The organism is Mesorhizobium metallidurans STM 2683, from assembly GCF_000350085.1.
Lineage (GTDB): Bacteria > Pseudomonadota > Alphaproteobacteria > Rhizobiales > Rhizobiaceae > Mesorhizobium > Mesorhizobium metallidurans.
In genome coordinates this window covers 1-55,636 of record NZ_CAUM01000101.1, presented here as the reverse complement: position 1 = coordinate 55,636, position 55,636 = coordinate 1, and the positions used below count along the sequence as shown (strand labels likewise).

Here is a 55,636-nt window from a genome sequence, read left to right as displayed (position 1 = left end):
ACCTTCCTGCATGTCGTGCTGCCGCTGACACTGCCGGGGATCATGGTCGGCGCCTTCCTCACCTTCGTGCTCTGCATCGGCGACTACATCACGCCGCAGATCCTGGGCGGTAACAATGAGCTTTTGATGCCGCAGCTGGTGATGATGCAGATCGGCCGGCGCGGCGACTTTCCTCTCGCCTCGGCGCTGTCGATCATCCTGATGGCGGTTGTCACCGTCGCCTATCTCGCCTGCGCCCGCTGGCTGAAGATCGAGCGGGCCTGAGATGCGCGTTCTTGTCCGTATCGCTTCCTGGCTCTACGCGCTTGCCGTCTACGGCTTCATCTTCCTGCCGGTGGTCGTGCTGGTGTTGTTTTCGCTGCAGGCGACATCGTTTCCGATCCCGCCCTTCACCGGCCCCTCGCTGCGCTGGTACGACGCGGTGCTTTCCGACACGCGGCTGACCTCGGCGTTGGTCAACTCGCTTCTCGTCGCCGTGCTCTCCTCGCTCGCCGCCGTCACGCTCGGCTTCCTCTCCGCCTGGGGGTTTGCCCGCTTTACGTTGCCTGGCTCGGCCCTGCTGCGCGGGTTGATCACGCTGCCACTGACCGTCAGCTACCTCATCATCGGCATGGGGCTGCTGGTGCTGTTCAACTGGGCCGGCGTGCCGAAATCGCTGCTGGCGGCCGGCATCGGCCACGTCGTGATCAACCTGCCGCTCTGCTTTGCCATCATCTACAGCCAGATGGGCGACCACCAGATCAATATCGAGCGCGCCGCGCGCGACCTCGGCGCGCCCGAATGGAAGGTGCTGCTCTTGATCACCGTGCCTGTCATGGCGCCTGCGATCTTCGCCGGTTTCTTCCTGTCGATGACCTTCTCCTGGGACGAGTTCGTGATCTCCTTCCTGTTGACCCGCTTCGATACGACGCTGCCTGTCGAGATCTGGAACCTGCTGCGCTCCGGTCTCAATCCCAAGACCAACGCCATCGGCTCGCTGGTCTTTGCCGTCTCCATCGTGCTGGTGGTGCTGTTCGAACTGACGCTGTTGCGGAGGAAGCCGGCATGAACGCGCCCCTGGTCGATATAAGCTCTGTCTCGCACCGCTTCGGCCAGCAGACGGTGCTGAAGAACGTCTCGCTGCAGATCGAACCGGGCAGCTACACCATCCTGCTCGGCCCCTCGGGTTCCGGCAAGACGACGCTGCTTTCCATTCTCGGCGGCTTTGTCAGCCCAAGCGAAGGCAAGGTGTTCATACGCGGCGAGGACTGCACGTCCGTGCCGCCGGCGAAGCGCCCGACGACCACGGTGTTTCAGGACTATGCGCTGTTCCCGCATATGAGCGTCGGCGCCAATGTCGGCTTCGGCCTGCGCATGCAAGGCGTCGATGGCGCGACGCGCGCCGCCAAGGCGCGCGAGGCGCTGGCGCTGGTCGGCCTGGCGTCCGCCTTCGACAAGAAGCCGCACCAGCTCTCCGGCGGCCAGCGGCAGCGCGTGGCGCTGGCCCGCGCGCTGGTCGTCGAACCGGCGGTGCTCTTGCTCGACGAGCCGCTCGGCGCGCTCGACCTTAAGCTGCGCCGGCAGATGCAGGACGAGCTGAAGGCGATCCAGAAGCGGGTCGGCACCGCCTTCATCCATGTCACCCACGACCAGGAAGAAGCGATGGCGCTGGCCGACCATTGCGTGGTGATGAATGACGGACGCATCGAAGACGAAGGCCCGCCGGAGCGCGTCTATGCGCGGCCGTCGACGCGCTTTTCCGCCACCTTCATGGGTGAAAGCACGATCCTGTCGGGAACCGTGACGGAGGCGAAGAACGGGACGATCTCGGTCGCGACGCCAGCCGGCGCGATCATGTTGCCCGGCACCTTGCAGCCCGGCGCGAAAGTCGCGCTCGCCGTCCGGCCTGAGCATCTCGTCCTTGTCGCGGCTGGAGGCGCGGTTGCGCTCGGTACTGCCGAGGTAAGCGACGTCGTCTTCCAGGGCAGCTTCAAGCGCGTGCTGGCCACTTCCACCGTAGATCCGGCGCTTCAGTTCATTGCCAAGGCCCCGGCTTCGGCCTCCGTCCAGACCGGCGACAACGTTGCGGTTTCGTGCGACGCTGGCGATTTCATCCTGCTGACGCACTGATATGGACACGCTTCCGGTCATCGATGCTCCCAACTGGTACGAGACCATCCACATGAGTGACGGCGTGACGCTGATCCATGAGCCATGGATCAAGCCGTTCTTCCGTTGCAACATCTGGCATGTGCGCGGGCGCGATCGCGATCTTCTGTTCGATACTGGTCTCGGCCATTTCAGCCTCAGGCGCCATGTGCCGTTGGTGAGCGAGCGAAAGCTCGTGTGCGTGGCCAGCCACACCCATTTCGACCATATCGGCTGCCACCATGAATTCCCCGACCGCTGCGTGCATCCGGCCGAAGCGGAAATCCTCGCCGATCCGCGCAACGAATGGACGGTCGCCGACCGCTATGCGACCGACGAGATGTTCGATGGCATGCCGGAGGGTTGGGACACGGCGCGCTACCATATCCTGCCGGCGCCTGCCGGCCGTCTGCTCGAACAGGGCGACGTCGTCGATCTCGGCGACCGTGCCTTCGAGGTCATCCATACGCCAGGCCACTCGCCGGGCGGGATCGCGCTTTACGAGAGGAAGACCGGCGTCCTGCTCTCCGGCGACATCATCTATGATGGCCCGCTGATCGATGACGTCTATCATTCGGATATCGACGACTATCTCGCGACGCTGCTGCGCATGCGCGATCTCGATGTCTCTGTGGTGCATGGCGGCCATTTCCCAAGCTTCGGCAAGGTGCGCTACCGCCAGCTTGTCGACGAGTATCTCAGTCAAAAACGGCTGGCCGGCTGCCATCTGCCGCGGAACCAATAGGCAGCAGCCCGCAGACCTCCTGTCGCCGTATCAGGCGTCATTGAGCGCCCGGGGCAGCTTCGACAGCCGCAATCTCTTTCCGAACCCATTCCAGCGTGCGCTCGATGCCGTCCTGGTAGCCGGTCTTCGCCTCCCAGCCGGGCAGAACCCGCCTGGCCAGGGTTAGGTCCGGACAACGATTCGTCGGATCCTGAGGCAGTGGCGCATGGTGCTCGATGGAACTGCCCGGAACCAGCGAGCAGACGAATCTTGCGATCTGCAGCACGGACACCTCGTTGTCGTTGCCGATGTTCAGCGGGCCTCGGTATGAGAGATCGTCGCGCCAGAAAAGCCGCTCCAGCCCGTCCACAATATCGTCGACATAGCCCCAGCTTCGCGATTGCGAACCGTCGCCGTAGACGGTCAGGATACCGGTTGTCACTGCTTGGTTTATGAAGTTCGAAATCGCGCGGCCGTCGTCAGTGCGGGTTCGCGGTCCATAGGTGTTGAAGAGCCTGGCCACGCGAATGTCGAGACCCTCGACACGTTGCGCCTCGAACAGCAGTGCCTCCGTGCAGCGCTTGCTCTCGTCGTATGACGATCTGGGTCCGGTGCAATCCACGGAGCCTCTGTAGCTCTCGGGCTGCGGCGAGATCAGCGGATCGCCGTAGACTTCAGAGGTCGAGGTGAAACAGAAGCGGCCGCCCGGCTTGAGCAGCGGCAGAAGATTGAGGGCGCCGCCGACATTGGCCTTGATGGTGCGGGCCGGCTCGCGCATGAACCAGGCTGGCGACGCAGGCGAGGCAAGGTGAATGATCTCGTCGAAGCGTCGATCGGAGCGGAAGCTCTCGACGTCCTGGATTTCCAGGCTCAGGCGCGGGTCGGCGATATGCGCGATGTTTTGCCGCGAGCCGGTCCACAGATTGTCGACGACAACCAAGGCCTCCAAATCGGCGCGCAGCAACAGGCGATCGATCAAGTGCGAGCCTATGAAGCCGCAGCCTCCTGAAACCAACACGCTGCCCGCCATGGAAACTTCAAGCCTCGACGTCAGGCCATCCAAGGCCATGTGTCTTTTTCCGCCACAGCGTTCATCTAGATCGCGACGGGCCGCAATTGCAATGAGCGACCTTGGCGCCTGAAGGAATTCATGCGGCGCGTTCAGGAGCCTGGCGAATTCACAGCGCCCTTTGCGGGCACGGTGTGCCGGCGGTGTCGCCGCAGCGTGAAGCCGTGGGCTGAGGCCTGAAACTCATTTCTTCGGACTGGCGCACTAGTTGAGCAAAAGCCAGGGCGAAACCTCCCAGCATCAGGAAGACGATAATCAGGCGTGCCAGTGGCAATAGATCGGCCTCGACTGGTTAGCCCCCACGCCGCCCGTCCAGTGCCGGCTAACATGACCGATCCGACTTTACGAGAGTTTAAGCCTGGCCTTAACCATCACATTCGCTTGTCCCGCGACACGATGCGCGAGCAATCGCCTAAAGCGTGTCGCGTTTGATCGGATCGATGCGACGCACTTTCGCTTTTGCGCGACATGCATTGGCGCCGCACTGGACGGGCAGCGCCTCCCTTTGCAGAAATGCCTGCCCATGCTACCCCGGCGCTGGCGCAGCCCCAGCAACCGGCCGCCATTCGGGAGCCATGAGCAAAGCCGCCAGTCCTTTCGCCTTCGTCTCATCCGGCACCGCCGACGCCAATGCGGCGCTGGAGAGCCTTTCGGCGCGCTATGGCCAGGCATCGGTCGAGAAGGCAGAGGTCATCGTTGCGCTGGGTGGCGACGGCTTTCTGCTGCAGACCTTGCGCGACACGATGAGCACGGGAAAGAAGGTCTACGGCATGAACCGTGGCACCATCGGCTTCCTGATGAACGAATACCGCGTCGGCGGCCTGGCGGAGCGCATCGCCGCGACTGTGGCCGAAACCATCCGTCCGCTGGAGATGCAAGCGGTGACGCATCAAGGCGAAACCGTCTCGGCACTGGCGATCAACGAGGTCGCGCTGTGGCGCCAGTCCTACCAGACGGCCAAGATCCGCATTACCGTGGACGGGCAGGAGCGGCTGGAGGAGTTGAACTGCGACGGCGTGATGATCGCGACGCCGGCCGGCTCGACCGCCTACAATCTGTCCGCGCACGGGCCGATCCTGCCGCTCGACGCGCCGCTGCTGGCACTGACCCCGGTCAGCCCGTTTCGTCCGCGCCGCTGGCGCGGCGCGCTGCTCTCCAACAAGGCGACCATACGCTTCGACATTCTGGAGCCGGAAAAGCGGCCGGTGAACGCCGCCGCCGACCACACCGAAGTCAAGGCGGTGACCTCGGTCACGGTCAGGGAATCACCGAACGCGACGGCGACGCTGCTGTTCGATCCCAACCATTCGTGGAACGAACGCATCCTTGCCGAGCAATTCCGCTATTGAGCCGGCGCATGCCCGCCATCATGATTAAGCCTTAGGATTAAGGTTACGACTTCACAATCGTGCTGCTCCCGCCTGTTTCTGTTGACAAATCGCGGGCTTCCGCCTATCGCAATGCACAATAACGCAGGCGCGTGGCGCTTGCCGCGACGGCTACCGTTGCGCCCCCGAACCAGCCAAAGACAGCCAACACTTGTCCTCAGACACTCAGATCGCTCATGAAGCGTTGACTTTCGCAGACCTTGGCCTGTCGCCAAAGGTTCTTTCCGCAGTCACCGATGCCGGATACACCCAGCCGACGCCAATCCAGGCTGGCGCCATCCCGCACGCCTTGCTTGGCAAGGACGTGCTGGGCATAGCCCAGACCGGCACCGGCAAAACGGCTTCCTTCGTGCTGCCGATGCTCACCCGGCTGGAAAAAGGCCGCGCCCGCGCCCGCATGCCACGCACGCTGATTTTGGAGCCGACGCGCGAGCTTGCCGCACAGGTCGAGGAAAACTTCGTCAAATACGGCAAGAACCACAAGCTCAACATCGCGCTTTTGATCGGCGGCGTGTCCTTCGACGAGCAGGACAAGAAGCTGGAACGCGGCGCCGACGTGCTGATCGCTACTCCCGGCCGCCTGCTCGACCATCGCGAGCGCGGAAAACTGCTGCTCAACGGCGTAGAGATTCTCGTTATCGACGAGGCCGACCGCATGCTCGACATGGGCTTCATCCCCGACATCGAGCGTATCTGCGAGATGATCCCGTTCACGCGCCAGACTTTGTTCTTCTCGGCGACGATGCCGCCGGAGATCACCAAGCTCACCGAAAAATTCCTGCATGCGCCGGTGCGCGTCGAGGTCTCGAAGGCCGCGTCCGCTGCCACCAATATCGTTCAGCGGCTAGTCAAGTCCGGCTCGAAGCCGTGGGACAAGCGCGAGACGCTGCGCAACCTGATCAAGGCCGAAGACGCCGAACTCAAGAACGCCATCATCTTCTGCAATCGCAAGGTCGAGGTCTCGGAACTTTTCCGCTCGTTGCTTAAGTATGATTTCGACGCCGGCGCGCTGCATGGCGACATGGACCAGCGCGCGCGCATGCAGATGCTGGCCAATTTCCGCGACGGCAAGTTGCGGTATCTCGTCGCCTCGGACGTCGCGGCGCGCGGCCTCGACATTCCCGATGTCAGCCATGTCTTCAACTATGACGTACCGATCCACGCCGAAGACTATGTCCATCGCATCGGCCGTACCGGCCGCGCCGGACGCTCGGGAAAATCCTTCACCATCGCCACCAAGTCGGACACCAAATACATCGACGCCATCGAGCGACTGATCGGCACCAAGATCGAGTGGCATGACGGCGATTTGTCGACGGTGGTCGCCAGCGAAGGCGAGGACGAAGCGCCGCGTCGTGGCCGTGGCGCGCCGCGCCGCGCCGGCCGCAAGGACGACGACCGCAAGGATAGGGGCGAGCGCAAGCCACGCGAGCGCCGTGCCGGGCACAGCGAAGAAGCGGCACAGGAAGCCACGCGCGAGGAACAGCCTGATGTGGCCGAGGCGGCGGTCGCCGATATCGGCGAGCGGCGCGCGCGCAAGGAAGCGATCCGTTCGGAAAACAACGAACGCCAAGCTTCACCTGAACGGAAGGCTCCGTCCGACCGCAGTGCGCAGCGGACGCCGGAACGTGGCGACACCAAGCCGCAGCGCGACCGCCCTGCCCGCCACCGTCAGGAAGACAATGACGCGACCGTCGGCTTCGGTGACGACATGCCAGCCTTCATGCGGATCGTCGCCAAGGTCTGACACCAGCACCGCGCGTCCTTTGGACGCCCAACAAAACGGCCCCTTCCGGGGCCGTTTTCGTTCTGTCGGCTTTGCTCAGGTGAGCGGCGAAAGCTGGATCTCGACGCGGCGGTTCTGCGCCCGGCCCTCGGTGGTGGCATTTGAGGCGATCGGGCGCGTCTTGCCGAAGCCGGTGACAGCGAAGCGGCGGGAATCGACGCCCTGCCCTGACAGATAGTTGGCCACCGCCAAAGCGCGGCGCTGCGACAGGTCGAAATTGTACTCGGCGCTGCCGGTAGAATCAGTGTGGCCGAATACGTCGACCGTGGTCTGCTTGAACTTCTTCAGCACAAGCGCCACCGAATTCAGGACGGGATAGAAGCCAGGCTTCACCGCATCCTGGTCGACGTTGAAGGTGATGTCGGACGGCATGTTGAGGATGATCTGGTCGCCGGTGCGGGTGACGCTGACGCCGGTTCCCTCAAGTTGCCGGCGCAGTTCCGCCTCGTTCTGGTCCATGGTGGCGCCGATGGCGCCGCCGGCAAGCGCACCGATACCGGCACCGATCAGTGCATTGCGGCGATCATTGCCGCCGGCGAGCAGGCCGACGCCCGCGCCGGCCAGCGCGCCGAGACCGACGCCGGCCGCGGTGTTGGAGATCTTCTGATCACCAGTATAGGGATCGGTGGTGGTGCAGGCGCTCACGAGTACAGCCGTCGCCACAACGACGAGCACAGTCTTTTTCATTGGGGTCGTCCCTCTCCAAACCGCGGTCACGCCGAAGGCGCGCCAAATCAGCCCTTCCTGCCTCGTTGTAGCATGAAATGCGGCGAAAAGCGGAACGGGAAAAGCGGCTGGCCATGGCTTTTCCCGCTCAATCCACGGCCGCTGCGTCAGGCGATCGGCTACCAGAGATTCTTACCGTCGATGATGACGACTTCGACCTTGTCGAGGTCGAAGTCGTCGAACAGGCGCGAGTTCACACTGACCTTGGGATTGTCGAAATCCGGCTTGCCGGTTGACCAGTCCGGCGTTTCGGTGAAAGTGCCGCAGCCGCAGGTGGCGCAGAATCCATGCTTTACGGTCTTCGATCCCCACCGATAGAAGGAAACATTCTCGATCGGGCTGGTGAGCTTGAACTGCGATGGGGTGTAGTAGGCCCACAACGAACCGCGCTTCGAGCAGAAGGAACAGGTGCATTGCGTTACGGTTTGCGGTGCTTGCGAAACCTCGAATGTCGTCGCTCCGCAGTGGCAGCTTGCCTTGATGACCATGAAAAAGTCCCTCGTGCTTGTCCGCCGCACCCGAGGCGACAAGGCACCATAGACGAGCCTTGCTGACAACCCTCCGTCAACAGCCCGTCACCGACGAAATCCGCCTGATGTGTTCAGTAGGAGCGCGGCGGCACGAACAGGCAGATGGTCTTGCCGGCGTCGAGACCGGCCTGACGAGCGCACCAGTGGAACTCGCCATCCGGGCTGTCCTTGACGCGCTTGTCGGTCATGGGAACAACCTCACCCGTGCCGGCAATCACGTAGCCCTCAGGTTTTTCCAAGACTTCGCCTGTATTGGCCGTGCGGCAATCATAGCTCGCACAGCAGGCGAGTGGATAACTCCAGCCTTGCGGCATCGCAGCGGTCGGCTCGGCATCGTGTGCAAACGCAGGCGCCGTCAGCACCACGATCGCTCCGGTCGTGAACAAGTAGAACAGGAATCGGGAAAACAGCAGCCGGCCCGCCGTTTGTACGGTTGAAGCCGATCGGGTCATTGAAGCAGGCATGGGCGCAGTCCTATCAAACGAGTTATCAAGCGTTTCGCTTGCCCGCCCGGAACGTGTCTTCCCAGTGGCCGGATCGTCAGGTCGCAGATACGCCGCGTCCGGCCATAAATGCTTTTTCTCCCAAGCCTTGATGCTGGGCTGATTCCTTGGCCGGCGCAAGAAATTGCTGATACTCAGCCAAATAACCGACTGCGCATCAATTCCGCAAACCGCAAACGGTTCCAGGAGGGATCGCGCACGAATGATAAAATATTAGAACACCCTGTTATAAGTCGTTTTTCGACATTCGGCTCCAAATCTGGAACCGAGTCGGCCTGCTCAACGACATGGCGGCGCACCAGCCGTCAATCGATGTCAGCCACCACTTCGCCGGCGCCGCCCTCGATGCGCTGCGACAGCGAGGCTTCCATGAAATCGTCGAGGTCGCCATCCAGCACGCTCGACGGGCTTGTGCTCTCGACGCCGGTGCGCAGATCCTTCACCAACTGATAGGGCTGCAGCACGTAGGAGCGGATCTGGTGGCCCCAGCCGATGTCGCTCTTCGACGCTTCGGTGGCATTGGCCACCGCCTCGCGCTTCTTCAGCTCTTCCTCGTAGAGCCGCGAGCGCAGCATCTCCCATGCCTTCGCCTTGTTCTTGTGCTGGGAGCGTTCGGCCTGGCAGGCGACCGCAATGCCGGTGGCGAGATGTGTGATGCGGACCGCCGAATCGGTGGTATTGACGTGCTGGCCGCCCGATCCGGATGAGCGGTAGGTGTCGATGCGGACATCGGATTCGGAAACGTCGATCTCGATCGTGTCGTCGATGACCGGATAGACCCAGACGCTGGCGAAAGACGTATGACGGCGCGCATTGCTGTCATAGGGCGAAATGCGCACGAGACGGTGGACGCCGGATTCCGTCTTCAGCCAGCCATAGGCGTTATGGCCCTTGATCAGCAGCGTGGCGGACTTGATGCCGGCCTCTTCGCCGTCATGCACTTCCAGCACCTCCACCTTGAAGCGGCGCCGCTCTGCCCAGCGCGTGTACATGCGCAGAAGCATCGAGGCCCAGTCCTGGCTCTCGGTGCCGCCCGCGCCGGCATGGATTTCGAGATAGGTGTCGTTGGCGTCCGCCTCGCCCGAAAGCAGCGTTTCGATCTGGCGGGCCTTTGCTTCGCCGCGCATCGAACGGATCGAAGCTTCAGCCTCGGCGACGACGCTCTCATCGCCCTCTTCCTCGCCAAGCTCGATCAGGCCTACATTGTCGTCCAGCGCTTGAGTGAGACCTTTGACCGCTGCGATGCCTTCCTCGAGGCCCTGGCGCTCGCGCATCATCTTCTGCGCTTCCAGAGGTTCGTTCCAGAGGCTTGAATCCTCGGCGCGCACATTCAGGTATTCAAGCCGCTTTATGGCCTGATCCCAGTCAAAGATGCCTCCTCAGCAGGGTTATCGCCTGCCTGATTTCGTCGACGATGTTTTGCGTTTCCGCGCGCATGGCTGCTCGTTCTGTCCTGTGCTTGAAATGGTGCCCTGTTGCTTAGAGACCGTTTGGAAATTCTACTCTGGCGGCCATCTGATGGCGTTTTCTGCGCTTCCGGTGCTCACGGACCCAAATGTCCGCTGCGCTCCGGTTCTCGAAACCACCACCATATGACTCGCCCGAGCGAATTTCGAAACAGTCTCTAAGATAGAGCTTGGGTCGGCGCGATACATAGGGGCGGCACCGCTGCCTGTAAAGCAGAATGGGCCGGCTCGAAGGCCGGCCCAGCGCCATTAGTAGAGGCCGCCGCCGCCTGACTGGATGGCCTGGTTGGCCTGTGGCGACAGCGACCCGCCAGAAGCGTTGGATCCGTCCGCACCCATGCCGATCACCCAATAGCTGTCGGCGGGACCGGTGCCCGGCTTGAAGGCTTCGATAATGGTGCCCGCGGCGTCCTCGCCGGCACGCATGCCGGTCTTGCGATTGATGGCGATCAGCTTCATGCCTTCGGGAACCTGGAAATCGACATTGGGCGTGCCGTCCAGCGCCACGCGCATGAAGTCCTTGAAGATCGGCGCGGCGAGGCCGCCACCGGTCGCGCCTTTGCCGAGACCTTTCGGCTGATCGTAACCCATATAAAGGCCGACGACGAGATTAGGCGTGTAGCCGATGAACCAGGCATCCTTCTCGTCGTTTGTCGTTCCGGTCTTGCCGGCGATGTGACGGCCGAGCTCGGCGATGGTGGCGCCGGTACCGCGCTCGACGACGCCCTCCATCATCGAAGTGATCTGATAGGCGGTCATCGGATCGAGCACCTGCTCGGAATTGTCGACCAGTTCCGGCTCTGGCTGGTTTTGCCATTCGGCAGCGTTGCAATTTTCGCAGCCGCGCTCGTCCTGCTTGAACACCGTCTTGCCGTAGCGGTCCTGGATGCGGTCGATCAGCGACGGTTTGATCGACTTGCCGCCATTGGCCATGATCGAATAGGCCGACACCATGCGCATCACGGTCGTCTCGCCCGAACCCAGCGCCATCGGCAGATACGGCGCCAGATTGTCATAGACGCCGAAGCGCTCGGCATATTCCACGACCAGCTTCATGCCCATATCGTTGGCAAGGCGCACCGTCATCAGATTGCGCGACTTCTCGATGCCGGACCGCAAGGTCGCCGGCCCCGCCACCGTTCCGTCGTAATTCTTCGGCGTCCAGGTCGTGTTGCCGCTCTGGATGGTGATCGGCCCGTCCATGATCACCGAGGCCGGCGTATAGCCGTTGTCGAGGGCGGCCGAATAGACTATCGGCTTGAACGATGAACCCGGCTGCCGCATGGCCTGCGTCGCACGGTTGAATTCGGACTGCGCGTAGGAGAAGCCGCCGACCATGGCCAGAACGCGGCCGGTGTGCGGATCCATGGCGATCATGCCGCCTTCCACTTCGGGAACCTGGCGCAGGCTGTAGGCGCTGTCCGAACCGTCGTTCTTCTGGACGAAGATGACGTCGCCCGGCTTCAGCACGTCCGCCGGCGATCTCGCCCTGACGGTCTTGCCATCGACCACATGACGCATGGCGAAGCTCATGTCCTCGCGGCTGACGGTGCCTTCGATGCGATCCTTCACCAGGTCGCCCGAGATCTGCCGCGTTGGCTGGAGGCCAATGGACAGGCCGCTTGCCGAACTGTCGAGAACGACCGCGAGCGACCATTCGGGCACGTCCTCCAGCCCCTTGACGTCGCCCAGCGCCACCCCCCAGTCGCCGGATACGTCAATAGTCGTCACCGGTCCGCGATAGCCGCGCAGCGTGTCGAACTTCATCAGGCCGTTCTGCATGGCCTTGCGGGCGATGAGTTGCATCTTCGGATCGAGGGTCGTGCGGACCGACAGGCCGCCCTCGTAGAGCGCGTTCTCGCCATAGCGCGCGATGATCTGGCGGCGCACTTCCTCGGTGAAATATTCGCCGGCGAACAGATAGGTGCCGGTGCGGCGCGGCGTGACGCCGAGCGGCTCGGCCTTGGCCTTCTCGCCCTCTTCTCGCGTGACGTAGCCATTGTCGACCATCTGGTCGATGACCCAGTTGCGGCGCTCGATGGCGCGGGCGGTATACTTGAAGGGATGGTAGTTGTTAGGCCCTTTCGGCAAGGACGCCAGATAGGCCGCTTCCGCCACGGTGAGCTCGTTCACCGACTTGTCGTAATAGGTAAGCGCGGCGCCGGCGACGCCATAGGCTCCGAAGCCGAAGAAGATCTCGTTGAGATAGAGTTCGAGAATCCGGTCCTTCGAATAGGCCTGCTCGATGCGGAAGGCGAGGATCATCTCCTTGATCTTGCGCTCGTATGTCTGATCCGAGGTCAACAGGAAATTCTTCGCCACCTGCTGGGTGATGGTCGAGGCGCCGACCTGGCGTTTGCCCGATCCGAAATTCTGCAGATTGACCAGGACCGCGCGGCCAAGGCCGGTCATGTCGATGCCGGGGTGGTTGTAGAAATTCTTGTCTTCGGCCGACAGGAAGGCCGCCTTGACGCGATCCGGAACCGCCTGGATCGGCAGATACAGGCGCCGCTCGCGCGCATATTCGGCCATCAGCGCGCCGTCCGACGCATGGATGCGGGTCGTCACCGGCGGCTCATACTTGGCCAGGACCTCGTAGTCGGGCAGACCCTTCGACAAATGGCTGATATAGATCGCCACGCCCGCCGCGACCAAAAGGGCCAGCGCGGTGCCGATGCCGAAGAAATAGCCAATGAGACGAATCATGCCCGCTCCAGTCCTTGGTTCGGGAATTTCCTAAACGAAGCCGCCTTTCGCGCAAGCTTTCGAGACGATCCCGATCCGCATTCGAAAACCCATGTCGCCACCATGTGGGTAAAATACGGCAGGCCAGGATTTCGGTTTCGAATACCTGATATAAAAGCACAGGGTGTTGTCACCGTGCAACGCTGCCCCTGGTTGTGGGCGACGGCCGGCATATCAGCCTCCGGTTCCTGTTCCGGTCTTGGCCGAGGCAAACAGCGCGACGGCGTTGGCTATGCTCTGGGCCGCCTTGCCGCGCCAGTCGGCGCTGAGCAGTTGCGCCTCGTCCTTGGCATTGGAGAGATAGCCGAGTTCGACCAGCACGGAAGGCACATCCGGCGCCTTCAGCACCTTGAAGCCGGCCGAACGCTGCGGATTGTTGATGAGGCCGACGCTGCTGGAAAGCTGACCGACCAGAGTATGGGCGAAACTCATCGAGAAACTGTGCGTCTCGCGGCGGATCAGGTCGATCAGGATGTCGGTCACTTCCTTGTTGTCGTTCTTGATCTCCATGCCGGCGAACTGGTCGGAGAGGTTTTCACGGTCGGCAAGCGCCTGGGCTTCGGGGTCGGAAGCCTTGTCGGAGACGGTGTAAACGGTCGCGCCGCGGATGCCCTTGAGGCTGATCGTGTCGGCGTGGATCGAGATGAGCAGGTCGGCCTCGTGCTGGCGGGCAATGCGCACCCGGTCGTCCAGCCGCAGGAACTGGTCGCTCTCGCGCGTCATGAACACGTCGTATTTGCCGACCGCGGCAAGTTTGTCGCGCAATTCATTGGCGAAGGCGAGCGTGACGTTCTTTTCGATCGTGCCGTTCAGGCCCTCGGCGCCGCCGTCGATGCCGCCATGGCCGGGATCGATGACGACGGTGAAGCGATGGCCCGGATTGGAGATCGGCCCGGTGCCGACCCGGCCGCCCTTGTCGGCGGAGACCGTCGAACCGGTGGTCAGTGCCTGATTGGCAAGTGCTACATCGAATTCCCGCGCCGACGCAGCCGACATGTCGATGGCGATCCGGTAGCCGTTGCCGTCCTCGTTCTTGAGCACATCGAGCCTGTCTATGGCGAATGGGCCTTTGCCGGTGAGGATCAGCCGCGAGACCCCCTCGCCGAGATCGCCGTAACGCACGTTCCTGACCAGGCCACGCGCCTTCACATCCTTGGCATTGACGGCGAATCGCGTGCTTGGCAGGTCGATGACCAGGCGGTTGGGACCGCGCAGGAGGAACCATTTGATGTCGGGTTCGCGATCGAAACTGACGACGATGCGCATCTTGGTGGCATCGCCGGCCATCTTGTAGCTCGTCGCGCGGAGCGGCGTCTCGACGGCAAAGGAAACCGGCGGGAAAGCCAGACAAGCGGCAAACAACAACAGCAGGCAGGCGGCTCGGAAGAAAATGCCTCCGACACGCCTGCCCTTGTCTGTGAGGCCTGTCAGTCCCATTTCTTTCCGGTCGCTCCGTTTGGCGCCAGACGCCCAATCTCTTCATTACTTAAGAGTCGGCGTCTGTCGAAATGCCGGTTAAGCCGCGAACTCGATTAACGATTGGTATCCAGAGAAGGTTAACCAAGCCTTTTCATGCAAGGCCGAAAACCCTGTACCTGCCGTAACGGAACTGCTTTTTGCCGGCATCGGAAATCGGGGTTGCCTTCCAACCCGCCAAATCATAAAAGCGATGGTGGATCACTGCAATCCTGGAACCGTCCTCTTCCGCAGCTTCCTGCTATCAGGTCAGACGAAAGGCGGCTCCTTCGCTTCAGGCGAAAAGGCATCAGGTGATCGCGACGAATTTCGCAGGTGTAGGCCCGTGGCGGGGGAAGCGCCTGCGTGAGGAAAACGGCCGGGATTGTTCCGCGCCGGCTCTGTACGAGCAAACAAGCTGGTCCGGATTTTCCGGGCTTTGGTTCAAAAAGGATCCGCTGGTTACGATGGCTTCAAGCGCAATCATGGAAAGGTCCGCAGCAAACCGCGCCATTGTGGCAGCGGGCGGCACCGTCATGGCGCTCAAGCGGCGGCCGGCGGACGTTCAAATGTCCGGCACCCATGTTCACCCGCAGCGAAGGGCTTTTCCCCGCAAGCTGCAAGCGATGACGGCTGCCGGCGGGAAACGAAATAATGCCCAACAAAATGCTGATAGACGCCTCCCACCCGGAGGAAACACGTGTTGTCGTCGTTCGCGGTAACCGTATCGAAGAATTCGACTTTGAATCCCAGGACAAGAAGCAGCTCAAAGGAAACATCTACCTCGCCCGCGTAACTCGCGTCGAACCCTCCCTTCAGGCAGCCTTTGTCGAATATGGCGGCAACCGTCACGGTTTTCTCGCCTTCAGTGAAATTCACCCCGACTACTACCAGATCCCGGTCGCCGACCGTCAGGCGCTGCTGCGCGCGGAAGCGCAGGAGGCCGAGGACGAGGACGAAGAGGACGGCGAAGGCGAAGACCGCCAGAGCCGCGAGCGCGGCCGGCGCGGCCGCCGGCGTGGCGGCAAGAGCCGTGACCGCGGCGAGCACAAGCGCGACGCAAGCACGGCCGATTCTGCCGATTCCAATGAAAGCGGCGATCATAATGAGAGCCACGAGGATGTAGTCGCGGAAAACGTCGACGCCGCCCCCGAACATGGTACCACCGCGCCTGATAGCGCGGATCATGGCGAGGACGTTGCCGACCGTGGCGAGGATGTAGTGGCTCACGGCGAGGACGTCGCCGACGATGAGACCTCTACCGAAGGCGGACCCAATTCCATCGCCGCCAGCATCGAAGCGGATGTGATCTCCGAAGCCGTGCCGCAGGCGGAGCCCGCCGGCGAAGCCACCTCGACCGACAATGATCGCGGCATGCTGGAAGAGGTGCAGTCCTCGCATCCGGATGACCATGAGGTCGAGTCGGTCGGCGCCGAGGATGCGCTGGAGGAAGTGCGCAACCGCCGCAAGCCGGTGCGCCGCCAATATAAGATCCAGGAAGTGATCAAGCGCCGGCAGATACTGCTGGTGCAGGTCGTCAAGGAAGAGCGCGGCAACAAGGGCGCCGCACTTACCACATATCTGTCGCTTGCCGGCCGCTATTCCGTGCTGATGCCGAACACGGCGCGCGGCGGCGGCATTTCGCGCAAGATCACCAGCGCGGTGGACCGCAAGCGGCTGAAGGAAGTCGTCGCCGATCTCGAAGTGCCGCAAGGCATGGGCGTCATCCTGCGCACCGCCGGCGAAAGCCGCACCAAGGCCGAGATCAAGCGCGACTACGAATATCTGATGCGGCTTTGGGAAAACGTCCGCAATCTGACGCTGCAGTCCACGGCCCCTGCCCTGGTCTATGAGGAAGGCAGCCTGATCAAGCGCTCGGTGCGCGACCTCTACAACAAGGACATCGACGAGATCCTGGTTTCCGGCGACGAAGGCTACCGCGAGGCCAAGGACTTCATGCGCATGCTGATGCCGAGCCACGCCAAGGTCGTGCAGCCGTTCCGCGACACGACGCCGATCTTCGTGCGCAATGGCATCGAGGCACAGCTCGACCGCATGCTGCAGCCGCAGGTGACGCTGAAGAGCGGCGGCTACATCATCATCAACCAGACCGAAGCGCTGGTCGCCATCGACGTCAATTCGGGCCGCTCGACCAAGGAGCACTCGATCGAGGATACCGCGCTTCACACCAATCTGGAAGCGGCCGAGGAAGTCGCCCGCCAGCTTCGGCTGCGCGACCTTGCCGGCCTGATCGTCATCGACTTCATCGACATGGAGGAGAACCGCAACAACCGCTCCGTCGAGAAGCGGCTGAAGGATCACCTCAAGAACGATCGCGCCCGCATCCAGGTCGGCCGCATCTCGCATTTCGGCCTGATGGAGATGTCGCGTCAGCGCATCCGCGCCAGCGTGCTGGAATCGACGATGAAGCCCTGTCCGCATTGCGGCGGCACCGGTCATGTGCGCTCCGATTCATCCGTGGCGCTGATGGTGGTGCGGGCGATCGAGGAATTCCTGCTCAAGGATTCACGCAGCCACATCACGGTGCGGACGCCGGCGGCGACCGCGCTCTACGTGCTCAACCACAAGCGCGGCACACTGGTCGAACTCGAAAGCCGCTTCGGCCTGACCATCACCATGGAGGCCGACGACACGGTCGGCGCCCAGCATTACGCGATCTTCCGCGGCGCGCTGGCCGAAAAGCCGGAGGGCTTCGTCGAGACGCGCAGCCTGCCCACCTATGTCGAGCCGGAAGAGCCCGAGGACGAAATCGTCATCGAGGAGGAGGACGAGGCTCCCGTACAAGCGGAGCAGCCGCGTCACGGCCAGCAGTCGCAGCAGCCAAGGCCCAGTGAGGATGGCGAAGGCCGCGATCGCAAGCGCCGCAAGCGGCGCAGACGGCGTGGCGGCAAGGACCGCGACCGCGAGCATGGCGCGCCGGTGGAAGGTGCTTCCATCTCGACGCCGGCGGCTGGCGCCGCCGAAGCGGCAAGTGATGAACATGCTGGCGACGAACGCGATGAAAGTGCCGAAGCGGACCGGGAAGCACCGGTCGGCGTCATCGATGCGGCGGAAGCTTCGGATGACGGCCAAGGCAAGAAGCGCCGGCGTGGCAAGCGCGGTGGCAAGCGCAATCGCCGCGAAGACGGCGAAGACGCGACCGAGGCGAGCGCCGGCGAAGCAGCGGTCGCTTCCGAGGCCGACGCCCCGGAAAGCGAGCCTGCGGCAATCGAACCGGTCGCTGCAACACCGGTCGAAGAGCTTGCGATCCTTGCTCCGGCCAATGACGACGCGCCGAGCGCGGAGAAGCCGAAGAAGCCGCGTCGCGCCGCCAAGCCGAAGAAGGCGGCCGCGGAAATCGTCGCCGAGACGGTAGCCGATGCCGCGCCGGCCGCTCCGGCCGAGCCCCCCGCGCCCGTTTCGGAAGAAATGGCCGTGGTGGCTGCCGACGAAACACCGAAGGCCCGTCCGTCGCGGCGCAAGCCCGCGCCGGTGGATGCTCCGGTTGTGCCGGTCGTCTCCTCGACCGTCGCCGACGAAGCCAAGACCGAGGACAAGCCGAAGCGTGCCGGCTGGTGGCAACGGAAGGGCTTTTTCTAAGCTTTTCAGTTGTTTGGAATGATTTTCTGACCAAAGAATCCCGCGTCTTCTCGAAAAAAGGCGCGGGATTTTTCTGTCTTACGGCGCGAAGATCGACCAGTTCATCATTCTGGCCAGCCTTTCCAGCGCGATCGAGCCCAGCTTGGAATTGCCATTGGCGTTGAGGCCGGGCGACCACACGGCAAGCGAGGCGACGCCCGGCACTATCCCCAATATGCCGCCGCCTACACCGCTCTTGCCGGGATGCCGACGCGGAAGGCAAAGTCGCCCGAGCCGTCATAGTGGCCGCAGGTCAGCATCATCGCGCCAATGCGGCGGGCGCGCTCGGCCGACACGACGGAATGCCCGGTCGCCGGGTTCTTGCCGCCATTGGCGAGGAAACGGCCGGCCAGCGCCAGCTGCCGGCAGCTCATGGCGATGGCGCAGTGATGGAAATAGACGCCCAGCGCCAGCTCGGGCGCATGATGGAGATTGCCGAAGGATCTCATGTAGTTGGCAAGCGCGAAATTACGGTAGCCGGTGGCGCGTTCGGAGGCAGCGACCTCGCGGTCGATGACAACAGTGTCGTCATCGGCCAGGAACTGGATGAAGCGCAGGATCTCGCCGATCGCCTCGCGCGGCTGATGGCCGGCGAGCAGAATGTCGGAAATGACGATGGCGCAGGCATTGATGAACGGATTGCGCGGAATGCCGTTCTCATGCTCGAGCTGGACGATCGAGTTGAACGGATTGCCCGAAGGCTCGCGCCCGACACGCCGCCACAGCGCATCGCCGACATTGCCCAGCGCCAGCGTCAGCGTGAACACCTTGGAGATGCTCTGGATGGAAAAAGGCTCATCGGCATCGCCTGCCATCAGCACGCGACCATCATTCGTCACGGCGGCGATGCCGAATTTTTTCGGATCGACCTTGCCGAGTTGCGGGATGTAAGTCGCGACCTCGCCACGATCCGTCCGTGCCGCCATTTCGACGGCGACTTCGGCCAAGGCCTGCTCGAGTTCCGGCATTGGCGTCCTCGCTACTTCAGCCAGCACTCGATGCGCGCCAGCGCCTCGATCATGTCGTCGTGGCTGCCGGCATAGGAAAAGCGCATGGTTCGATGGCCCTGGAGCGGATCGAAATCACGGCCTGGCGTCGCCGCCACATGCGCCTCGGCCAGCATCCTGCGCGCGAAAACCATGCTGTCGTTGGTATGCCTGGTGACATCGCAAAACGCATAGAAGGCGCCGTCCATCGGCGCCGCCAGCGCAAAGCCGAGTTCGGGCAGACGCTTCATCAGAAGCTCGCGATTGCCTGCATAGCGCGCCTTCACCACCTCCAATTCCCCGGTCGCCTTGAACGCCTCGATCGCAGCGATCTGCGAAAGCTCCGGCGGCGAGATGTAAAGGCTCTGGGCGATGCGCTCGACCGGCCGCACCAATTCTTCCGGCAGCACCATCCAGCCGATGCGCCAACCGGTCATGCAATAGTATTTCGAAAAGGAATTGATCACCGTCACATCCGGGCCATGGGCGAGCGCCGTCGTGTCTGGCGCGGTATAGGCCAACCGGTGATAGATCTCGTCGGAGATCACGGCGATGCCCAGCTCTTGCGCTGTCTTGACCAGTGCCGACAGCTCATTGGCAGGGATAACCGCACCGGTCGGATTGGCCGGGCTGGCGAACAGAACGCCCTTCAGCGGCTTCTCACGGTGCGCGGCCTTCAAGCGCCCGGCATGAAGATAGGCGGCGCCGTCAAGCTCGATCTCGACGATCTCGATGCCGAGCGCCGCCATGATGTTGCGATAGGCCGGATAGCCAGGTGCGGCGATGGCGACGCGGTCGCCCGGATCGAACATTGCCAGGAAGGCGAGGTTGAAGGCTGCCGACGATCCGGTGGTGACGGCGATCCGGCTAGCGGGAACATCAAGGCCGTAGTGATCCGCATAGTGCTCGGCGATTGCCTTGCGCAGGCTGGGCAGACCCAGTGCATCGGTATAGCCGATGAGCCCCATCTTCAAGGCGTGAGCTGCTGCTTGCCTCACTCCGGCCGGCGCCGGGTCGGACGGCTGGCCAACGGCCATGGAAACGACGGGAATGCCGGAGGCCTTCAGCCGATTCGCCTCCGCCAGAATGTCCATGGCGTGGAACGGCTCGACCTCGCCGCGGCGTGAAAGCGAAACAACCATTTGACCTCACATCATGCCGCCCGAAGCCGCCGGCCCTGGCGGCCGCGCCGCACAAATGCCCGATTGATGTGAGGATCACAAGTTCAGTAAGTTTTCGGTGCCGACTTTTCATCCTTCGCCCGCTCGTCTACCAGTGGACCTGTCATGTTGAGCCGACCCAGATTGACGATTGCCAGGGCAGCGCGCGTCTTCGCGACGCTTTGGCTTGCCGCGATGGTCGCCGTTGCCGGCTCGGTCAATGCCTTCGCGCAAAACGTGCCGGTCGTGCGCGATGCCGAGATCGAGGCCCTGGTGCGCGACTATGCGCGGCCGATCTTCAAGGCGGCGGGCCTGTCAAACGATGCCATCGACATTGTCCTGGTCAACGATCAGAGTTTCAACGCTTTCGTCGCCGGGCGTCGTCTGTTCATCAACACCGGCGCCTTGATGGAAGCCGAAACGCCCAACGAGATCATTGGCGTCATTGCGCATGAAGCCGGCCACATCGCCGGCGGTCACCAGCAGAAATTGCGCGAGCAACTCGAACGCGCCAAGACGATGGCCATCATCGCGACGCTGCTTGGCGCCGGTGCCATCGTCGCCGGCGCCACGACCAACAGCCGCGGCCTCGCCGGCGCTGGCATGGGCGTCGCGGCGGGCGGTGGCGAGATGGCGCAACGCAGCATCCTTGCCTATCAGCGTACCGAAGAGATGACCGCCGACCGCTCGGCAATCACCTATCTCAACGCTACCGGCCAGTCCGGCATGGGCATGCTGAAGACGTTCGGCCGCTTCCAGAGCGCGCTCTCGCTGTCCGGCGCGCAGGTCGATCCCTACCGGATCAGCCATCCGATGCCGCGGGAGCGTATCGCCAATCTCGAAGTCCTGGTGAAGCAGAGCCCCTATGTCGACAAGGTCGACCCTCCGGCGCTGCAGCAGCGGCACGACATGATGCGCATCAAGATCGCCGCCTATATGGGGGGCCAGGCCGCCGCGGTGCGGCTGATGCGCAAGAACCCCGGCAGCCTTGCCTCGCAATATGGCCTTGCGCAGACGACCTATCTCTATGGCAATCTGGCTGCCGCGCTCGGCAAGACCAATGCACTGATCAAGGCGCAGCCGAAGAACCCCTATTTCCAGGAGTTACGCGGCGACATCCTGATGAAGGCGAACAAGCCGAAGGATGCTTCGGAAGCCTATGCCAAGGCAGTCAGCCTCGATCCGGCGCGATCCGGATTGCTGCCGGTCTCCTACGGGCAGGCGCTGATGGCCATCGGCACGCCGGATTCGCTGGAGAAGGCGGTGGTGCAAATCAACAAGGGGCTCGGGCGCGATCGTGAAAACGTCGCGGGCTACCGCTATCTGGCACAGGCCAATGGCGAGCTCGGCAAAATCCCGGCCGCCGATCTTGCCACCGCGGAAGGCCATTTCTACTCCGGCGACTACAGGAATGCGAAGATCTTCGCCATGCGCGCGCAACAAAAGTTGAAGCGCGGCGAGCCGGGCTGGCTTCGCGCGCAGGACATCATAAACTACGCGCCGCCAGGCAAGAAAAAGTGAACCTTCCGGCAATGTGTGGCGACATATAGTCAGGCCAGCCGGTAGTCAGACCAATCGAGTTGAACCAATCCGACCGGAAAACCAGGCAAGAGGATTACGGATGATGAAAAAGGCAATTCTGCTCGGCACCACAGGAGTGGCGGTTGCTCTCGCCATGCTGGCTTTCGGATTCGTGGCCGGAAATCCGCAGACGGCAAAGGCCGATACGGCTCTACTGGCCCAAGCGGTGTCCGGCGATACCAAGATCGACCGTGCCGAAGTCGAGGGCATCATCCGCGACTATCTCCTGAAGAACCCGGAAGTGCTGCTTGAGGTCCAGGACGCGCTTGAGGCCAAGCAGAAGGAAGAGCAGCGCATCGCCAGTCTCGGCGTCATCGAGAATGCCAAGGACCAGATCTTCAACTCGGCCTTCGACGGCGTCGTCGGCAACCCGAACGGCAAGGTCACCATCGTCGAGTTCTACGACTACAATTGCGGCTTCTGCAAACGCGCCATCGAGGACATGCGGGCGCTGACGAAAGCCGATCCGGACCTGCGCTTCGTGCTCAAGGAATTCCCGATCCTCGGCCCGGATTCACAAAAGGCAAGCGTCGTCTCGATGGCCTTCCATCTGATGTATCCGGAGAAATATGGCGAGTTCCACAACGCACTTCTCGGCGGCCAGGGGCGCGCCACCGAGGCCACGGCCATCAAGGTGGCGCTTTCGCTCGGCGCCGACGAAGCGAAATTGCGCGAGAAGATGAAGGACCCGTCGATCGCTGAAGCCATCTCCAAGACCCTTGACCTTGCCAACAAGCTGGCCATCACCGGAACGCCGTCCTATGTGGTCGGCAACGAGGTGGTGTTCGGAGCGCTCGGCAAGGAAGTCTTGGCGAAGAAGATCGAAGCTGCCAAGGCCGCACTCTGATCGACACCGGTTTTCGCCGCAGGCCATTTCCCGCCTGTTGTGGACAGCGAAAGAACGCACTTGCGCTCTTTTCGCAGGCGTCTAAGCCCATTATAGAGGCCCAGTGCGCTGGCTTGAGGCCGGTGCCGGGAAAGGTCGGCATTCTTGAAAACTGTTTTCGTCCTGAACGGTCCCAACCTCAACGCGCTCGGCAAGCGCGAGCCGGGCATCTATGGCGGCAAGACGCTTGCCGCGATCGCTGAAGATTGCAAGCAGGCGGGCGCGGCGTTGGGATTTGACATCGATTTCCGCCAGTCGAACCATGAGGGCGATCTCGTCGACTGGATTCAGGAAGCCGGCGACAAGGCCGCCGGCATCGTCATCAATCCGGGCGCCTACAGCCACACTTCGATCGCCATTCACGACGCCATCCGCGCCGTAGCACCATTGCCCGTCGCCGAAGTTCATCTTTCCAACATCCATGCGCGGGAACCATTCCGCCACGTCTCCATGGTCTCGCCGGTCGCCGTCGGCATGATCTGCGGGTTCGGGCCGCTCGGCTACACGCTGGCGCTGCAGGCGCTGGCCGCACGCCTATGACCGGCCAACAAACAGAAGGCTCGAAAATGTCGATAAAGAAGACCGGTGTTGACCAGCAGCTGATCCGCGATCTGGCGGGCATACTGAACGACACCAACCTCACCGAGATCGAGGTCGAGCTGGGCGACTTGAAGGTGCGCGTGTCGCGACAGGCGCCGGCCGTGCACGCGATTGCCGCGCCGCAGCCCGCTTATGCGCCGGCGGCGGCGCAGCCCGCGGCCGGACCGGCGGCAGCCGAAATATCCAAGAACGCGGTGGCCTCGCCCATGGTCGGCACCGCCTATCTGGCGCCGTCGCCCGACGCCAAGCCGTTCATCGAGGTCGGCCAGACGGTCAAGGAAGGCCAGACGCTGCTGATCATCGAGGCGATGAAGACGATGAACCAGATCCCCTCGCCTCGCGGCGGCACGGTGACGGCGATCCTGTTCGAGGATGCGCAGCCGGTCGAATATGGCATGCCGCTCGTCGTGATCGAGTAGAGCCGGGAACAGGCGAGACATGTTCCAGAAAATCCTCATCGCCAATCGCGGCGAAATTGCCCTGAGGGTGCTGCGCGCCTGCAAGGAGCTCGGCATCCAGACGGTGGTGGTGCATTCGACCGCCGACGCCGACGCCATGCATGTCAGGCTCGCCGACGAGAGCGTTTGCATCGGCCCGCCGCCGTCGCGCGACAGCTATCTCAACATCCACCAGATCGTCGCGGCCTGCGAGATCACCGGCGCCGATGCCGTGCATCCGGGCTATGGCTTCCTGTCGGAAAATGCCAAGTTTGCCGACATCCTCGCGGCGCACAACATCACCTTCATCGGCCCGACCGGCGACCATATCCGCATCATGGGCGACAAGATCGAGGCCAAGCGCACGGCAAAACGCCTTGGCATTCCGGTTGTGCCCGGCTCCGACGGCGCGGTCACCGAGGAAAAGGAAGCGAGGCGCATCGCCGCCGAGATCGGCTATCCCGTAATCATCAAGGCTTCGGCCGGCGGCGGTGGACGCGGCATGAAGGTGGCGCGCAGCGAGGCCGAGCTTGAAATCGCGTTGCAGACGGCCCGCTCGGAAGCGGGTGCTGCCTTCGGCGACGACGCCGTCTATATCGAGAAATACCTGGAAAAGCCGCGCCACATCGAGGTGCAGGTGTTCGGCGACGGCGCCGGCCGCGGCGTGCATTTCGGCGAGCGCGACTGCTCGCTGCAACGCCGCCACCAGAAGGTTTGGGAAGAGGCGCCCTCGCCGGCGCTCAATGCCGAGGAGCGCGCGCATATTGGCGGCGTCTGCGCCAAGGCCATCGCCGATCTCGGTTATTCCGGCGCCGGCACCATCGAATTCCTCTACGAAAACGGCGAGTTCTATTTCATCGAGATGAATACCCGCCTGCAGGTCGAGCATCCGGTGACGGAAGCGATCACCGGCATCGACCTGGTGCACGAGCAGATCCGCGTCGCCTCGGGCGGCGGGCTTTCGGTGAGGCAGGAGGACATCAAGTTCAACGGCCACGCCATCGAATGCCGCATCAATGCCGAGGATCCGCGCACCTTCACCCCCTCGCCCGGCACGATCACGCATTTCCACACGCCGGGCGGTCTCGGCATTCGCGTCGATTCCGGCGTCTATTCCGGCTACAAGATCCCGCCTTACTATGACAGCCTGATCGGCAAGCTGATCGTGCACGGCCGCAACCGCGTCGAATGCATGATGCGGCTGCGCCGCGCGCTCGACGAATTTGTCGTTGATGGCATCAAGACGACGCTGCCGCTGTTTCGTGACCTGGTCGGCAACGCCGACATCGCCAATGGCGACTACGACATCCACTGGCTGGAAAAATACCTGGCCAAAGAGGAATAGCCATCAACTTCTAGTATGATGACGCGATGACCCGTCCCTACGCGCCAGGCTATCGCATCCCGACAGATCTTCTGCTCAAGGCCTACGCCTCGGGCGTCTTCCCGATGGCCGAAAGCGCCAGCGACCCGGAAGTGTTCTGGGTGCGGCCGGAGACGCGCGGCATCATCCCGCTCGACGGTTTCCATACGCCGAAGAGCCTGAGCAAGACGCTGCGGCGAAACTTGTTCGACATCCGTTTCGATTTCGATTTCGAGGCGACGATCGACGGCTGCGCAGAGAGGCGCGAGGAGCGCCGTTCGACCTGGATCAATGCGCCGATCCGCGAAGCCTATGTCGAGCTCCATCGCATGGGTCATTGCCATTCGGTCGAGGCCTGGCGCGAGGACCGGCTGGTCGGCGGCCTCTACGGCGTCTCGCTCGGCCGGGTGTTCTTTGGCGAAAGCATGTTCGCCAGGGAAACGGACGCCTCGAAGGCCTGCCTCGTGCGCCTGGTCGAGCGGTTGAAGGCGCGCGGCTTCGCGCTGCTTGATACGCAGTTCACCACCGAGCACCTCAAGCGCTTCGGCGCGGTGGACGTGCCGCGCGGCAGATATGAGAAGATGCTGGCCGAGGCGCTGAAGGGTGAGGCTGTGTTTTTTCCCTGACGGGAACTACTGTATGTCGAGCGGCTGCAACCGTCGTGCCGATCAGGTCGAGTTCCGGAACGATCAATTCGTCTTGCTGGCGTCCGGTTTGGCACCGTCGGACTTCGGTGTATCGGCCTTGGCCGCGTCGGGCGCCGGCACCTCCGACTTCTGCTTGCAGCCCTTCAGCCAGACGTCGTAGACGGCGTGCTCGACGGCATTGAGGCCGGGGCTTTCGGCAAACATCCAGCCGGTAAAGATGCGGCGGATCTTGCGGTCGAGCGTGATCTCGTCGACCTCGACGAAGGAATCGGTCTTTGGCTGTTCGTCCTGCGGCCGCGAGTAGCAGACGCGCGGCGTTACCTGCAAAGCGCCGAACTGCACCGTCTCATCGATATAGACATCGAAGGTGATGATGCGGCCGGTGATCTTGTCGATGCCGGCGAACTCGGCGACGGGATTGGTGATGCGATCCGATGCCGCGGGCGGTGCCGGTGCCTCCGGCGCCGCGGGAGTCTGCGCGGCGGCCACGCCAAAAGCACCAAAAGCGACAGTTGTCGCCGTCAGTGCACCCATCGGGATTCGGCCAAAAATGCTCATGCGGGGATACCGGTGGTTTGCGCCCGGGTGATTCTGTCGATCGCCAAGGCTAGTTGCTGCGGTGAGATCAGCAAGCAGCTAAACGCCAATTGTGGCGACAAAGGATCGATCCGCGTTGACGAGGGTTATGGCCCCGGCGTCCAGGCGTCGTAGTCGCCCGTCACCTGCGGGCGGTGCTGATTGGTCAGCACCGAACCCTTGGGGCGATAGGCGGCGGGGCTGCCGGTGAGGTTCGGCTGATGCGATTTCTGCCAATCGCGTGGCTTGTAGCTTTCGCTCGGCGGCGCAACGTCGACGCGATGATGGATCCAGCCATGCCAGCCCGGCGGGATCTCCGAGGCTTCCGAATAGTTGCGGTAGATAACCCAGCGGCGCGTGCGGCCTTCCGAATCGACACCGCCCTCGTAGTAGACGTTGCCGGCCTCGTCCTGCCCGACTTCCTTGCCATGCCGCCAGGTGTGGAAGCGTGTCCCCAGCGTCTGGCCGTTCCACCAGGTGAAAAACTGCAGAAGGAAAGTTTTCATCAAATCCTCGCGGCGGGCGCCCGTCGCCTGCTTATGGCGTCAGGTCATCGCGAAGGCAAGACTTTTGCCTGAGGTGCCGTACAAATGGTCGTCAGCAAACGATGCGGACGCATACGGGACAGTCGATGTTTAAGGGCTTGCCTTCAATGCTCGACTGAAGGCGGAAGTGACCATGTCGATCAGTTCCGTATGGATTTCGCGCCGTGTGCGGCCTCCGCCATCCATACAAATTGGATCGCCAATCTTTTCAGCTTCGGCAAGTTCAGGCGCACCAGGTTTGCACTCGGCAAACATGCTGTAATGGCTCGCATCTCCGATTGTGGAATAAGTGGCATTCGGAATGGCTTTGGCAATTTTGGCGGCCTGCGCGGTCAGGGGGATTTTCCCTGGTTGACCTAGATTTACGAGTTCAACAGGAATTGAGATCCGGGAAAAGCTGTTGAATTCGAAGACATCGACGGGTGCAGGATCAATCGCCATGGCAAATCTTATACGCGTATCTTCATTGTCGCGGCCGGCCGATGTCAAATCCATGGCGTGAAGATCAACGCCGCTTTGCCTGACCCATCCACAGAGAGAAGGGTTGAGAGCGTCCGTATCGCAATAGCCCGCCAAGCGTTTTGCATCGATGCGGGCGCCAGCTATCGCCAAGGCTGTGCTTCCGCCCATGGAAAGCCCGAGAGTACCTACCTTGTCATGTTCGAGGTGCTCTTCGAAAAAAGAGTCTTTGTCCATCGCATTCAACGTCTCGGTGATATCCGCAGGTCTCAGCCAAAGCTTCATCGTTTCCGTCGCAGATCGGTTTGCGCCTGTATTTCCGGGATGGGTAGGGGCCGCCACGACGAACCCCTGCTTCGCCAATGGCATCGCAATCCAGCTCAGGGCTTGCGCGTTTCCTGCCAGGCCCGCGCCATGGGACAGCAATATAAGAGGAAATTTTCCATCTGAGATTGGGGCACCGAGCATGGCGGGCGTTCCCACAAAAAACATGCTCTCACCAAGCATAACCGATTTGCCACCCGAAGATGCCGGATACCAAACGGTCACGTCGAGATCGATCCCGCGCTCTCTGGAGAAAGCCGCAATCTGACGCACACCGACATTGTCGCTGGCGACGGCTGGCTGTTGCACCGCCAACGTCGAAGACGCGACGGTCCAAAGCATGGCCAGGACATTCATCAAGAACTTCATTGTTTTCCTCTTGCGCTCGTCATCATCGTCACGCTGTCAATCCTCGTACCGGAGTTCGGATATTTGCCGATAAGAATGAGCTTGAGCGTTCAGGCCCCAAGATTGACCGGAATCCAGGCTGGTTCGCCCTCGAACGCGATCTTGGACGTCCGAGATCGCGATCAAGGTCGTTTCGCGCGATGAATTCAGCCCCTGGGTGCAGGATTACGAGGCGACAGGTGACCCGTCTTGCGCTTCGGGCGCCGCGGACGTTTCGCCGCCAACCCGGCGGTAGGCGCTGGGTGTCATGCCCGTGACGCGCTGGAACTCGCGGTTGAAGTTCGACTTCGTGCCAAAACCCGATTCCAGCATGATGATCGTCACCGGATCGCGTGTCGAGACCAGCCGCCGCCGCGCATCGCCGACCCGGTATTCATTTACAACTTGGGAAACGTTGCGGCCATGAACCCGGTTGATTGCTCCAGAAATCTGTCGCGCATGCATTCCGGCGCGCCGTGCAAGACGGTCCAGCGTCAGGTCCGGATCGCGATAAAGATGCTGCTCGGACATCAGTGCATCAATCCGGCGTATAACGACCTCGTCCGCCTCGGAAAGATCCTCGCTGACCGGCGAGGAGTAAGAGTGTGAAGGCAGTGGCTCGAAGGTGACGAATGCGAGACCCTCCTCCGTAGCTTTGAATTTCGTGTCAGGGCGAGTGTCGTCCGCGACCGTTGCGGCGTAACCGGCGACCGCCAACCACAGAACGCTCGCAGCGGTCAGGAGCATTGGTGCCTGCTGCCCATCACCAAAAGAGAGATCAAGCGATACCGCTACATCGACAAAGGCGGTGATAATGAGAAGAAGCGCGACCGCGACGAGCGCCTTATGCGCGGTCCACTCGTCACTGAGACGCACGGCCGCAAGCGCGCTCGGGCCTTGCCGCGCAACTCGCAAGAGCGCGAGACCGTATCCGAGATCGATCGCGAAAAGAACAATGTCGATTGGCGCACGCCAGAAGGCGACGAGAACCGCGACGAGGCTCGCCGGTATTAAATGCGGCCACAGGTCTGAGGGTTTCGCCAAATTCTTGCGACGAAGCTGATCGAAAGCGGCGAAGGAAAGCGCGGGCAGGACAGCGGCGAGGATCGGCTGGATGAAGCGTGCCGGATGCCAACCGACGTTCCAGTTCAATCCTGACACAGTCGCCTGAACGGCGAAGGCGGTCACGAGCAGCGGAAAGAGCCCGAGCTTTCCCTGTCCCTGCCGGATCATCCGCACGAGAATAAGGAGCAGAACAAGCGAAATGACGAACGGCAGCGGTATCGACGGCATGTATAACCATTATCACGCAAGAGCTTCTTCATCGCGCCGAGGGTGATGGTGGACGCCCCTAAATTTTAGATGAAATTTTGTCGCGTGGATTCGCCGCAGAAGCCGAAGATTCGCGACCAACCAGGCAATTCGCTGCGCATCTCATCGAGAACGCCGCTTACGGCGCTTTCGCGCCGGCCGGACGATGCTTGCCAAGCTTGTTTCGCCTCCCTAAAGCTCTGCGCGCGCCCGTGCGGGCACATGGTTGACTGGTCTTGAGGGAGATGAAGCTTGGCCCCAGACGCATCCGACGCGGATCAGCGGATCAGCGCCGGTTCCATTCGCCAGCGCAAGGGCGGCGTACCGATCGTCTGCCTCACCGCCTACACCTATCCGGTCGCGCGCCTGCTCGACGACCATGTCGACCTGCTTCTGGTCGGCGACAGCGTCGCCATGGTCCTGCATGGCCACAAGACCACGCTCGGCGCCTCGCTGGAGATGATGATCGCCCATGGTCAGGCGGTGATGCGGGGCTCGGCCAAGGCCTGCGTGGTGGTCGACATGCCGGCCGGAAGCTATGAGGCAACGCCGCGTCAAGCCGTTGCCTCGGCGCGGCGGATCGTCAAGGAGACCGGCTGCCAGGCCGTCAAGCTGGAGGGCGGCGTCGCTGTTGCCCGGCAGATCGCAGCGATCGTTGCGGCCGGCATTCCGGTGATGGGTCATATCGGCTTGCTGCCGCAATCGGTGGAAAGCGACGGCGGCTACAAGATCAAGGGCCGCAGCGAGGACAACGTGGCAGCGCTTTTTCGCGATGCGGACGCGGTCGAAAAGGCCGGCGCGTTCTCGGTGGTCATCGAAGGCACTGTCGAGACTGTCGCCGCCGACCTCACCCGGCACATCTCCATCCCTACCATCGGTATCGGCGCCAGCAGCGACTGTGACGGCCAGATCCTGGTCATCGACGACATGGTGGGCTTGACCGTCGACCGCGTGCCGAAATTCGTCAAGCAATATGCCGATCTGCGCAGCGTCATCTCTGGTGCCGCCGCCAGCTATGCGGCGGAGGTGCGAAACCGAACGTTTCCCGGTCCGGGCCATGTCTTTCCCGCCGCTACCGACAAGAACGATACGTTGGACAAAGCATGAGCCGGCCCCTCGTCGTCGACAGCGTGACCACCCTTCGCGCGCAAATCCGCGACTGGCGTCGCGACGGCCTCAGCATTGCGATGGTGCCGACCATGGGGGCGCTGCATGACGGCCACATCTCGCTGGTCGAGATCGCCCTCGAAAAGGCCGATCGCTGCGTGGTTTCGATCTTCATCAATCCGACGCAGTTCGCGCCGAGCGAAGACCTCGACAAATATCCGCGCCAGCTCGCCCGCGATCTCGAGCGGCTACGGCAAGCCGGCGCGCAGCTCGCCTTCACGCCCGATGTGAAGCAGATGTATCCAGCCGGTTTCACCACGAAAATCTCGGTCGGCGGACCTGCCGCCGGGCTGGAGTCGGATTTCCGGCCGACCTTCTTCGACGGCGTCGCGACTGTCGTGGCAAAGCTCTTCCTGCAGGCGTCGCCCGACTGCGCGATCTTCGGCGAAAAGGACTACCAGCAGCTTTGCGTGGTCCGGCAGCTCTGCCGCGACCTCGACCTGCCGGTGGAAATCGTCGGCGCGCCGACGGTGCGCGATGCGCATGGCCTCGCCATGTCGTCGCGCAACGCCTATCTCGGCGACGCCGAGCTCGAAGTGGCGCGCCAGCTCAACGCCATATTGCGTAGGGCGGCGGCGGCGCTTGCGGCCGGCGCGAATGAAGACAGCGCAATTGCCGAGGCCAGCCGCGCGCTGGTCAAGGCCGGGTTCGACAAGGTCGACTATGTCGCGGCGCGTGAGGGCCTGACGCTTGCCCCGTGGCGGCTCGGCCGCGACGGCCGGCTGCTCGCCGCGGCCTGGCTTGGCAAGACCAGGCTGATCGACAATGTGGAAGTTCCCTCCGCCTGATCCGGCGAGCTTCAACCAGCCTTTGTTCCGGCTTGTATCGCGGCAAGGCACGGACTGCCTTGCATAGTGACGCTTTGACCGCGCAGCCCAAGTGATGCAACCAGAGCACAACCGGGAGCTGCTGTGAGACATGTCACAGACAGGACGGAGCCAACGAGGTTGTGTGTGACCTTACGCAAGGTCATCGTGGAAGTTAACTTTGTCTTCGCTGGCGAACAGGACCGATCGCGCGCTGCCGCAGATCGTCGAGGCGATTTACGATTCGATTGCCGATGTCGACCGCTGGCAGTCGACACTCGATGCTGTTTGCCGGCTGGTGGACGGACAGCTTGCCATGCTCGCCGTCCTCGACACGATCAGCAGCTCTGCCCGGTTTTCGGTATCTTGTGGCGACCCCGCCATCCTGGAGCCGTTGAAGCACGATTATGGCTCGGAAGTGCCGTTCTATGCCGCCGTTCCCAGGATGGAGATCGACGTCCCCTTCACTGTCGATTCTATCTATGCGCTGCAAGGTTCGGGGGCGCGAGAGAAGTGGCTGGAAAGCCGCATCGTGCGTGAATGGGTCCAGCCCAACCGGCTCGACGACTTCTTCTGGGTGGCGCTGATGAAGCAGCCGGCCCGCATCGGCACGCTGATGGTGGTCACCGACAAGGACAGGCGCCAGATATCGAGCGAGGATATCGACCTGGTTTGCCTGCTTGCACCGCATGTGCGGCGCGCGGTGACCATAGGTGATCTGTTCGAAGCCGAGCGGCGCAAGGCCGAGATTTTTCGCTCGATCGTCGAAAGCCTCGACCATCCGGTACTGATCGTCGCCGACGACATGAACATCATCTTCGCCAATCCGGCGGCCCAAGCGCTGCTGGCCGAAAACACTTCGGTATGCTGCGTGCGGGGTCAGCTCTCCTTCACCTATGTGCACGCCAATGCCGCGATCAGCCGCGCCGTCCAGATCGGCAGGCGCGACGAATTCGCTCTCGGGCCTGCCGGCATCAGCATCCCCCTGGCCGAGGCGAACGTTCCGGCGGTGGCCCATGTCATGCCGCTGGCACGGCGCGAAATTTCGGCGCGCCTGTCGCGGCGCGCCGCCGCCGCCATCTTCATCGCTGCCGCAGGATCCGCGCCGGTCCCGGCGCTAGAAGCGATTGCGGCGCTGTTCGGACTGACCGCGGCGGAAAAGCGCGTCGCCGGTCATGTCGCCGCCGGGCTGACGCGCAAGGAAATCGCCACAGCCGGCGGCGTCTCGGACGGCACCGTCAAGTCGCAACTGGCGACGATCTTCGACAAGACCGGCACCGGCGATCAGCGCGGGCTCGAACTCCTGATGCGCGAATTGTCGCCGCCGCTGCGCTTGAACTGATTTTGCGCCTGACAGGTCGCAGGTTTTCGAGGCCTCGTGGGCCTCATTTCCAGAATCCGGGCTACCAAGCCGGCTTGGTATCCTGACAGGATTGGAGCGGCCAATCGGCCGAAGGCTCGACGCCGCTCCTGACTTTTGCGCGATTTGTCCCCCGTGCGGGCGATGAAACGCTGTCAGCGAAGTGCTTCTTCTTCAATCGGAAGGTCGGTTCCAACGATTGAGCGAGGATATCATGTTGAAAACCTGCACGACCCTGTTGTTCTGCCTGATCGCGGCCGTTGCGGCCGCCCAGCCGCCGCCTCCGGGGCCACCGGTCCCGAGTCCGACGCTTGTTCGATGCAACGCCGCGCAATCCAATGCGCCTTGCAAAGCCGAGCTCGGCGTCTTCCTGATCACCAACACCGTCCGCAACCTGGCGCAGGCGAAGGTCGACGCCACCAACGCACAGCTCAGTGCTCAGGGACGTTCGTCACGTGCATCGATCGAATCGCTGCAACAATGGCGGCCATCGCGGTTTGCGACGGAGATGCCGAACCAGCCGAACAGCTGGTTTGTCAAAGTTCCGTATATCCTGACCATCAAGGTCTCGATCCCTGTGACGTCCGACCGTCATATTGGCATTCCCATCGACGTCAACGTCTTCTGTAACAACTGGCAGACAGATTCCAGCCAAGTCATTATCCGCTCACAACCAGGCCCGGCGAGCTTCGAAGGCGGAAACATCCTCGAAGACGTGTTCAATGTCGGCAATTACATCGATGCACAGGTGCGCAGCTCGTTTTCAGCGCCCCTGCCTGTAACAACGCCGGTACCGAATTCGAAATGCTCGGCCATCGATGGCTCCGACGCCGGCACGCAAGCCACGGGCGACGATCTCATCTTCTGGACCGTGCCGCGGCGCAACCTGTTGACGGACGCTGTCGCCAGGCCGACAATCGAAGTGACGTTCGACAGCCTCACGCGGCTGACCGCCCGCGGTTCCCACAACAGCATGCTTTACGCGGATTCGGAGAGCATCCATCTCAATGTCTACGCCAACCACGACGGCCGTCAGAAGGCGCTGACGATGCGCGAAGGCGACGTGGCGGCGCTGAACCTTCCTGCAGTCAGGCTCGATGCGCGAAAATACGATCTGCTCGCCGTCATCGGCAATGTCGACCAGCCGCCGAACAATCCCAGGGACAGCGCTTTCGCGGTATCGGCCAGGACGGCCGGCTTTGGCGCCGGTCCGCAAATCATGCGGATTCCGAAGTGGTATTCACGGCCTCCAGACAAGTTCAATCCCAAGCCGACATGGATCAGCGTTCCGGCTTACGAGCTGCGCTACACCGTGCGCTATCTCAACATCGGCGAATTGGCCGTCGATGATGGAACAAGTTCGGTCCAGCCACCAAAAGTAGCCGTTCCGATAAAAAAGCTCGACATCATAAGGCCGAAGAAGCCCTGAAAAACGGCTATATACCCGCGAGCATAGCCGCGGCGGCGGCTATGTCCGCATCAAGAAGGATGCGCCGGCGAGATACCGCGACAATGCCGGCGCCAGGCAAACCGCAGGTGTCGGCCACATCGTCCGGGGCGGCACCTATCCGATCGCCTTCTCGAAAATCAGCGTCCCACCGCCACAGTCGGCGATATTGCCGGCGGGCAGAAACCCTTTCGAGCGATAGAAGGCGATGGCCGGCGCATTTGCCTCTTCCACCTCGACACGCAGCGTTCGCGCCTCCGGGAAACAAGCCTCGACCTCCTCCAGCAGCGCCTGGCCGAACCCTTGCCTCTGGCAGTCCGGATGCACATAGAGCTGGTTCAGCAGGATGATCTTCTGGTCGGTGGTGGCTGCCGCGAAGGCCATGCCGCCGATGCGCTTGCCATCGTCGGCCACCAGGAACTCGGAGTTCGGCCGCGTCAACCGCGCCCTGAGAGAGGCGATCGAATGCCCCGTGATCGCGGTGACCTTGGGGACGCCGTAGATGGCGTCGTAGGTGGCGTGCCATGTCTCGACCAATAGCGCCTTAACCGCAACAAGATCACGCTCGCTGGCGGTGCGGACGAACATGGCCCTAGTCAATGCCGAGCTTGGCCTTGACCAGGTCGTTGACCGCCTGCGGATTGGCCTTGCCGCCCGTCGCCTTCATCACCTGGCCAACGAACCAGCCGGCCATGGTCGGCTTGGCGCGTGCCTGCTCGACCTTGTCCGGGTTGGCGGCGATCACCTCGTCGACCGCCTTCTCGATGGCGCCGGTATCGGTGACCTGCTTCATGCCGCGGCTCTCGACGAGCTGGCGCGGGTCGCCGCCCTCGTTCCAGACGATCTCGAACAGATCCTTGGCGATCTTGCCGGAAATGGTGCCTTCTTTGATCAGGTCGATGACAGCACCGAGCTGGTCGGGCGAAACCGGTGCGTTTTCAATGTCTTTTCCGGCCTTGTTCAGAGCGCCCAGAAAATCGTTGATGACCCAGTTGGCGGCAAGCTTGCCGTCGCGTCCTGTCGCGACCTTCTCGAAATAGTCGGCGATCGCCTTTTCCGACACCAGGATCGAGGCGTCATAGGTCGAAAGCCCCAGCGAGGCGATCAGCCGTGCCTTCTTGTCGTCCGGGAGCTCCGGCAGGTCCTTCGCCAGCGCGTCGACATAGGCCTGGTCGAACTCCAGCGGCAAAAGATCCGGATCGGGGAAATAGCGGTAGTCATGCGCCTCTTCCTTGCTGCGCATGGAGCGCGTCTCGCCCCTGTTGGGGTCGAACAGCCGCGTTTCCTGGTCGATCTTGCCGCCATCCTCGAGAATGGCGATCTGCCGGCGCGCTTCAAAGTCGATGGCCTGGCCGATGAAGCGGATCGAGTTGACGTTCTTGATCTCGCAACGCGTGCCGAATTCGCCGCCGGGCTTGCGCACCGACACGTTGACGTCGGCGCGCAGCGAACCTTCGTCCATGTTGCCATCGCAAGTGCCGAGATAGCGCACGATGGTGCGCAGCTTGGTGACATAGGCCTTGGCCTCGTCGGCGGAGCGCATGTCGGGCTTGGAGACGATCTCCATCAGCGCCACGCCCGAGCGGTTGAGATCGACATAGGACATGGTCGGATGCTGGTCGTGCATCGACTTGCCGGCATCCTGTTCCAGATGCAGCCGCTCAATGCCGACCTCGATGTCCTCGAACTCACCCTGCCTGTCGGGGCCGACCGAAACGGTCACCTTGCCCTCGCCGACGATCGGCTGCTTGAACTGCGATATCTGATAGCCCTGCGGCAGATCGGGATAGAAATAATTCTTCCGGTCGAAGACCGACTTGTGGTTGATCTCGGCCTTGAGCCCCAGCCCGGTGCGGATCGCCTGCTTGACGCATTCCTCGTTGATCACCGGCAGCATGCCCGGCATCGCCGCATCGACCAGGCTGACATTGGCGTTGGGCGCCGCACCGAACGTCGTCGAGGCGCCGGAAAACAGCTTTGCCTCCGAGGTCACCTGCGCGTGCACTTCGAGGCCGATGATGATTTCCCAATCGCCGGTGGCGCCAGAAATCAGGCGCTTGGCGTCGGGCGTGCGGGTGTCGATGAGGGTCATATTGGCCTGCGTTCGTAGCTCGCGAGAATTGCGATTTTCGCAAATTTGAGTGTTGGCCTTCGCTAGTGCAAACCGTTCCGCGAGACAAGCGCAAAGCCACAGGCTGGCGTTTTCCGCCGCTTTCGCCTATATGCGGCTCGTCCCAATGGAGAGTGGATGTCCACTTACGCTCAGTCCCGGTAAGGCCCTGACCTCCTGACGAGGCAGGGCAGAAAACCTGAAACCCCGTGCCGCGAACTCTCGCGGCGGCGGCATTTTCTGTTTTCCCGGGAATTCCATCACATGGACATATCGCGCACTGAACAGCGCATCCTGCACCTGCTTGCGCAGGGCGGGCGCATCGAAATCGAAAAGAACGAGAAGAAACGGATCGCCTCCGTCAAATGCCTGACCCGCGATGGCTGGCGTTATCCGGGCGTCGACCTTGGTCTGTTTCGAAAACTGAAGCGGAAGAGAGCGGTTTCCTCGGCGGGCGGCGGGCCTTACCGCATCACCCGGCGCGGACTCCAACTCGTCCGCGCCGAACTCGACAACAGGTAGAAGGCAAATCCGCCGGCCGGCATCGGTCGGCGGGTTTCTCCCGCCGCTCTATGCCGTGGCGATATAGGCCCGGATCTCCTCGGCCTCGCGCTCGACATCCTCGATGCGCCGTTTCACCACGTCGCCGATGGAGACGATGCCGTCGAGCAGGCCGTCCTTTTCCACCGGCAGATGGCGGAAACGGCCCTTGGTCATGATCTCCATGACCTCGTTGACGGTGTGGTTCTCATTGCAGATCTTCACCTTGGGCGTCATCGCCGAACGCACCGCGATATCGAGTGCGGCGGCACCTTCCTTGGCGAGGACCCGCACGACGTCGCGCTCGGAAAGAATGCCGACGATCTTGTGATCGCCATTGGTGATGACCAGCGCGCCGATCCTGTGTTCGGTCAGGATGCGAATGGCCTCGCTCAGCTTTTCGTTCGGCCCGCACGTCAACACGTTATGGCCTTTTTTCTCGAGAATTGCCTTAACAGTCATGGCGTCCTCCTCAGCTTTACTTGCCGGCTCCTGCCCTGACCGGCTTTCACATAAGAGTGAACATGGTGCGCCGCGATCGGTTGCATTTCAAGTGTGCGCGGTCTCAGACCGTGAATTCCTCCGCCTGCTGACGCCGATCAAAAAACCGCAGGCCGAAGAAGCCGGCGACAAAGCCGCCAATATGCGCTTCCCAGGCGATCTGGCCGTCGACCCCCGGTGCGCCGAGGAGGCCGGTGGCGAGGTTGATCACCATCCACACCGCGAGAAAGGTCACAACGCCGCGCGAGCGCAACACCTCGGCCATCGGCAACGGCGCGCCTGCAAAGGCGGCCTTGCCGGACGAACGGTCGATGCGGAAGCCAAAGCGTGCGGCGGCCCCCATCATGCCCGATATCGCGCCCGACGCGCCGACCAGCGGCGCCTGGCCGAGCGGATACACGGCCCAGAACAGCACCACCGCCGCCAGTCCGGTCGCGGCGAAGAACAGGCTGAAACGAAGCGCGCCGAAGCGGTTCGCCAGTGGCGAGCCGAAAGCCGCCAACCACACCATATTGATGGCGAGATGGGCAAGACCGCCATGCAGGAAGGCATAGGTGAACGGGCTCGAAAATGCATAGAAATCAAGGTCGAAGCGGCCGGAATAGCGGATCGGAATGAAGGCCGCACGGATCAGCAGGGACAGGTCCTGCTGGTCCGTCAGCACATAGACCCGGATCAGGTGAACGGCGACGCAAATACCGATCACCGCCAGCACGACAGGCGGCATATTGAACACCGGCTCACGGCGCTGCTCCTCCGGCTCGCGCGGTTCGCCCTGTTCGATGTCCGACTGCCTTACTGGTTCACTCATTTGCACTTGGTCCCAGGATTCGACTTGGCGAGCATCTAGGCCACGGCCGGCAAAATCACAAATGGCGAATCGTCCCTGCGAATCAAAGCGGGGCGCGAATCAAAAAGAAGCCGTCCAAGGTTTCCCTTGAACGGCTGGTCGAGTCCCCGACCCCCAAACTCTTGACTGAAGTTGCTGCCGATCGTCACGAAACGACCGCTTCTGGAGTGGTTTTGGTGTGTCACGGGCCCCTGTCGGACGCAACGTAAACCACTTGTTAACCTTAACGGCCCCGACCCGTGAACAAGTGTTAACGACGCTGGCACGCATCCTGCTCCGCAACGCATGTAGGTCATCGGAGGGCGCCCTTCTGTTCACCGATGGGACATCAGACGACAGAATGCGCGGAGCAGCATAGCATGAACCAGAACGGATCGATCACGCTGTTCCATTATTGGAACCGGCTGCGTGACGGACGCCCTGCCCCGAAACGCTCGGAAGTCGAACCGGCCGACATCAAGTCACTGCTGGCCGACACGTTCATCCTGGAAAAGGACACGCGCGGCGAAGCGGTGTTCCGGCTCGCCGGCACCAGGCTTTGCGCGGTCTATGGCCGCGAACTGAAAGGGTTCTCCTTTCCCTCGCTATGGCGCGAGAAGGACCAGCGGCTCGTCGCAAGGCTGATCGATGGCGTCTTCGATCAGAAATCCGCGGTGCTCGTCACCTATGAGGGGTTCAGCCGCAACGGCCGCTCCAACAAGTTCGAATTGCTCGCCCTGCCGCTCGATGGCGGCGTCGAAAATCCGCGCTGCCTCGGCGTCATCAGCGCTGCGGAGAAGCCGTTCTGGCTGGGCGCGGACCCGATTGCCGACGCCTTGATCGATTCGATCCGCGTCGTCGATCCGGATAAGGAGCCGGTGTTCCTGAACAACAGGCCGGCTATCGACGTGCCTTCGCTCGCTCCCCTGGAATTCGATCCGCCAGAGACGATTTCGGCGCTCGGTCAGGCGCGCCGCATCCGTCATCTCGTCGTATTCGACGGCGGGCGCGAGGAATAGCGCCAAATCATAAAGTAACGGCGGCAGGCTTTCCCCTTTATTAACTTGCTTTGCTGTAGTTTTCCGTGAAATTCCCGCATCACGCGCGGAATGCCAAACGGGGTGCAGGCAGTCATGAGGTCAGCGGCGGTCGAATCCGCGCCGTCCCAAGCCGAAAGGCGCAACTTTCAGCGCGTCCGCGTGAAAATCTATGGACGCTTCATGCTGGAGGATCGCACCGAATATCCGTGCCAGGTGGTTGACATGTCGCCGGGCAATGTATCGTTGCGCTGCGAGCGCATCGGCTTGCCGGGTGAGAAAGTCATCGCCTATATCGACCATATCGGCCGCATCGAAGGCGTCATCACCCGCACCCTGCAGGATGGTTTCGCGATGACCGTCATCGCGTCGGAGCGCAAGAGGGATAAGCTCGCCGCGCAATTGACCTGGCTTGCCAACAAGCACGAACTTGACCTGCCGGAAGACCGCCGTCATGAACGCGTGGCGCCGCGCAACCCGACAAGCGTGCTTCAGCTTACAGACGGACGCCAGTACCAGTGCCGCATCATCGACCTGTCGCTTTCCGGTGCGGCGATCGAGATCGACGTCAAGCCGGCGATCGGCGTCCAGGTGATGCTGGGCACGATGCGCGGCCAGGTGGTGCGGCATTTCGAGGACGGCGTCGCCATCGAGTTCGCGGTCATCCAGCGGCCGGAAACACTCGATTCCGAATTCAACGCCCCCGGCGTCTGACGGACGGCAACACTTGCACAAACCGAACCGGCCCCATTTCGGCCGGTTTTTTGTTGGCCCACGCCAGCCGACGCGGCCCGCTTGCCCGCGCTTTGTCCTCCAGTTCGCCCTTGGGACTTTCCCAAAGCCGGTCCGATTGGGTCGAGGGGAGCGAGAATACGAGCCAGCCAGAAATGCCTCAATAATCCTATACTCAAATGATTCAAATTTTATGTTTATTATATGGGCGTTTTACTTAATATCTACTTCGCGCTTTTGCGCCGAATAAATCCACCTGTGTCATTGTCTCCTCAAACGGGGAGACTGAACAATGAAAAAGACGAGGGGCAAGCTGTTGCTCTTGGCAATGGCGATGCAGCTTTCCGCATGGGGAACGGCAGCGGCAGCGGAACCTGCCTTCATGCATACCGGCGGCCGCACCACACAGCCGATCGGCCATTACGAATTCTGCCAGAAGCTGCCGCGGGAATGCAGCCAGAGGACGCCGAAGCAGGCGCCGGTCGAATTGACCCGCAAGCTGTGGGCGAGGATCGTGAGCATCAACAATTCGGTCAACACCAGGATCGAGCCGCGCACCGACATGGAACAGTGGGGCAAGGAAGAGGTCTGGTCCTATTCCGACAGCGGGTTCGGCGATTGCGAGGACTATGCGCTGGAGAAGCGCCGCGAGTTGATGGCTATCGGCGTTCCGGCCGGCGACCTGTTGGTGACGGTCGCGCGCCAGCCGAATGGCGACGGCCACGCGGTGCTGACCGTGCGCACCAGCCTCGGCGAATTCATTCTCGACAATCTGAAGTCCGAGGTGTTGCCCTGGACGGCCACCAACTATACCTACCTCAAGCGCCAATCGAGCCAGAATTCGGGCGTTTGGGTAACGATCAACGGCGGCCGCTCCGACGCGGTCGCCAGCGTCCGCTGAAGGACGCCAATGCGTGTCGCCCAAAAGTGCGCAGCGGTTTTGGGACAACGACATGCATAAAACAGAGGTCAAGTGCGTCGCATTCATGCGACGCGCTTAAGGAGAAAACCCGGTCGAGTCCCCACCCTCCCCGTCCCCAACGACCGGGTTTTAGGAGCCGGCCCCGTCCCCGGGCCGGCTCCGCTGATTATGGAACGGCATCGGATCTGGCCTACGCCTTCTTCAACCCCGCCTTGAAGCGCTTGGCGTTGGCGACGTAGTGCGCGGCCGAGCCGCGCAGCCTGGCGACCGCGGCATCGTCCAGTTCCCGCACCACGCGCGCGGGCGAGCCGATGATCAGCGAATTGTCGGGGAATTCCTTGCCTTCGGTGACCAGCGCGCCGGCGCCGACCAGCGAATTCCTGCCGATCTTGGCGCCGTTCAGCACGATGGCGCCCATGCCGATCAGGCTGTTGTCGCCGATCGTGCAGCCATGCAGCAGCGCGCGGTGGCCGATCGTGCAGCCTTGCCCGATGGTCAGGGGGAAGCCGGGATCGGTGTGCATGACCGTGTGTTCCTGGACATTGGTGTTGGCGCCGATGACGACCGGCTCGTTGTCGCCGCGAATGACGACGCCGAACCAGAAACCCGCATTGCGGCCGACCCTGATATCGCCGATCAGCGTGGCGTCGGGCGCGACCCAGTTGCTGTCCGCGTCCTCGAAACCGGGCGCCTTTCCGTCGATCGCATAGAGCGGCATTTCTCGCCTCCGAATCGTCTCACACTAAGCCTTAAACATGTCGTTATCGCAAAACCGCTGCACACACTCGGGTCAAGCCCAAGGGCATGCTTTTGCGCGACATGCACTAAAGGTTCGCAGAGACTAGAAGCGTGCCGGCCCGGGATGCAATGTCGATCAGCGCGATACCCAAAGCCAACGCCCAGATCGTCGCGGTGCAGCCGCAGGAGATAAGCGCCAATGTCGAAATATGGCCTTCCCGCCAGGCGTCCAGGGCGTCGTTGGCAAACATCAGGGGGCCGGCGCATGCCGTCGCGACCAGTGAGCGCAGCATATGCTTCGGCGACACATAGGGTTCGGCAAAGGCAAGCCGGCGGCCCGATATCAGCTCCATTGCCGATCCGACCAGGCCGCACGCCGTCAGCCCAAACATAAAAGCGAAGAGTGTATGTTCGACCGGACCCATCTTTACCATCCATTTACCATGAAATCGCACAGTCGCGTTCGAGAGGTGCGCTGCAAGAGCCATGCCGCGCCTGATGTGCCGCCCTAGGACACCCAAAGGGGGACACCCGAAGGGATACTTTGGGACAGATGGCCGATGTCGGGGATCGCGATGAAGCAAGTAGCCGCCGAGGGACCGCAACTCACTGTTGTCGATTCCACGCTGATGAAGCGGGTGCTCTACGCGTTCGCGACGCTGGCATTGATTTCGGTGGCAATCAGCCTTGGCGGCAAATGGTTTGGCCGCTTGATCGCCATGGCCGGTTATACGGACGACACCACAATCCATGAGGTCGTCATCGGCAACAATGTCATCGCCGTACCCGCCAATTTCATCCGCTTCGACCAGGCCCGGCGCGACGGCATCGCCTCGCGCCTCGACCTCTATCTGCGCTATCCCGAAATGGACGGCTACAGCACGGCCGCGCGCGACGATTTCAATCACACCGGGGCCCGCAGAAAAATCATCTTCCTGTCGTTCGAGCAGCAGATGATGTCGCGCGACATGAGCGGCCGTTTCGCACCGATCTACAGCGGATTGATCGCGCAGCCCGGCACGCCTGGCCCGGGCGGCACCACGCTCTACGGTTTCACCGAGAAATCAGGTTATCTCAACGAGGTGCTGGCGGTCGCCAACCGCCCTGGCAAGGATCCGTTCGTGGCGCGTTGCCTGAGCGGACCGAGTGCGGCGGAATCGCTGGCGCCTTGCCAACGCGACATCCAGGTCGGCGACAGTCTCAGCCTCAGCTACCGCTTTCCCAGGGAATTCCTGGGCGACTGGCAGGCGCTCGATACGGCCATCGCCGCCGAGGCCGCGCGCATCCTGAAGACCGGGCATTAGCGCGTTGTATTTATTACAAATTTCTAGCGTAAAGAACTGGCCGGCCTGCATCGACGCAGGTTCGACCAGCCACAAACTCCTGGCTCAGGCCAGATCGATGTCGAGGATCGCCATCGAGAAATTATAGTCGCCGTCGTCCTCGTCCTTGAAGACGATGCCGAGGAATTCGTCGCCGACATAGACCTCGGCCGAATCGTCCTTGCGCGGCCGCGCCTTCACCTCGATTTTGGGATTCTGGAAGACGCGCTTGAAATAGGCGTCCAGCTTTCTGATTTCGTCCGGCTTCAAAAATCTTCTCCGATCGTCGGGCTTATTCGTTTGAAAGCGCTTCTGGCACGTCGACAATGGCGATGTAAAGGCAAGCCGGCGAGAGAACCAGAGCAATCGCGTCAGGCGGATGAGGGGCGGCGCCGAGATCGATAATTGATCTGAAGCGATTGCCCTGGCGAGAGAACCAGAGCACCCGGCGCGCACGGCCGGAATTCAGCGGTACGCCTCCGAGCGCTTTGACGTCAGATGTCGAAGCTGACGACATGCTCCATCGTCTGCGACGGCAAAAGCTGGTCCATCTGCCGCGAAGGCTGGTCGCAGCCTGTCTCGCCGACGACGCGGGCCGGCACGCCGGCAACCGTCTTGTTGTGCGGCACGGGCGACAGCACCACCGAGCCCGCCGCGACTTTCGAGCAATGGCCGATTTCGATGTTGCCGAGGATCTTGGCGCCGGCGCCGATCAGCACGCCGCGGCGGATCTTGGGATGACGATCGCCGCCGGCCTTGCCGGTGCCGCCCAGCGTCACCCCGTGCAGGATCGACACGTCGTCCTCGATGACAGCGGTTTCGCCGACGACAAAGCCGGTGGCGTGGTCGAGGAAGATGCCCTTGCCGATGCGGGCAGCCGGATTGATGTCGGTCTGGAAGACCGAGGACGACCGGCTCTGCAGATAGAGCGCGAAATCCTTGCGGCCCTGGATCCACAGCCAATGCGCCAGACGGTGGGTCTGGATGGCGTGAAAGCCTTTGAAATAGAGCACCGGCATGATGAAGCGGTCGCAGGCCGGATCGCGATCGTAATAGGCCTGGATGTCGACGCGCACGGTCGTCGACCAGTCCTTGTCGTCAGCCAGCATCGCCTTGAATGTCTGGCGGATGAGATCGGAACCGATGTCCTGATGGTCGAGGCGCTCGGCCAGCCGATGGATGACCGCTTCTTCCAGGCTTTCCTGGTTGAGGATGGTCGAATAGAGGAACGCCGCCAGCAGCGGATCGCGGTTGACCGCTTCCATCGCTTCGTCGCGGATCGAGCGCCAGATCGGGTCGATTGGCTGCACCATGGTGGGGCGGGCAATGGTGATGCTGTTCATCTGACGTCTCCGGACTGCCGGCTTGCCTATTCTCCGGCCGCACTTAATGCGCATCTCGATTAATGCGCATCTCGATTAAAAAGATTCAAGCGATGCGCATTAAGTCGCTGTTTTTCAGCATGTCGTTGTCCCAAAACCGCTGCGCACTTTTGGGCGACATGCTCTATAAGCCAGATCATAGCACGGGTGAACTCAATTTTCCTTAGTGCTTTGTCAAATGGATTTGGTTCACGGAAAATCAAGCGGCCATGGAAAACGAACCCTTGATTGACGAACCGCTGAAACGCGAGCTTGCCGCGCTCTATCGGGCAAAGGACCGCCACTATCACAACCTCGCCCATATCGAGGCAATGCTGGCGCTGGCAGGCGAGTATCGGGCGTTGCTGAGCGACCCTGAAGCCGTCGAAGCGGCGATCTGGTTCCACGACGCCATCTATGACAGCCGGGCCAAGGACAACGAGGCCAGGAGTGCCGCGCTCGCCGGGAGAAAACTCGCCGGCCGAACGGGTGCGGAGCGTCTGGAGCGCATCGCGGCGATGATATCAGCCACCGCCACGCATGAGTTGCCCAGCCTTCAAAGCCCTGGCAGTGGGGATTTTATCCGCGACGCAGCACTTTTCCTCGACATGGACCTGGCGATCCTGGGTGCGGCGCCGGATGCCTTCGACGCCTATGAGCAAGCGGTGCGCCGGGAGTATGGCTGGGTCGATGAGCCGATGTGGCGCGCCGGCCGCGGTGCGGTCCTGAAGACTTTCCTTGCCCGCCCGCATATTTTCCACACGCAGGAATTCCGGCAGAGGTTCGAACCGCAGGCCAGGCAAAATATGGCGCGCTCGCTCAAGGCGCTCGGGCTGGCCTCCTAATCCGGAAAAGTCTCCATGTGTTGCGCATAGGCCTTGAACCCGGCGCGCCTGTAAACCGATTGCGCGACCGGATGGTCGTGGGTGTCGGTGTGAAGCCATATCTTTTCCGGGCGCATCGACCAGGCGGCACGAAGCGACCAATCCAGCAGATACGGCCCGAGCTTGCGGCCCTGGAAGGCGGGGACCAGTCCGAAATGGGCCAGCTCGACGACCGGCTGGCCAATGCCGGTGAATTCGCACAGGCCGGCGCTCTCGCCGTCAACGCGCAAGACATGGAGATGCGTCGACGGCCTGGCGAGAAGGCGCTTGAGCTCCTCGGATGGCAGGCGCAACCGCTGATCCCATTGCACAGCCTCGCCAACCGCACGGTAAAGGCTTATGTAATCGGCTACATCAAGCATTTCGCGGGCAACGGCAGTGCCCTGTGCAGGGGCAACAAGACCGTCACCGAAGGGCGGCCCGGTCATCTCCATGTAAGTGACGAGAAGATCGACCATGGCAAGTTGAATGTCTCAGGCTTAGGGATTCTGCGGCTTGCGGCACTTCGATCGGCACCGCTTCATGTAGCCACTCGCTCAGAGTGGGTTTTCGGCATAGAACTCCAGCACCCGCTGCTTGAAGCTCTTGTCCCCGACCGCCAGCATGTGGTCGCGACCCTCGATATGGAAGGCCCTGGCATTCGGCATCAAGGCGGCCAGTTCGTCCGGCGAGCCGGCGATGTCGTCCCTGGTCCCCACGCCAATCAGGGTCGGCTGGGCAATGCGCGCGACATCGTCCTCGCTCATCGATGCCCGGGAACCGACAATGCAGACGGCGAGCGCCCGGCGGTCGCTTCGGGTCTGGTCGGCGAAGGCGCGAAACGAGCGGCCGCGCGCATGGCTGATCCTGCTCGTATCCTCGGCCAGCAGCGCATCGGCGATCGGATCCCAGTCGCCGACGCCATCGACCAGCCCGATGCCAAGGCCGCCCAAGACCAGTGTCGCCACCCTTTCCGGGTCGGAAAGCGCCAGGAATGCCGACACCCGCGCTCCCATCGAATAGCCCATCACATGGGCGCGTTCGATACCGAGATGGTCAAGCAGGGCAGCAGCGTCCGACGCCATCCGGTCCGGCGTATAGTCGGCCTCTTCGTAGCTCTTCGACGAAGAGCCATGGCCGCGATTGTCGAAGGCGATGGCGCGGTAGCCTGCATCGTTCAGCGTCTTGAACCAGCCGGGCGACACCCAGTTGACGTAGTGGCTCGAAGCGAAGCCGTGGATCATCAGCACCGGATCGCCTCTGCCCGACGCCGGCTGGCGATCGAGGAAGGCAAGATCGAACCCGTCATGGGAGAAAAACTGCATCGGCGAAAGGTCTCTTTTCACGCATGTCGTTTTTCATGCATGTCGTTACCCCAAAAACGCTGCGCATCCTCGGGGTCAAGCCCCGAGGGCAGGCTTTTTGGGCGACATGCATCGGTTGTATCAGTTGCCGCCGACGTTCGGCGCGTCGCCCTTGTCCGCCGGCCGCATTCCGGACCCGGGAGCGGTGCCGATTGCCGGATGGCGCAACAGGTCGCCGTATTCGATGCCCTCCCTGGCCGCGGTGCCCGCCTTGAGCTCGAGCACGAAGCGCACCGGCAGGCCGGACGAGACGATCGCCTCGGATTCCGGCTCGCCTCGCTTGATCGAGCGGATCTTGCCGTCCTGGCCGACAAAGATCAGGTCGAGCGGCAGCGGCGTATTCCTCATCCAGAAATTCACCTCCCTGGGCGCCTCGAACACGAACAGCATGCCGTGATCGTCTGCCATCTGTTCGCGAAACATCAGGCCGGCCTCGCGCTCGGCGGAGGTGTCGGCGACCTCGATGGAGAAGGAGCGTTCGCCGCCCTTCGTCACCGCGATCAGCGGCTGCGGATCGACGGGAAGTATCATTGCCCGGCCGTCCGCCGAAGTCGGCTGCTGCGAATAGAAAAAAACGCCGGTGGCGACGATGACGGCGATCGCGGCACAGAGCGCACTCGCCGTCAACCAGTTCCTGTGAGCCATTCAAAGTCCTCGGCCGGAAATCGTCCTAATGCGAGACCGGCAAGGTCCCCATATCCGGGTGAATTTCGGCAGCCATAAGGCCTTTGTCGCCACGTCCGAAGCGAACCAGCACGACCTGACCGGGCCTGAGCTCGGTGATGCCGTAGCGACGCAGCGTCTCCATATGGACGAAAATATCCTCGGTGCCCTCGCCCCGGGTCAGGAAGCCAAACCCTTTGGTTCGGTTGAACCATTTCACCAGCGCCCGTTCGAGACCGCTTTCCGGCGTGACCGAGACATGTGTGCGCTGATCCTGCATTTCCGCCGGATGGATCGCGGTGCTGACATCCATGGAGAGCACACGGAACGCCTGCAAGCCGCGCTCGCCATGCTTGACGAGGCAGACAACGCGCGCGCCTTCCAGTGCCGTCTGGAAGCCGTCCTTGCGAAGACAGGTCACGTGAAGGAGGATATCGCCTGAAGAGCCGTCATCCGGGAGAATGAAACCGTAGCCCTTGGCCACGTCGAACCATTTGATGGCGCCCGCAACTTCGACGAGGTCTGCCGCGTCGCCCCTCTCGTCCTGATTCAAGGCGTCGCTACCAGTCCCGTCCCGCCCCATGAAAGAGGCCTTTTCCCCCATAAGAACGCCCCCTTTTGCCAAGAACACCACAACTGATTCTTGACATGAGATTAACACCGCGCCTTCCCGGGTGTGCAAGACCTGACGTGCCTTTTTTCACGGTTCAATACCGGAATACCCGATTTGTTGCAGCGATTGCCCTTTGGCCGGGCGGCCCCTATGTTCCGCCGCAACCCAACAATTCGAGGAAATCACATGCGCTACCTCCACACTATGGTCCGCGTCGCCGACATCGATGCCTCACTCGATTTTTACTGCAACAAGCTCGGCCTCAAGGAAGTGCGCCGCCATGAAAACGAACAGGGGCGCTACACGCTGATCTTCCTCGCCGCGTCCGAAGACGAGCAAAGCGGCATTGCCGAAAAGGCGCCCCTGATCGAACTGACCTACAATTGGGATCCGGAAGATTACAAGGGCGGCCGCAATTTCGGCCACCTCGCCTATGAGGTCGACGACATCTACGCCACCTGCCAGCGGCTGATGGACAAGGGCGTCACCATCAACCGGCCGCCGCGCGACGGCAACATGGCCTTCGTCAGGTCGCCGGACGGCATCTCGATCGAGCTGCTGCAGAAAGGCCTGGCCAAGGACAAGGCCGAGCCCTGGGCCTCGATGGCGAACACCGGAGCCTGGTAGGCGATCACCTCATCGGGAGCGGCTATGGCGTTTGCCGGAACGATGCCTATCTGTCCGGCGTGGCGCCGGCTTCCCAAGGCTGGCGTCATATCGTGTAACGGGCGCGCCGCGCCCCAGGAGAATCCATCATGCCGACCAGCCATGTCGATGTCGCCACCGAACATGCCAGCCGCTACCTGCAGCAGCTCTGCAAGCATTGGGCGCACAAATTTCCCGTCGAGTTCGACCCGAACCACGGCGCCATCGAGCTCACGCTCGGCCGCACGGTTCTGGATGCCAATACAACCGCCCTGCATATCGCGGTGACATCAGATGAAGCCGGTTCGCTCGAGCGTCTGGAAACAGTCGTCGCCGACCATATCAAACGCTTCGCTTTCCGCGAGGAACTGACCTTCGACTGGAACCGCGCTCAGGCTGCTTAAGTGGCCTGAGTTCAGCCAGCGCCGGCCTGGCCGGCCATTTCCAGCAGCGTCAGGACCGTGCGCCAGTTGCGGGCGGTGCCGGGCACTTTGAGGGTGCGCGGGATGAGATTGGCGAAAACCGATTTGCCGAGCCCGTCCGGCGCGTGCAGGTAAAGCACGTCGCCCTTGATCTCGAAGTTTTCGGGACCGGTGCATTTTTCGGCGAGCCGTGCGATCTCGTCGGCGGTCGGTGCTCGCTCGAGCACATAGGCGTGCAGCTTCGTCGGCTCTCCCACGACATCAGGGTAGGGATTTTCCTTCACCAGCCGCTCGAACCAGTCGAGGTCGCGCACCATGATGCGCGAGTGGAACCCCCACTTCTTCTCGAAGGCGGCTTCCAGCTGTTTGGTCAGGCTGGCGGCGTCGCCCTTGCGCGACCGGAAAACCGCGTTGCCGCTCTGCACATAGGTAGCGACGTCGGCAAAGCCGAGTTCTCCAAAGAACGACCTGAGTTCCGCCATTTTGACGATGCGGTTGCCGCCGACATTGATGCCGGAAAACAGCGCGACAAAGACCTTTCCCCGATCACTCACTTTATTGCCCGCTCATATGATGAATCCCGCCAGCGTCTCGTTGTCGGTAATGTCCTGATATTGGACGCCCTCGGCGTCGAAATTCGCCTTGAGCAGATCGAAATTGCGGCGGTCCTTGGTCTCGATGCCGATCAGCACCGAGCCGAAATTGCGCGCCGATTTCTTCAGATATTCGAAGCGGGCGATGTCGTCGTCGGGCCCGAGCATTTCGAGGAAGTCGCGCAATGCGCCTGGTCGTTGCGGAAAACGGATGATGAAGTATTTCTTCAACCCTTCGAAGCGCAGCGCCCTTTCCTTCACGTCCGGCAGCCGCTCGAAATCGAAATTGCCGCCCGAAACCACCGCCACGATGGTCTTGCCCCTGATTTCCTTCCTGGAAAAATCCTTCAGCGCGTCGATCGCCAATGCGCCGGCCGGCTCAAGCACCACGCCCTCGACGTTGAGCATCTCGATCATGGTCGCGCAGAGCCGGTTTTCCGGGATGAGCCGTACCGCCTCGGCAGGAAAATCCTTGAGATGCCGCAGCGGCTCGCGGCCGATCTCGGCCACGGCAGCGCCGTCGACGAAATTGTCGACCCTGGCGAGCCTGACACGCTTTCCGGTGGCGAGGCTTTCGTTCAGGCTTGGCGCGCCAGCCGGTTCGCAGAAGACGAAGCGCGTGTCGCGGCGCCGGTCAGCGAAATAATGCGTCACGCCCGCGGCCAGACCGCCGCCGCCGACCGGCAGCATGATGATGTCAGGCATCCGCGCCCCAGGCATCTGGTCTGATATTTCGTAGGCGACGGTCGCCTGTCCCTCGATGATGTCCCTGTGGTCGAAGGGCGGCACCATGTGTGCGCCGGCACTTTCGGTGAATTCCAGGGCGGCGCGGTAGCAGTCGTCGAAGAAATCGCCGACCAGCCTGATCTCGACGAATTCGCCGCCGAACAGCCGCGTCTTGTCGATCTTTTGCTGCGGCGTCGTCACCGGCATGAAGACAACGCCTCGTCTGCTGAAATGGCGGCAGACGAAGGCAAAGCCCTGCGCATGGTTGCCGGCTGAAGCGCAGACGAACAGCTCGGCATCGTTGCCGGCAGCGAGCGTCTTGCGGAAGAAATTGAAGGCGCCCCTGATCTTGTAGGAGCGAACCGGCGACAGGTCTTCGCGTTTCAACAGTATGCGCGCGCCGGTCTTCTTCGACAGATAGTCGTTTTCCTGCAGCGGCGTCTCCGGGAAAATCTGCCGGATCGCGGCAGCGGCGGCAGCGACGCGAGAAGAAAAACTGTTCATGGCAGGATCATCCGGGATCGCCTTGCGCGCGTTTCATCTCCGCCTATTGCATATCCGGCCTTGCAAAGCCATTGTCCGGCCCATCATGCGTGCCGCCAAGGGAATTCCCAATATCCTTGCAGGCACTTGGAGGCGTTTGTTCATGCTGTCGGCCTTCCTGCCGCCATTCTGGCTTTCGCGCCACACTGCGATGGCTGTCGCCAGACGCCGATCAGATTTCCGCTGGACACGACTTACTTCCGCCGCACTTCGCCTGTCGGGGAGATGTCGCGGAGGTGGATGGCCCTCGGGCCGGAATTGGAATTTTTACGTGCATTTGAAGACGATTTGCATTTTTGTGCTTGCCTTGCTGATGGCGGGCTGCGGTGGCCGGCAAACCGAGGAGCTGCTCGGCAGCGCCATCGTGTCCTCGCCGGTGACCGAAATCGCCGGCAACCACTCGATCTTCATCGCCACGACGCGCAAGCGCTCCGACGACCCCAACACGGTTTTCGACGGTGAGCGCTCGGCCACGCTGAACTACGCCCGCGTCAACGTCACCGTGCCGGGTATCCACCAGACCGGGCAGATCGAACGGCGTTCACGCGGCAAGTCGAACGACCCGGCGAAGTATTTCATGGCCTCGGAGGTCGTCGGCTACGATACCCAGCCGCAGTTCTCCAGCGCGCTCAACACCGATATCGCCGCGCGCGGCGGCCGCGTCATGGTCTTCGTCCACGGCTACAACACCGGCTTCGACAGCGCCGTCTACCGCCTCACCCAGATCGTCCAAGATTCCGGCTACCCCGGCACGCCGGTGCTGTTTTCCTGGGCTTCGGGCGCCAAGACCACCGACTACGTCTACGACAAGGAGAGCGCCAGTGCCGCCCGCGACCAGTTGGAGGTGACGCTGAGGACGCTGGCCCAGACCGGGGCGCGGCGTATCGACATCGTCGCCCATTCGCTGGGAACCTGGGTGACCATGGAGGCGCTGCGCCAGCTCGCCATCACCGGCGACCGCGATCTCGGCGGCAAGCTCGGCGACGTGGTGCTGGCCTCGCCCGATATCGATGTCGACGTGTTCAAGAGCCAGATGCGCCGCTACGGCAAGCCCGACAAGCCTTTCATCCTGTTGCTGTCCGACGACGACCGGGCGCTCAGGCTCTCCGGCCTGATCGCCGGCTCGCGGCCGCGCGTCGGCGACTACAAGGACGCCGCCGACCTTGCCTCCTACGGCGTGACCGTCGTCGATCTTTCCAGCGTCAAGGGATCGGACAGGTTCAACCACACCAAGTTCGCCGACAATCCTGCCCTGGTGAAGATGATCGGTCAGCGCTTGCGCGAGGATGACGGATTTGCCAGCGACCGGGAAGTGACCGACCGCATCAACCTGCTCACGCAGTAAGGCCTTCGTCGTGCTTGTTCACGATTGCGGCACCATCGGATCACTTTCAACTGGACCGGGCCGGCTGCTGGCTTTATCGAAACAGTTCAAAACATCGTGAACCCCCTGCGGGAGCCAACGCGACCGTGCGTTCGAAGATTTTCATCGTCGTTGCGTTGGCGCTCGCTGTCACCGGCTGCGCCGGCCGGAATACACACGACCTTCTCAACAAGACGACAGTCGCGGCGCCGGCCTCAGACATCGCGGCCACACATGAGATTTTCGTCGCCACCACCCGCCAGAAAGCGACCAAAGACCCGCGACAGGTGTTTGACGGCGATCGCTCGCTGACCACCAGCTATGCCAGCGTCGATGTGACTGTTCCCAAGACCCATCAGGTGGGCGCCATCGAGCGAGCCAAGGGATCCGCGGAGAGCAATCCGGCGAAGGATTTCACCGCCACCCGCGTCACCTATTACGAGGGCGCTCCGCAATTCGCCAAGGCGGTCGGCGCCAACATCACCATGCGCGGCGACCGCGCGCTGGTTTTCGTGCATGGTTTCAACAACGGTTTCGACGACGGCATCTATAGGCTGACGCAGATTGTGCATGATACGAAATATCCTGGAACGCCGGTGCTGTTCTCCTGGGCGTCGAGCGGCAAGACCACCGGCTATATCTATGACAAGGAAAGCGCCAACGCCGCGCGCGACGATCTTGAGGCGACGCTGCGAATGTTGGCCAAAACGCGGGTCAAGAGCATCGACATCATCGCCCATTCGATGGGAACCTGGGTGACGATGGAGGCGCTGCGCCAGCTTGCCATCACCGGCGACCGCGATCTCGGCGGCAAGATCGGCTATGTCATCCTGGCCTCGCCGGACATCGATGTCGACGTGTTCAAGAAGCAGATGATCCGCTACGGCAAGCCCGACAGGCCGTTCGCCATCCTGCTTTCCGCCGACGATCGGGCTCTGAAGCTTTCGTCGCTGATCTCGGGCGACAAGCCGCGCGTCGGTGACTATGGCGATGCGGCCGACCTCGCCAGCTATGGCGTGTCTGTGGTCGACCTCAGCCAGACCAAGGGCGGCGACCGGTTGAACCATGCCAAATTCGCCGACAATCCGATCCTGGTGCAGTTGCTCGGCAACCGCCTGCGCACCCCGGCCGGCCTGGCATCGGAAGAACCTGACCCGGCACAGCTCAACAATATCGGCCAAGGCCTCGGCAAGGCCGTCGGTTCCGTCGCCGAGGTCGTCATCACCACGCCTTTCAGGGTGTTGACCATCGCCACGGGGGGCTGAACAAGGGAGCCACGCCATGGCCCTTCAGCATACGAGTTTTGTACTGGCGGTGCCGGACGCAGGTGCCACGGCAAAGTGGTGGGTGGACGTCATGGGCTTTGCCAGGGTCCTCGAACCCGAAGGCTGGGTCTTCGTTCAGCGCGACGAATGCCTGATCCGCCTGGGCAGTTGCCCGGACGCGATCCCTCCCCGCGACCTCGGCGACCACCAATATTTCGGCTATGTCGAAGTCGACGCGATCGATCTGTTCCACCGGGACATCAGCGAGCGCGGCGCCGACATCCTCTTCCCGCCGACGACGCAGCCATGGGACATGCGCGAGATGGGGGTGCGGACACCGGACGGCCATCGCGTGATGTTTGCGCAGAACGTCTCGCGCCCCGGCTGACCTTCGAGGGCACTGATTTCAGACGAACAGGTCGACTTTCTGGAAGGTCGTCACGTCGATCAGGCCGACATCGGAAATCCTCAATTCCGGAATGACGACCAGCGCCAACAGCGAATGCTGCATGTAGGCGTTGTTGAGGGAGCAGCCCATCTTGCGCATCGCCTCGGTGAGTTTCTCCGCCTTGGCCGCGACGATTTCCGCGCGTTCGTCCGACATCAGCCCGGCGATCGGCATTTCGACCAGCGCCAGCTCCTTACCGCTGGAGAACAGCACCACGCCGCCGCCGACCTCACCCAGTCGATTGACCGCCAGCGCCATGTCCTGCTTGTTGGTGCCGACGACGATGATGTGGTGCGCATCATGCGCCACACTGGAGGCCATCGCGCAATCGCCCATATAGCCGAAGCCGGAGACGAACGCGTTGGTGACGCCGCCTGTGCCCCTGTGGCGCTCGACCAGCGCAATCTGGCAGACATCGTTGCGGCGATCCATGGCGACCAGCCCGTCCTCCACCGGCAGATCGGCCTCCAGCGCCCGCGTCGGCGCCTGGTTCTCGATGACGCCGATGACGCGCACCCGCACCTCGTTGGCACCCTTGGGGGCGGCGATGTCGAAATCGTCTGCCTTGAGCTTCTTGCCGAGTTTGACTGTGTTCTTGGCCGTTCTGGGATAGTCATAGGCCGGAATGTCGATTTCCAGCTTGCCGCCCTTGGCCAGCCTGACGCCGCGAGCATAGACCTCGTCGATGGTCATTGCCGCCAGATCTGAGACGATCAGGAGGTCGGCGAGCCGTCCCGGCGCGATCGAACCGATCTCGCGCTCCAGCCTGAAATGCTGGGCGGTGTTGAGCGTCGCCATCTGGATCGCCGTCACCGGCTTCAAGCCTTGTTGAATGGCATGGCGGACCACCCGGTCCATATGGCCTTCGTGGACAAGCGTGCCGGAATGGCTGTCGTCGGTGCAGAGGATGAAATTGCGTGGATCGATGCCACCTTCCGTCACCGCCTTGATCTGCGAGGCAACATCATACCAGGCCGAGCCCAGCCGCAGCATCGCCTTCATGCCCTGGCGGACCCGGGCAATGGCGTCCTCGGCGCGCGTGCCTTCATGATCGTCCTCAGGCCCGCCGGCGACATAGCCGTGGAACGGCAGGCCGAGATCGCGCGAGGCGTAATGTCCGCCGACTGTCTTGCCCGCCCTCACCGTCGCGGCGATCTCTCCGGACATGACCGGATCATTGGCGGCGACGCCAGGGAAATTCATCACTTCGCCGAGTCCGATAATGTTCTCCCAGGTCATAGCCTCGACGACATCAGCGACCGTCAATTCGGCACCGGCATGTTCCAGCCCCGGCGCCGAAGGCACGCAGGACGGCATCTGCACATGCACGTTGACGGGCATGGCGACCGCCTCGTCATGCATCAGCCGCACACCCGGCAAGCCAAGCACATTGGCGATCTCATGCGGATCGATGAACAGCGAGGTGGTGCCATGCGGGATGACGGCGCGGCAGAACTCCGTGACCGTCACCATGCCGCTCTCGACATGCATATGCGCGTCGCAAAGGCCCGGCACCAGATAGCGCCCGCCGGCATCAACCACTTTCGTGCCCTGGCCGATGGCATGACCGGCATTCGGCCCGCAATAGGCGAAGCGGCCGCCGGCGATGGCAATGTCGGTGCCCGCAATGATCTCGCCGGAATGGACATTCACCCAACGCCCGTTGCGGATGACGAGGTCGGCGGGCGTGCGCCCCATCGCGACATCGACCAGATGCGTCGCCATCTCGGGCCAGGGCCGGGGTTTGGTCGCGGACGGCTTCTTTGCCATGAAAGACTCCTGTTTGCTCGACTGTGCCAAGTCGGCGCGGTTTTGACCAGTTGGCAATGCTCTCCG

Annotated in this window: 55 protein-coding genes and 1 pseudogene (1 of these 56 cut by a window edge); 28 read left to right on the top strand and 28 right to left on the bottom strand. The window is 62.2% G+C overall.

Going from position 1 to position 55,636, the window contains the following annotated elements:
- The 4 genes in view from MESS2_RS16915 to MESS2_RS16900 are tightly spaced (at most 1 nt apart) and all read left to right on the top strand, a layout consistent with a single transcriptional unit that may run on beyond the window.
- Positions 1-264 carry the final stretch of an ABC transporter permease gene (locus MESS2_RS16915; RefSeq protein ID WP_008875612.1) on the top strand. The gene continues 582 nt to the left of window position 1, outside the view, so only the last 264 of its 846 coding nucleotides appear in the window; its start codon lies off the left edge, out of view; its stop codon occupies positions 262-264.
- A 1-nt stretch (position 265) separates the two neighbouring features.
- Positions 266-1,048 carry an ABC transporter permease gene (locus MESS2_RS16910; RefSeq protein WP_008875611.1) on the top strand — a complete coding sequence of 261 codons (783 nt, stop codon included), beginning with the start codon at positions 266-268 and terminating at the stop codon, positions 1,046-1,048.
- A complete protein-coding gene (locus MESS2_RS16905) occupies positions 1,045-2,109 on the top strand; it encodes an ABC transporter ATP-binding protein (protein WP_008875610.1) in 1,065 nt (354 codons plus the stop codon). Before MESS2_RS16910 ends, MESS2_RS16905 begins: the two co-directional genes overlap by 4 nt.
- A gap of 1 nt (position 2,110) precedes the next feature.
- Positions 2,111-2,872: an MBL fold metallo-hydrolase gene (locus MESS2_RS16900; protein ID WP_008875609.1), complete on the top strand. Its 762-nt coding sequence runs from the start codon at positions 2,111-2,113 to the stop codon at positions 2,870-2,872.
- A gap of 37 nt (positions 2,873-2,909) precedes the next feature.
- Here MESS2_RS16900 and MESS2_RS16895 read toward each other — a convergent pair whose 3' ends face one another.
- On the bottom strand, positions 2,910-3,881 hold the full coding sequence (locus MESS2_RS16895; protein WP_040593354.1) for an NAD-dependent epimerase/dehydratase family protein: 972 nt from the start codon (positions 3,879-3,881) through the stop codon (positions 2,910-2,912).
- A gap of 614 nt (positions 3,882-4,495) precedes the next feature.
- Between MESS2_RS16895 and MESS2_RS16890 the strand changes: the two genes are divergently transcribed.
- Positions 4,496-5,269 carry an NAD kinase gene (locus tag MESS2_RS16890; RefSeq protein ID WP_008875606.1) on the top strand — a complete coding sequence of 258 codons (774 nt, stop codon included), beginning with the start codon at positions 4,496-4,498 and terminating at the stop codon, positions 5,267-5,269.
- Positions 5,270-5,459: 190 nt separating this feature from the next.
- Positions 5,460-7,055 carry a DEAD/DEAH box helicase gene (locus MESS2_RS16885; RefSeq protein ID WP_008875605.1) on the top strand — a complete coding sequence of 532 codons (1,596 nt, stop codon included), beginning with the start codon at positions 5,460-5,462 and terminating at the stop codon, positions 7,053-7,055.
- Positions 7,056-7,130: 75 nt separating this feature from the next.
- Here the strand turns inward: MESS2_RS16885 and MESS2_RS16880 are convergent, their stop codons facing one another.
- The 6 genes from MESS2_RS16880 to MESS2_RS16855 form a co-directional block, all read right to left on the bottom strand.
- A complete protein-coding gene (locus MESS2_RS16880; RefSeq protein WP_008875603.1) occupies positions 7,131-7,781 on the bottom strand; it encodes a YiaD family glycine zipper/OmpA-like lipoprotein in 651 nt (216 codons plus the stop codon).
- A gap of 158 nt (positions 7,782-7,939) precedes the next feature.
- Complete coding sequence (locus MESS2_RS16875) at positions 7,940-8,308, bottom strand: GFA family protein (RefSeq protein WP_008875602.1); 369 nt, start codon at positions 8,306-8,308, stop codon at positions 7,940-7,942.
- A gap of 113 nt (positions 8,309-8,421) precedes the next feature.
- Complete coding sequence (locus tag MESS2_RS16870; protein ID WP_008875601.1) at positions 8,422-8,814, bottom strand: hypothetical protein; 393 nt, start codon at positions 8,812-8,814, stop codon at positions 8,422-8,424.
- A gap of 344 nt (positions 8,815-9,158) precedes the next feature.
- A protein-coding gene (prfB, locus tag MESS2_RS16865; RefSeq protein ID WP_157357745.1) for a peptide chain release factor 2 occupies positions 9,159-10,290 on the bottom strand; the annotation gives its coding sequence in 2 pieces (ribosomal slippage) (positions 9,159-10,223 and positions 10,225-10,290; 1,131 coding nt in all).
- A 278-nt stretch (positions 10,291-10,568) separates the two neighbouring features.
- On the bottom strand, positions 10,569-13,025 hold the full coding sequence (locus MESS2_RS16860; RefSeq protein WP_008875598.1) for a penicillin-binding protein 1A: 2,457 nt from the start codon (positions 13,023-13,025) through the stop codon (positions 10,569-10,571).
- A gap of 213 nt (positions 13,026-13,238) precedes the next feature.
- Complete coding sequence (locus tag MESS2_RS16855; protein WP_008875597.1) at positions 13,239-14,501, bottom strand: N-acetylmuramoyl-L-alanine amidase; 1,263 nt, start codon at positions 14,499-14,501, stop codon at positions 13,239-13,241.
- Between the two features lie 672 nt (positions 14,502-15,173).
- Between MESS2_RS16855 and MESS2_RS16850 the strand changes: the two genes are divergently transcribed.
- Complete coding sequence (locus tag MESS2_RS16850; RefSeq protein WP_008875596.1) at positions 15,174-18,119, top strand: Rne/Rng family ribonuclease; 2,946 nt, start codon at positions 15,174-15,176, stop codon at positions 18,117-18,119.
- A 78-nt stretch (positions 18,120-18,197) separates the two neighbouring features.
- Here MESS2_RS16850 and MESS2_RS16845 read toward each other — a convergent pair.
- Both MESS2_RS16845 and MESS2_RS16840 read right to left on the bottom strand, forming a co-directional pair.
- Positions 18,198-19,126: pseudogene (locus tag MESS2_RS16845) on the bottom strand (glutaminase).
- Positions 19,127-19,137: 11 nt separating this feature from the next.
- On the bottom strand, positions 19,138-20,286 hold the full coding sequence (locus MESS2_RS16840; RefSeq protein WP_008875595.1) for a pyridoxal phosphate-dependent aminotransferase: 1,149 nt from the start codon (positions 20,284-20,286) through the stop codon (positions 19,138-19,140).
- A 144-nt stretch (positions 20,287-20,430) separates the two neighbouring features.
- Between MESS2_RS16840 and MESS2_RS16835 the strand changes: the two genes are divergently transcribed.
- The 6 genes from MESS2_RS16835 to aat all read left to right on the top strand — a co-directional run bounded on the left by MESS2_RS16835 (position 20,431) and on the right by aat (position 25,797).
- A complete protein-coding gene (locus MESS2_RS16835; RefSeq protein WP_008875594.1) occupies positions 20,431-21,825 on the top strand; it encodes a M48 family metalloprotease in 1,395 nt (464 codons plus the stop codon).
- Between the two features lie 103 nt (positions 21,826-21,928).
- Positions 21,929-22,732: a DsbA family protein gene (locus MESS2_RS16830; protein WP_040593352.1), complete on the top strand. Its 804-nt coding sequence runs from the start codon at positions 21,929-21,931 to the stop codon at positions 22,730-22,732.
- 144 nt (positions 22,733-22,876) lie between these two features.
- Positions 22,877-23,311, top strand: coding sequence for a type II 3-dehydroquinate dehydratase (gene aroQ / locus MESS2_RS16825; RefSeq protein WP_008875592.1), 435 nt, complete (start codon positions 22,877-22,879; stop codon positions 23,309-23,311).
- Between the two features lie 26 nt (positions 23,312-23,337).
- The gene (accB, locus tag MESS2_RS16820; RefSeq protein ID WP_008875591.1) at positions 23,338-23,790 is read left to right on the top strand and encodes an acetyl-CoA carboxylase biotin carboxyl carrier protein; all 453 of its coding nucleotides are present in this window, start codon (positions 23,338-23,340) and stop codon (positions 23,788-23,790) included.
- A 19-nt stretch (positions 23,791-23,809) separates the two neighbouring features.
- A complete protein-coding gene (gene accC, locus MESS2_RS16815) occupies positions 23,810-25,153 on the top strand; it encodes an acetyl-CoA carboxylase biotin carboxylase subunit (RefSeq protein ID WP_008875590.1) in 1,344 nt (447 codons plus the stop codon).
- A gap of 26 nt (positions 25,154-25,179) precedes the next feature.
- Positions 25,180-25,797 carry a leucyl/phenylalanyl-tRNA--protein transferase gene (aat, locus tag MESS2_RS16810; RefSeq protein WP_008875589.1) on the top strand — a complete coding sequence of 206 codons (618 nt, stop codon included), beginning with the start codon at positions 25,180-25,182 and terminating at the stop codon, positions 25,795-25,797.
- 63 nt (positions 25,798-25,860) lie between these two features.
- Here aat and MESS2_RS16805 read toward each other — a convergent pair whose 3' ends face one another.
- From MESS2_RS16805 to MESS2_RS16790, 4 genes are all read right to left on the bottom strand, one after another.
- Complete coding sequence (locus MESS2_RS16805; protein WP_040593315.1) at positions 25,861-26,376, bottom strand: DUF2155 domain-containing protein; 516 nt, start codon at positions 26,374-26,376, stop codon at positions 25,861-25,863.
- Positions 26,377-26,501: 125 nt separating this feature from the next.
- Positions 26,502-26,900, bottom strand: a complete 399-nt coding sequence (locus MESS2_RS16800) for an NADH:ubiquinone oxidoreductase subunit NDUFA12 (protein WP_008875587.1) — start codon at positions 26,898-26,900, stop codon at positions 26,502-26,504.
- Positions 26,901-27,029: 129 nt separating this feature from the next.
- Positions 27,030-28,091, bottom strand: coding sequence for an alpha/beta hydrolase family protein (locus tag MESS2_RS16795; RefSeq protein WP_008875586.1), 1,062 nt, complete (start codon positions 28,089-28,091; stop codon positions 27,030-27,032).
- A gap of 204 nt (positions 28,092-28,295) precedes the next feature.
- Positions 28,296-29,402, bottom strand: coding sequence for a helix-turn-helix domain-containing protein (locus tag MESS2_RS16790; protein ID WP_008875585.1), 1,107 nt, complete (start codon positions 29,400-29,402; stop codon positions 28,296-28,298).
- A 270-nt stretch (positions 29,403-29,672) separates the two neighbouring features.
- Between MESS2_RS16790 and panB the strand changes: the two genes are divergently transcribed.
- From panB to MESS2_RS16770, 4 genes are all read left to right on the top strand, one after another.
- Positions 29,673-30,527 carry a 3-methyl-2-oxobutanoate hydroxymethyltransferase gene (gene panB / locus MESS2_RS16785; RefSeq protein ID WP_008875584.1) on the top strand — a complete coding sequence of 285 codons (855 nt, stop codon included), beginning with the start codon at positions 29,673-29,675 and terminating at the stop codon, positions 30,525-30,527.
- On the top strand, positions 30,524-31,375 hold the full coding sequence (panC, locus tag MESS2_RS16780; protein ID WP_008875583.1) for a pantoate--beta-alanine ligase: 852 nt from the start codon (positions 30,524-30,526) through the stop codon (positions 31,373-31,375). The genes panB and panC overlap by 4 nt, the downstream gene beginning before the upstream one ends.
- 199 nt (positions 31,376-31,574) lie before the next feature.
- A complete protein-coding gene (locus MESS2_RS16775) occupies positions 31,575-32,735 on the top strand; it encodes a helix-turn-helix transcriptional regulator (RefSeq protein ID WP_008875582.1) in 1,161 nt (386 codons plus the stop codon).
- Between the two features lie 232 nt (positions 32,736-32,967).
- Entirely contained in the window at positions 32,968-34,182 is a 1,215-nt protein-coding gene (locus MESS2_RS16770; protein WP_008875581.1) for a hypothetical protein, read from the top strand.
- 135 nt (positions 34,183-34,317) lie between these two features.
- On the opposite strand, the gene MESS2_RS16765 is transcribed toward MESS2_RS16770, so the two are convergent.
- Together MESS2_RS16765 and gatB are read right to left on the bottom strand one after the other, a co-directional pair.
- On the bottom strand, positions 34,318-34,788 hold the full coding sequence (locus MESS2_RS16765; RefSeq protein ID WP_008875580.1) for a GNAT family N-acetyltransferase: 471 nt from the start codon (positions 34,786-34,788) through the stop codon (positions 34,318-34,320).
- 4 nt (positions 34,789-34,792) lie between these two features.
- Positions 34,793-36,292: an Asp-tRNA(Asn)/Glu-tRNA(Gln) amidotransferase subunit GatB gene (gene gatB / locus MESS2_RS16760; RefSeq protein WP_008875579.1), complete on the bottom strand. Its 1,500-nt coding sequence runs from the start codon at positions 36,290-36,292 to the stop codon at positions 34,793-34,795.
- Between the two features lie 282 nt (positions 36,293-36,574).
- Here gatB and MESS2_RS16755 point away from each other — a divergent pair, with 282 nt between their 5' ends.
- A complete protein-coding gene (locus MESS2_RS16755; RefSeq protein ID WP_008875578.1) occupies positions 36,575-36,832 on the top strand; it encodes a YjhX family toxin in 258 nt (85 codons plus the stop codon).
- A gap of 48 nt (positions 36,833-36,880) precedes the next feature.
- Here MESS2_RS16755 and MESS2_RS16750 read toward each other — a convergent pair whose 3' ends face one another.
- Positions 36,881-37,312, bottom strand: coding sequence for a CBS domain-containing protein (locus MESS2_RS16750; protein ID WP_008875577.1), 432 nt, complete (start codon positions 37,310-37,312; stop codon positions 36,881-36,883).
- 103 nt (positions 37,313-37,415) lie between these two features.
- On the bottom strand, positions 37,416-38,162 hold the full coding sequence (locus MESS2_RS16745) for a rhomboid family intramembrane serine protease (protein WP_008875576.1): 747 nt from the start codon (positions 38,160-38,162) through the stop codon (positions 37,416-37,418).
- Between the two features lie 398 nt (positions 38,163-38,560).
- Between MESS2_RS16745 and MESS2_RS16740 the strand changes: the two genes are divergently transcribed.
- The 3 genes from MESS2_RS16740 to MESS2_RS16730 all read left to right on the top strand — a co-directional run bounded on the left by MESS2_RS16740 (position 38,561) and on the right by MESS2_RS16730 (position 40,850).
- The gene (locus MESS2_RS16740) at positions 38,561-39,199 is read left to right on the top strand and encodes a PAS domain-containing protein (RefSeq protein WP_008875574.1); all 639 of its coding nucleotides are present in this window, start codon (positions 38,561-38,563) and stop codon (positions 39,197-39,199) included.
- Between the two features lie 114 nt (positions 39,200-39,313).
- Positions 39,314-39,931, top strand: coding sequence for a PilZ domain-containing protein (locus MESS2_RS16735; RefSeq protein WP_008875573.1), 618 nt, complete (start codon positions 39,314-39,316; stop codon positions 39,929-39,931).
- A 310-nt stretch (positions 39,932-40,241) separates the two neighbouring features.
- The gene (locus MESS2_RS16730) at positions 40,242-40,850 is read left to right on the top strand and encodes a transglutaminase-like cysteine peptidase (RefSeq protein ID WP_008875572.1); all 609 of its coding nucleotides are present in this window, start codon (positions 40,242-40,244) and stop codon (positions 40,848-40,850) included.
- Between the two features lie 211 nt (positions 40,851-41,061).
- Here the strand turns inward: MESS2_RS16730 and MESS2_RS16725 are convergent, their stop codons facing one another.
- Positions 41,062-41,589 carry a gamma carbonic anhydrase family protein gene (locus MESS2_RS16725; RefSeq protein ID WP_008875571.1) on the bottom strand — a complete coding sequence of 176 codons (528 nt, stop codon included), beginning with the start codon at positions 41,587-41,589 and terminating at the stop codon, positions 41,062-41,064.
- Between the two features lie 106 nt (positions 41,590-41,695).
- Positions 41,696-42,097 carry a DUF6949 family protein gene (locus tag MESS2_RS16720; RefSeq protein ID WP_425277756.1) on the bottom strand — a complete coding sequence of 134 codons (402 nt, stop codon included), beginning with the start codon at positions 42,095-42,097 and terminating at the stop codon, positions 41,696-41,698.
- 87 nt (positions 42,098-42,184) lie between these two features.
- Here MESS2_RS16720 and MESS2_RS16715 point away from each other — a divergent pair, with 87 nt between their 5' ends.
- Positions 42,185-42,913, top strand: coding sequence for a hypothetical protein (locus MESS2_RS16715; RefSeq protein WP_040593345.1), 729 nt, complete (start codon positions 42,185-42,187; stop codon positions 42,911-42,913).
- Positions 42,914-42,997: 84 nt separating this feature from the next.
- On the opposite strand, the gene MESS2_RS16710 is transcribed toward MESS2_RS16715, so the two are convergent.
- Both MESS2_RS16710 and cysE read right to left on the bottom strand, forming a co-directional pair.
- On the bottom strand, positions 42,998-43,201 hold the full coding sequence (locus MESS2_RS16710; protein ID WP_008875567.1) for a DUF3126 family protein: 204 nt from the start codon (positions 43,199-43,201) through the stop codon (positions 42,998-43,000).
- A 224-nt stretch (positions 43,202-43,425) separates the two neighbouring features.
- Positions 43,426-44,274 (bottom strand): serine O-acetyltransferase, encoded by an 849-nt coding sequence (gene cysE / locus MESS2_RS16705; RefSeq protein ID WP_008875565.1) that lies wholly within the window; start codon positions 44,272-44,274, stop codon positions 43,426-43,428.
- A 248-nt stretch (positions 44,275-44,522) separates the two neighbouring features.
- On the opposite strand from cysE, the gene MESS2_RS16700 reads away from it, so the two are divergent.
- Positions 44,523-45,137 carry an HD domain-containing protein gene (locus MESS2_RS16700; protein WP_008875563.1) on the top strand — a complete coding sequence of 205 codons (615 nt, stop codon included), beginning with the start codon at positions 44,523-44,525 and terminating at the stop codon, positions 45,135-45,137.
- On the opposite strand, the gene MESS2_RS16695 is transcribed toward MESS2_RS16700, so the two are convergent.
- The 4 genes from MESS2_RS16695 to MESS2_RS16680 all read right to left on the bottom strand — a co-directional run bounded on the left by MESS2_RS16695 (position 45,134) and on the right by MESS2_RS16680 (position 47,786).
- Positions 45,134-45,634 carry a GNAT family N-acetyltransferase gene (locus MESS2_RS16695; protein WP_008875562.1) on the bottom strand — a complete coding sequence of 167 codons (501 nt, stop codon included), beginning with the start codon at positions 45,632-45,634 and terminating at the stop codon, positions 45,134-45,136. The genes MESS2_RS16700 and MESS2_RS16695 overlap by 4 nt on opposite strands.
- 78 nt (positions 45,635-45,712) lie before the next feature.
- Positions 45,713-46,480, bottom strand: a complete 768-nt coding sequence (locus tag MESS2_RS16690; protein WP_008875561.1) for an alpha/beta fold hydrolase — start codon at positions 46,478-46,480, stop codon at positions 45,713-45,715.
- Positions 46,481-46,600: 120 nt separating this feature from the next.
- Positions 46,601-47,164 (bottom strand): DUF192 domain-containing protein, encoded by a 564-nt coding sequence (locus MESS2_RS16685; RefSeq protein ID WP_008875560.1) that lies wholly within the window; start codon positions 47,162-47,164, stop codon positions 46,601-46,603.
- 25 nt (positions 47,165-47,189) lie between these two features.
- Entirely contained in the window at positions 47,190-47,786 is a 597-nt protein-coding gene (locus MESS2_RS16680; protein WP_008875559.1) for a cold-shock protein, read from the bottom strand.
- Positions 47,787-47,981: 195 nt separating this feature from the next.
- Here MESS2_RS16680 and gloA point away from each other — a divergent pair, with 195 nt between their 5' ends.
- Both gloA and MESS2_RS16670 read left to right on the top strand, forming a co-directional pair.
- Positions 47,982-48,422 carry a lactoylglutathione lyase gene (gloA, locus tag MESS2_RS16675; RefSeq protein ID WP_008875558.1) on the top strand — a complete coding sequence of 147 codons (441 nt, stop codon included), beginning with the start codon at positions 47,982-47,984 and terminating at the stop codon, positions 48,420-48,422.
- 128 nt (positions 48,423-48,550) lie between these two features.
- Positions 48,551-48,844 (top strand): DUF2218 domain-containing protein, encoded by a 294-nt coding sequence (locus MESS2_RS16670; RefSeq protein ID WP_008875557.1) that lies wholly within the window; start codon positions 48,551-48,553, stop codon positions 48,842-48,844.
- A gap of 11 nt (positions 48,845-48,855) precedes the next feature.
- On the opposite strand, the gene MESS2_RS16665 is transcribed toward MESS2_RS16670, so the two are convergent.
- On the bottom strand, positions 48,856-49,416 hold the full coding sequence (locus MESS2_RS16665; protein ID WP_008875556.1) for a DUF1697 domain-containing protein: 561 nt from the start codon (positions 49,414-49,416) through the stop codon (positions 48,856-48,858).
- A gap of 12 nt (positions 49,417-49,428) precedes the next feature.
- The gene (gene ilvA, locus MESS2_RS16660; protein WP_008875555.1) at positions 49,429-50,685 is read right to left on the bottom strand and encodes a threonine ammonia-lyase IlvA; all 1,257 of its coding nucleotides are present in this window, start codon (positions 50,683-50,685) and stop codon (positions 49,429-49,431) included.
- Positions 50,686-51,037: 352 nt separating this feature from the next.
- Here ilvA and MESS2_RS16655 point away from each other — a divergent pair, with 352 nt between their 5' ends.
- The 3 genes from MESS2_RS16655 to MESS2_RS16645 all read left to right on the top strand — a co-directional run bounded on the left by MESS2_RS16655 (position 51,038) and on the right by MESS2_RS16645 (position 53,740).
- A complete protein-coding gene (locus MESS2_RS16655; protein ID WP_008875554.1) occupies positions 51,038-52,069 on the top strand; it encodes an alpha/beta hydrolase in 1,032 nt (343 codons plus the stop codon).
- A 125-nt stretch (positions 52,070-52,194) separates the two neighbouring features.
- Positions 52,195-53,352, top strand: coding sequence for an alpha/beta hydrolase (locus tag MESS2_RS16650; protein WP_008875553.1), 1,158 nt, complete (start codon positions 52,195-52,197; stop codon positions 53,350-53,352).
- Positions 53,353-53,368: 16 nt separating this feature from the next.
- Positions 53,369-53,740 carry a bleomycin resistance family protein gene (locus MESS2_RS16645; RefSeq protein ID WP_008875552.1) on the top strand — a complete coding sequence of 124 codons (372 nt, stop codon included), beginning with the start codon at positions 53,369-53,371 and terminating at the stop codon, positions 53,738-53,740.
- Positions 53,741-53,758: 18 nt separating this feature from the next.
- Here the strand turns inward: MESS2_RS16645 and ade are convergent, their stop codons facing one another.
- A complete protein-coding gene (ade, locus tag MESS2_RS16640; protein WP_008875551.1) occupies positions 53,759-55,570 on the bottom strand; it encodes an adenine deaminase in 1,812 nt (603 codons plus the stop codon).
- Positions 55,571-55,636: the final 66 nt, after the last annotated feature.

Excerpts from the sequence above, each read along its gene's own strand:
- MESS2_RS16910 (WP_008875611.1), top strand. The coding sequence starts at position 266 with ATGCGCGTTCTTGTCCGTATCGCTTCCTGGCTCTACGCGCTTGCCGTC.
- MESS2_RS16905 (WP_008875610.1), top strand. The coding sequence starts at position 1,045 with ATGAACGCGCCCCTGGTCGATATAAGCTCTGTCTCGCACCGCTTCGGC.
- MESS2_RS16900 (WP_008875609.1), top strand. The coding sequence starts at position 2,111 with ATGGACACGCTTCCGGTCATCGATGCTCCCAACTGGTACGAGACCATC.
- MESS2_RS16895 (WP_040593354.1), bottom strand. The coding sequence starts at position 3,881 with ATGGCGGGCAGCGTGTTGGTTTCAGGAGGCTGCGGCTTCATAGGCTCG.
- MESS2_RS16890 (WP_008875606.1), top strand. The coding sequence starts at position 4,496 with ATGAGCAAAGCCGCCAGTCCTTTCGCCTTCGTCTCATCCGGCACCGCC.
- MESS2_RS16880 (WP_008875603.1), bottom strand. The coding sequence starts at position 7,781 with ATGAAAAAGACTGTGCTCGTCGTTGTGGCGACGGCTGTACTCGTGAGC.
- MESS2_RS16875 (WP_008875602.1), bottom strand. The coding sequence starts at position 8,308 with ATGGTCATCAAGGCAAGCTGCCACTGCGGAGCGACGACATTCGAGGTT.
- MESS2_RS16870 (WP_008875601.1), bottom strand. The coding sequence starts at position 8,814 with ATGCCTGCTTCAATGACCCGATCGGCTTCAACCGTACAAACGGCGGGC.
- MESS2_RS16860 (WP_008875598.1), bottom strand. The coding sequence starts at position 13,025 with ATGATTCGTCTCATTGGCTATTTCTTCGGCATCGGCACCGCGCTGGCC.
- MESS2_RS16855 (WP_008875597.1), bottom strand. The coding sequence starts at position 14,501 with ATGGGACTGACAGGCCTCACAGACAAGGGCAGGCGTGTCGGAGGCATT.
- MESS2_RS16850 (WP_008875596.1), top strand. The coding sequence starts at position 15,174 with ATGCCCAACAAAATGCTGATAGACGCCTCCCACCCGGAGGAAACACGT.
- MESS2_RS16840 (WP_008875595.1), bottom strand. The coding sequence starts at position 20,286 with ATGGTTGTTTCGCTTTCACGCCGCGGCGAGGTCGAGCCGTTCCACGCC.
- MESS2_RS16835 (WP_008875594.1), top strand. The coding sequence starts at position 20,431 with ATGTTGAGCCGACCCAGATTGACGATTGCCAGGGCAGCGCGCGTCTTC.
- MESS2_RS16830 (WP_040593352.1), top strand. The coding sequence starts at position 21,929 with ATGAAAAAGGCAATTCTGCTCGGCACCACAGGAGTGGCGGTTGCTCTC.
- accB (WP_008875591.1), top strand. The coding sequence starts at position 23,338 with ATGTCGATAAAGAAGACCGGTGTTGACCAGCAGCTGATCCGCGATCTG.
- accC (WP_008875590.1), top strand. The coding sequence starts at position 23,810 with ATGTTCCAGAAAATCCTCATCGCCAATCGCGGCGAAATTGCCCTGAGG.
- aat (WP_008875589.1), top strand. The coding sequence starts at position 25,180 with ATGACCCGTCCCTACGCGCCAGGCTATCGCATCCCGACAGATCTTCTG.
- MESS2_RS16805 (WP_040593315.1), bottom strand. The coding sequence starts at position 26,376 with ATGAGCATTTTTGGCCGAATCCCGATGGGTGCACTGACGGCGACAACT.
- MESS2_RS16800 (WP_008875587.1), bottom strand. The coding sequence starts at position 26,900 with ATGAAAACTTTCCTTCTGCAGTTTTTCACCTGGTGGAACGGCCAGACG.
- MESS2_RS16795 (WP_008875586.1), bottom strand. The coding sequence starts at position 28,091 with ATGAAGTTCTTGATGAATGTCCTGGCCATGCTTTGGACCGTCGCGTCT.
- MESS2_RS16790 (WP_008875585.1), bottom strand. The coding sequence starts at position 29,402 with ATGCCGTCGATACCGCTGCCGTTCGTCATTTCGCTTGTTCTGCTCCTT.
- panC (WP_008875583.1), top strand. The coding sequence starts at position 30,524 with ATGAGCCGGCCCCTCGTCGTCGACAGCGTGACCACCCTTCGCGCGCAA.
- MESS2_RS16770 (WP_008875581.1), top strand. The coding sequence starts at position 32,968 with ATGTTGAAAACCTGCACGACCCTGTTGTTCTGCCTGATCGCGGCCGTT.
- MESS2_RS16765 (WP_008875580.1), bottom strand. The coding sequence starts at position 34,788 with ATGTTCGTCCGCACCGCCAGCGAGCGTGATCTTGTTGCGGTTAAGGCG.
- gatB (WP_008875579.1), bottom strand. The coding sequence starts at position 36,292 with ATGACCCTCATCGACACCCGCACGCCCGACGCCAAGCGCCTGATTTCT.
- MESS2_RS16755 (WP_008875578.1), top strand. The coding sequence starts at position 36,575 with ATGGACATATCGCGCACTGAACAGCGCATCCTGCACCTGCTTGCGCAG.
- MESS2_RS16750 (WP_008875577.1), bottom strand. The coding sequence starts at position 37,312 with ATGACTGTTAAGGCAATTCTCGAGAAAAAAGGCCATAACGTGTTGACG.
- MESS2_RS16745 (WP_008875576.1), bottom strand. The coding sequence starts at position 38,162 with ATGAGTGAACCAGTAAGGCAGTCGGACATCGAACAGGGCGAACCGCGC.
- MESS2_RS16740 (WP_008875574.1), top strand. The coding sequence starts at position 38,561 with ATGAACCAGAACGGATCGATCACGCTGTTCCATTATTGGAACCGGCTG.
- MESS2_RS16735 (WP_008875573.1), top strand. The coding sequence starts at position 39,314 with ATGAGGTCAGCGGCGGTCGAATCCGCGCCGTCCCAAGCCGAAAGGCGC.
- MESS2_RS16730 (WP_008875572.1), top strand. The coding sequence starts at position 40,242 with ATGAAAAAGACGAGGGGCAAGCTGTTGCTCTTGGCAATGGCGATGCAG.
- MESS2_RS16725 (WP_008875571.1), bottom strand. The coding sequence starts at position 41,589 with ATGCCGCTCTATGCGATCGACGGAAAGGCGCCCGGTTTCGAGGACGCG.
- MESS2_RS16720 (WP_425277756.1), bottom strand. The coding sequence starts at position 42,097 with ATGGCTCTTGCAGCGCACCTCTCGAACGCGACTGTGCGATTTCATGGT.
- MESS2_RS16715 (WP_040593345.1), top strand. The coding sequence starts at position 42,185 with ATGAAGCAAGTAGCCGCCGAGGGACCGCAACTCACTGTTGTCGATTCC.
- cysE (WP_008875565.1), bottom strand. The coding sequence starts at position 44,274 with ATGAACAGCATCACCATTGCCCGCCCCACCATGGTGCAGCCAATCGAC.
- MESS2_RS16700 (WP_008875563.1), top strand. The coding sequence starts at position 44,523 with ATGGAAAACGAACCCTTGATTGACGAACCGCTGAAACGCGAGCTTGCC.
- MESS2_RS16695 (WP_008875562.1), bottom strand. The coding sequence starts at position 45,634 with ATGGTCGATCTTCTCGTCACTTACATGGAGATGACCGGGCCGCCCTTC.
- MESS2_RS16690 (WP_008875561.1), bottom strand. The coding sequence starts at position 46,480 with ATGCAGTTTTTCTCCCATGACGGGTTCGATCTTGCCTTCCTCGATCGC.
- MESS2_RS16685 (WP_008875560.1), bottom strand. The coding sequence starts at position 47,164 with ATGGCTCACAGGAACTGGTTGACGGCGAGTGCGCTCTGTGCCGCGATC.
- MESS2_RS16680 (WP_008875559.1), bottom strand. The coding sequence starts at position 47,786 with ATGGGGGAAAAGGCCTCTTTCATGGGGCGGGACGGGACTGGTAGCGAC.
- gloA (WP_008875558.1), top strand. The coding sequence starts at position 47,982 with ATGCGCTACCTCCACACTATGGTCCGCGTCGCCGACATCGATGCCTCA.
- MESS2_RS16670 (WP_008875557.1), top strand. The coding sequence starts at position 48,551 with ATGCCGACCAGCCATGTCGATGTCGCCACCGAACATGCCAGCCGCTAC.
- ilvA (WP_008875555.1), bottom strand. The coding sequence starts at position 50,685 with ATGAACAGTTTTTCTTCTCGCGTCGCTGCCGCCGCTGCCGCGATCCGG.
- MESS2_RS16655 (WP_008875554.1), top strand. The coding sequence starts at position 51,038 with ATGGCGGGCTGCGGTGGCCGGCAAACCGAGGAGCTGCTCGGCAGCGCC.
- MESS2_RS16645 (WP_008875552.1), top strand. The coding sequence starts at position 53,369 with ATGGCCCTTCAGCATACGAGTTTTGTACTGGCGGTGCCGGACGCAGGT.
- ade (WP_008875551.1), bottom strand. The coding sequence starts at position 55,570 with ATGGCAAAGAAGCCGTCCGCGACCAAACCCCGGCCCTGGCCCGAGATG.